Here is a 56,897-nt window from a genome sequence, read left to right on the forward strand (position 1 = left end):
GGCGATGGTCTCGGCCAGGTCGTCGAGCGTCTGGGCCAGCGCGGACGCGGGCATGGGACGGGCCTTGGGGTCCTTCGCGAGCATCGCGTAGATGAGCGAGGCCAACGACGGGTGCACGTGCGCGGGCAGCGGCGGCACCTTCTCGTTGACGTGCGCGACCGCGATGTCGACCGGGGTCGTGCCGGTGAACGGCCTGTTCCCCACGACCGACTCGTAGGCCACGATCCCCAGCGCGTACACGTCCGACGCGCCGGTCGCGGCCTGGCCGATCGCCTGCTCGGGCGACAGGTACTGGGCCGTGCCCATGACCATGCCCGTCGCCGTCATGGGGACCTGGTTCGCCGCGAGAGACACCCCGAAGTCGGTGATCTTCACGATCCCGCGCGACTCGAGCAGGATGTTGCCCGGCTTCACGTCGCGGTGCACGACCCCCGCGAGGTGCGCGGCGTGCAGGGCCCGCGCCGTCTGCGCGAGGATCGGCAGTAGCTTGGCCGGCATGAGGACGGGCTCGCGCTCGAGCAGGTCCGCCATGGGCTCGCCCATGACGAGCTCCATGACGAGGAAGCCCGAGGCGTTCTGCTCGCCGTAGTCGTACATCTGCGCGATGTTCGGGTGCGAGAGGGCCGCGCTGTTCCGTGCTTCGGTGCGCAGGCGCTCGAGGAAGTCCTCGTTGCCCGCGTACTCCTCGCGCAGGACCTTGACGGCGACCTCACGGCCGAGGGCCTTGTCGTTGGCGACCCACACCTCGCCCATGCCGCCGATCGCGATGCGGCGGACCAGGCGGTAGCGGTCGCCGAGCCACAGCCCCTCGACCGGCCTCACTTGTTCAACACCGCCTCCATCACGGCCTTGGCGATCGGTGCGGCCACGGCGCCGCCCGTGGCCTCGTTGCCGCTGTCCCCACCGTTCTCCACGATGACCGCGACCGCGACCTGGGGGTTGTCGGCCGGGGCGAAGCCCGTGAACCAGGCGTGCGGGGCGGCACCCGACTGGTGCTCGGCCGTGCCCGTCTTGCCCGCGACCTGGACGCCGTCGATCTTCGCGGCCTTGCCCGAGCCGCCCTCGACCACGCTGATCATCATCGAGGTGAGCTGGGACGCGACGGTCGGTGAGACGGACGTGCGCAGGAGCGAGGGCTCGTTCTGCTGGACCACGTCGAGGTCCGCGCCGCGCACGGTCGCGACCGTGTAGGGCGTCATCTGCTTGCCGCCGTTGGCGATGGCTGCCGAGACCATGGCCATCTGGAGAGGCGTCACGCGGACGTCGCCCTGGCCGATCGAGGCGCGCGCGAGCTGACCCGCGTCGTCGGTGACCGCTGCGTCGGGGAAGTGGCTCGGCGTGACCGTCATGGGGATGCTGAGCTTCGAGTCGAACCCGAAGTCCTCGGCCTGGTCACGCATCGCGTCGCCCCCGAGCGTCACGCCCAGGTCCGCGAAGGCGGTGTTGCACGAGATGCGCATCGCGTCGGCCAGCGTCTGCTCCCCCGTCGGGGAGCAGCGCGCTCCGCCGAAGTTCTTCATGGTCTGGGTCGAGTTCGCGTACGGGTACTCGTCCGGTGCGGGGATCACGGTCTCGGGCGTGTACTGGCCGCTCTCGAGCGCGGCGGCCGCGGTCACGAGCTTGAACGTGGACCCCGGCGGGTAGGTGTTGCCGGAGATCGCGCGGTTCACGAGCGGGTCGTCGTCGGCGTTGATGAGCGAGGTGTAGGCCTCGCGCGCGGCCTTGGTGTCGTGGGTCGCGAGCAGGTTGGGGTCGTACGACGGCTTCGAGACGAGCGCGAGGATCTTGCCCGTCGAGGGCTCGATCGCCACGACTGCGCCCCGCTGGTCGCCCAGCGCGTCGTACGCGGCCTGCTGGGCCGCGGGGTCGATCGTGAGCTCGACCGACGCGCCCTGGGGCTTCTTGCCCGTGATGAGTCCCTGGAGACGGTCGATCCACAGCGTGCTGGCCTGGCCGTTGAGGAACTCGTTCTCGGTGCGCTCGATCTCCTTGGTCCCGTTGACGATCGAGAAGAACCCCGTGACGTGGCCGTACAGGGGTCCGTTCGTGTACGAGCGCTGGTAGCCGTACGGGTCGTCGATGGGGGTCGAGAGGGCCACCGACTCCCCCGCGACCACGATCGGGCCGCGGAAGTTCCCGTACTCCTTGTAGATCTGGCGGACGTTGCGGGAGTCGCTGTTGAGCGAGTCCGCCTGGACGAACTGGATGTAGGTGGTCGAGACCATGAGTGCCAGGAACATGACCAGCACGACGGTCGCCACTCGGCGCAGGGGGACGTTCACGGGGTCTTCCACTCGGTGTCTTCGATGATCTCGGTCGCCCCGGTGTCCGGGCCACCACCGACCTCGGGCAGGGCCGTGCGGACGACCTGCGTGGGCTGGTCGTCCGGGAACGCGCCGTAGGCAGCGGGCTCACGCTGCCCGACGGCGGGGCGCCCGTCCGCGAGGTCGGCGGCACCCTGGGCGCCGGCCTGGACCACGACGGGCTGGGGGCCGGTGTCCGGGCGCTCGGCAGCGCGGGACGGGGCGACCTGGCCGCGCACCGGCAGGGAGGACGGCCGGCGCGCGTTGTCGGAGATGCGCAGCAGGAGCCCGACCACGAGCCAGTTCGCGAGCAGGGACGAACCACCTTGCGCGACGAACGGCATGGTCAGACCCGTGAGGGGGATGATCCGGGTGATCCCGCCGATGACGACGAACAGCTGCCACGCCATGACGAACGCGAGGCCGCCCGCGAGGAGCTTGCCGAACCCGTCGCGGACGCCGATCGCGGTGCGCAGACCGCGCTCGACCAGGACGAGGTACATGACCAGGATCGCGAGCAGGCCCGTGAGCCCGAGCTCCTCGCCGAGCGAGGTGTAGATGAAGTCGGAGAACGAGTACGGCACCAGGCGGGGATAGCCCTCGCCCCAGCCCGTGCCGGTGAGCCCACCGTTGGCGAGACCGAACATGCCGCCCACGAGCTGGCCCGAGCCGCCCGGGTCACGGCCGTAGATCTCCGGGTCGAGGGGGTGCAGCCAGACGTCGACGCGGGCCTGCACGTGCGGGAAGGCCGAGGCTGCGACGACGGCGCCCACGGCGAACATGCTCAGACCGATCGCGACCCAGCTGAAGCGTTCGGTCGCGATGTACAGCATGGCCACGAAGAGGCCGAAGAACAGGAGCGAGGTCCCCAGGTCGCGCTCGAAGATCAGCACCGCCAGCGAGGCGGCCCAGACGATGACGAGCGGCCCCAGGTCCCGCAGGCGCGGGAGCTGGAGCCCGAGGACCTTGGGGCCGGCGAGCGCGAGCGTGTCCCGGTTGGTCACGAGATAGCCCGCGAAGAAGATCGCGAAGGCGATCTTGGCGAACTCCGCGGGCTGGAGCGACATGCCGGCGATGTTGACCCAGATGCGGGCGCCGTTGATGTTGCGCCCGATCACGGGGAGCAGAGGCAGCACGACGAGCACCAGGCCGACGATCATGGCCGTGTAGGAGTACTTCCGCAGCGTCCGGTGGTCCTTGAGGAGCCACACGACCACGCACGCCGCGATGACGCCGAGCGCCGTCCACATGAGCTGCTTGGACGCGAGGTCCTTGTCGCTGCCGACGAGCTTGCCGCCGATGTCGATGCGGTTGATCATCCCGAGGCCGATCCCGTTGAGGGCGATCGTGACCGGCAGGATGACCGGGTCGGCGTACGGGGCCTTGAGGCGCAGGACCACGTGCCCGACGACGGCGAGCGCGACGAGGCCCGCGCTGTAGACGTAGAAGTTGGTGGGCAGCTCGCCGAGCATCGACAGGCCGACGGAGGCGTAGGCGCCGATGCCGAGGGCGAGGGCGAGCACGAGCAGGCCCGCCTCGGCCCGCCGCGAGGGACGCACCTCGTGGGGCTCGACCGTCGCCATCAGGGGGCCGCCGGCGGGTCGGTCGTGGTCTCGGGGGGCACGGTGCCGTCGGCCGGGGCGGCAGGGTCCGTGGTCGTGTCGGCCGGGGGTGTGGTCGCTGCGGTGCCCGCGGGCTCCTGCGTGGAGGTGTCGGTCTCGGCCTGGGCGTCGGCGACGAGGCGCGCCGCGCGGTCACGGGCGTCGTCGAACGACGTGGCGCTGATGGTCTCGGTGAGCCGGTCGACGACGTAGGGCGGGAGGTCGTCGACCTTGTCCCCCGTGAGCTCGATCGGGGTCGAGAGCGTGAGGGGACCCGCGCTGGTGGGGATGCCCCGGAAGACCGCGACCTGGCCGTCGGACACGCCCACGTAGTACTGGTCCTGCGTCCACCGGTAGCCGTACAGGCCGCCCGCGCCGACGACAGCGAGGATCGCGATCGTCACGACGGGGGCGATCCAGCGGCGCGGGCGCTTGCCCGGGCGCACGTCGGAGTCGTCGCCCGTCGCGTCGGTACCGTCCTGGGAGGCGTGCGCGGCATCCTCGGCAGAGGCCTCCGGGGAGTCTCCGGCGGACGTCGCGGCGGCGACGAGCGTGGCCGCACGTGCCGCGGGGCCGTCCTGCGCAGAGGTGGGACGGTCGCGGTCGATCGCGGCCGAGCCGACGACGACCGGCACGGTGGAGGGACCCGCGCCGTCGGCCAGGGTGTCGAGGTCGACGACGTCGGCCACGACGACCGTCACGTTGTCCGTGCTGCCGGCCCGGAGCGCGAGCTGGAGGAGCTGGTCGGCGCACTCGTCGGTGTCCGCGACGGTGCTCAGGGTGTGCTCGAGCGTCTCGATGCTCACGAACCCCGACAGGCCGTCCGAGCAGAGCATCCAGCGGTCGCCGGGGCGCGCCTCGCGCACCGACATGTCCGGTGTGAGGTCGACGTCGAAGTCGCCGAGGACCCGCATCACGACGTTGCGCTGCGGGTGGTACTCGGCCTCCTCCGGCGTGATGCGGCCCGTGTCGACGAGGTGCTGGACGAACGTGTGGTCGGTCGTGACCTGGTTCAGGACGCCGTCGCGGAGCAGGTAGGCGCGGGAGTCGCCGAGGTGCGCCATCGCGAGGGCGTTGCCGCTGCGCAGGATCGCGGTGACCGTGGTGCCCATGCCGGCGAGCTCGGGGGTCAGCTCGCTGCGCTCGACCAGGTCGAGGCGCGCGCTGTCGATCGACGCCTCGAGGTGGGACAGGGCGTCGTCGGGCCCGTGCGACTCCCCGTCGAGAGGCGCGAGCGCCGCGATGGCGAGCGAGGACGCGACGTCGCCGCCCGCGTGCCCGCCCATGCCGTCCGCGACGACGAGGAGGTGCGGACCCGCGTACCCGGAGTCCTGGTTGTTCGACCGGACGAGGCCGACGTCGGAGACCGCGGCGTACCTGAGTGCGATGTTCATGGCGCGCTACCGCTGCAGCTCGACGATGCTCTGCCCCACCCGCACGCTCACTCCTGGGGCGAGGGGCTGGATCCCGGTGATGCGCTGCTCGTTGATGTAGGTGCCGTTCGTCGAGCCGAGGTCCTCCACGTACCAGGTGCCACCCTGGGGGAAGATCCGGGCGTGCCGGGACGACGAGTAGTCGTCGTCGAGGACAAGGGTGCAGCTCGGGGCGCGGCCCAGCAGGATCGAGGACGCGGAGAGCGGGACCGTGGTCCCGCGCAGCGGGCCCGCGGTCACGACGAGCCGGGAGGGCCCGGTCGGCGCCGGGGCCGCGGGGGCAGCCGGGGACGGGGCCGAGGGGGCCGACGCCGCCGCACCGCGCCCGGCGGTGGGCGCGGGACGGTGCCCGTCCTCTCGCGTCTTGCCCTTGCGTGCCGTGATCTTGGTGCCGTACAGGTCGCGTCGCAGCACGCCGATCGCGGCGAACACGAACACCCACAGCAGGACCAGGTAGCCCAGCCGCAGCAGGGTGAACGTCAGCTCGGTCATGCGGGGTGGATCACCATTCCTCGTTCTCGGGCGCACCCGTCCAGAACATGATGCGGGTCCGCCCGATGGTCAGGCTGTTCCCGTCGAGCAGGGTAGCGGCCGGGACCTGGTGGCCCTCGACGAAGAGTCCGTTCGTGGATCCGAGGTCCGTCGCGATGACCCCGTCCTGCGTCACCCGGATCTCGAGGTGACGGCGCGAGACCCCGGGGTCGTCGACGACGATGTCCGCCTCCGAACCGCGGCCGATCACGGTCACAGGACCGGTCAGCAGGTAGCGCTGGCCGTCGATGTCCACCAGAGGGTGGCGTGCGCTCGGGGCCGACGCCGTCGCCGGTGCGACGTTCCCCCGCACGCTCGCGGAGCGCAGCTGGAAACGGCCCGTGTCGAGCGAGTCGTTCTGCTCGAAGGACACGCTGACCGGGCCGACGAACGCGTAGTGCTGCGACGCCGCGTGCTCGGTGACGTTGGCCGCGAGCTCGTCGGCGAGCGACTCGGCCCCCCAGCCGCCGACCTGCGCGTAGTCGTCCGGTGACAGCTCGATGGTGAACTGGTTGGGCACCACGGTCCGGTCGCGGTCCACGACCGCGGCCCGGTCGTCGACCTCACGACGCAGAGCGCTCGCGAGCTCGACAGGCTTGACCTCGCTGCGTCCCACCTTGAAGGCGTTGTTGACGACGCGTTCGACACCCTTCTCGAAACGATCCAGGACTCCCATGCCACCTCCTCCCTCATCGACGTTCCCACGACCGGGGTACACGGTCCCCGGGCAGACTACCTAGATCGTAACGACCCGGGGCCTCGACGGGCCGGGAATCTCCCGGAATCGAGGGGGAGATCGCGGGGAGATCGGGTGACTCGGGCGTGAGGCGCTCCGCGGAGCGGCTACTGTTCTCTCTGGTGCACCACCGGGCTCTGGCCCGGTCGGGGCGCAGGTGGAAGAGCGCACGAGGACGGCCGTCCGACCGATGCACGGTTGGGTCCGCTCTCGTGATAATCTTCTGCGGCACGCGCGAGTGGCGGAATGGCAGACGCGCTAGCTTCAGGTGCTAGTGTCCGAAAGGGCGTGGGGGTTCAAGTCCCCCCTCGCGCACGTGATGTACGAAGGCCCCGGATCTCAGATCCGGGGCCTTTCGTCGTTCCCGGGGTCGGCTCGAGGTGCCGCTCGACGGGTCCACCGCGTGCGCTTCCCACGCTGTCGCTGGGCGAGCCCCGCGGTGCGCAGGTGCTCCACGACCTGGGGCGGCAGGTCCGCGAGCACGGTCGGTCGCATCGAGCCGACCGTGCGTGGCAGCAGGCTCACGGTGCCCGCGTCTCCCGCGACGGCGAACGTGGCGCTCGCGGGTCCGGGACGGTAGACGACGCTCCGGAGGGTGGCGAGCGGCTGCTCGTGCACGAACGCCCCGCCGTCGGTGATCGAGAGGTGCTGCGCGGTGATGCTGATCCGGTAGGGGCGAGATCGCGACCCGACGCTCAGTGCCACGGTCACCGACACGACGACGAGCGGGGCGACCAGCCACCAGGGCGCGCCGCGCCCGTCGACCGAGGTCATGAGGTTGTCCAGGTCGATCCCCAGTCCGGCCATCACGGCGAAGCTCGCCCCGGTCACGACGACGCCGAGTGCGAGGAGAAGGGTGACGAGGGTCGCGTGGCGCATCCGGAGCGCGGTCGTCTCGAGGGTCGCGAAGCCGTGGACGACGTGCCAGGCGCCCACCTCGACGTCCTGCCGCTCGGTGCGGGCTCGGCCTGGTCTCATCCGGGGAGTCTGCCAAAGCGAAGCTCCGCTCGGCGACCATACCTAGGTCTGCTAGGTTTGAACCCCTAGCAGACCTAGGCATAGGAGTGTCATGCACATCGACAAGGACCTTGTCGCGGCCTCGGCCACCCCGCTCGTCCTCGGCATCCTCGCGGACGGCGAGTCGTACGGCTACGCGATCGTCAAGCGCGTCAACGAGCTCTCGGACGGCCACATGCAGTGGACCGACGGGATGCTCTACCCCCTGCTCCACCGGCTCGAGCGCCTCGGGCACGTCGAGGCGTCGTGGGGCGTGTCCGACGTCGGGCGCCGGAGGAAGCACTACGCGATCACCCCCGCCGGGCGCGAGGCCCTCGCCGAGCGGCAGGCGCAGTGGAGCGTCGTCGCCGACGCGCTCCAGAAGGTGTGGAGCGACGCCCGCGACACACAGATCCCGCGGACCGTCGCCGAGGGGTGGGCCTGATGAGCACGCACCCCGAGCTCGAGGCGCAGATCGACCAGTGGCGCGGCTACGTCCAGCGCCGCCAGGCGATCTCGACGGCCGACGTCGACGAGATGGAGGACCACCTGCGCGAGCAGGTCGCCGACCTGACCGCGACCGGCCTCGACGACGACGAGGCGTTCCTCGTCGCGGTCAAGCGCATGGGCAACCTCGACGAGGTCTCGCGCGAGTTCGCCCGCGAGCACTCCGACCGCCTGTGGAAGCAGCTCGTCCTGGTCCCCGACGCGGCCGCGGTGGGCGGCGGCTCACCGCGCTGGCGCGAGCTCGCGGTCGTGCTCGCGCTCGCCGTCGGCGCGGGGATCGCGGTCAAGGTCGCCGCGGAGACCATCAGCGACGAGACGGTCCTGCTGCGCAACGTCAGCCTGCTCGTCTTCCCCTTCCTCGCCGGGTACTTCGCGTGGAAGCGCCGCCTCACGTGGGGCGTGGGCGCCATGCTCGCGATCCCGTTCGCGGTGCTCGCGGTCGTCCTCAACGTCTACCCCTTCGCGCCCGAGGGCTCGACCCTGCTGCTCGCGGCCCTGCACGCCCCGGTCGTCCTGTGGGCCCTCGTCGGGGTCGCGTACGTCGGCGGGCGCTGGCGCTCGGACAGCGGACGCATGGACTTCGCCCGCTTCACGGGCGAGCTCGCGATCTACTTCACGCTCCTCGCGCTGGGCGGCGGTGTGCTGCTCGGCCTCACGTTCGGGACGCTGAACCTCGTGGGGATCGACCCCGAGCCGTTCTTCGAGGGCTGGGTCCTGCCGTTCGCCGTCCCGGGCGCGCTCGTCGTCGCCGCATGGCTCGTCGAGGCCAAGCAGGACGTCGTCGAGAACATCGCCCCCGTCCTTACGCGCGTCTTCACCCCGCTGACCGTCGTCATGCTGGTCGTGCTCTTCGTGGTCCTCGCGACCGCCGGCTCGCTGCTCGACACGGACCGCGGCCTCCTCATCCTCATGGACGCGATCCTCGTCCTCGTGCTCTGCCTGCTCCTCTACTCGGTCTCGGCACGCGACCCGCTCAGCCCGCCGCACCTGTTCGACGGGCTGCTGCTCGTCCTGGTCGTCGCGGCGCTCGCGGTCGACGCCGTGGCGCTCACCGCGATGCTGACCCGCATCGCCGAGTTCGGGTTCAGCCCCAACAAGGTCGTGGCCCTGGGCCTCAACGTGCTGCTGCTCGTGCACCTCGTGGGCTCGGCCCTCCTGCTGACCGGGTTCCTGCGGGGGCGGCGCCCGTTCGCGGCCCTCGGCCGGTGGCAGACGCAGTTCCTGCCGGTGTACGCGGTGTGGGCCGCGGTCGTGGTCGTGGTCTTCCCGCCCGTGTTCGGGTTCGTCTGACCCGTCGCCGTCGCCGTCGCCGTCGCCGTCGCGGTCGCGGTCGTCTCGCCGTCGTCTCGGCGGCCAGGCGGCGGCCCGGCGGCTACGGCCCGCTACGGCCCGCCGTCGTAGTCTCGGAGGATGACCGACGACGCTCTGGTCGACTGGCTCCTCGACGCGGACCCCGCGCTGCGGTGGCGGGTCGAGCGCGACCTCGTCCGAGCCCCCGACGAGGTCTGGCAGCAGACACGGTCCCGCGTCGCGACCGAGGGCTTCGGTGCTCGTCTGCTCTCGCTGCAGGACCCGGACGGGCAGTGGGCGGGTGGTGCGTTCTTCCCCGCCGGCTTCGACATGGACGGCCCCGAAGCCCGGTCCGGCACCGGACAGCCGTGGACTGCGACGACCTGGTCGTTGAACGCGCTGCGCGAGTGGGGCCTGGACCCGGCGGTCCTGCGCGAGCGCCGGACCGTCGAGCTCCTGGCGCAGAACAGCCGCTGGGAGTACGACGACCTGCCCTACTGGGGCGGGGAGGTCGACTGCTGCATCAACGCGTGGACCCTGGCGAACGGCGCGTGGCTCGGTGCCGACGTCGCGCCCCTCCTCGACGCGATGCTCGCGGTGCGCATGGCCGACGGCGGCTGGAACTGCGAGTGGGTCGAGGGCTCGGTCCGGTCCTCGTTCCACTCGACCCTCAACGTCGTCAAGGGACTCCTGGCGCACCAGGCTGCGACAGGCGGTACCGACGAGACGCGCGAGGCGCGGCGCTCGGCCGAGGAGTACCTCCTGCGTCGGGACCTGTTCCGCCGCGAGTCGACCGGAGAGCCCGTCGCGCCCTGGGTGCGGTACTTCACCTACCCGTACCGCGCGTTCTACAGCGTGCTCAACGCGGCCGTCCACCTCCGCGAGGCGTCGCTGCTCGACGGCACGCCCCCGGACCCTCGCATGGCCGAGGCGATCGGGATGATCCGGGCAGCTCGGCAGGCAGACGGGACCTGGCTCCAGTCGCCGCGGCACCCGGGCACGGTGTGGTTCGAGGTCGACGCGCCGGCAGGTGAGGCCTCGAGGTGGCTGACCCTCGACGCGACCCTCGTGCTCGCCTGGTGGGACGGACGCTAGCGCCGCGCTCCGTCGTCGGGCTCGCCGTGCTCGCCGGGCAGCCGAGACGCCCGGCCGCTCGTCCCACGGACGGACTTCCTTCCTCTCCCCCGGTGTGTGACAGTGGGCCGGATGCTCCGGTGCACCCCCCGATCGCACCGCAGGACCCTGGAGGAACCATGACCGACGTGCACGTGCCCGTCGCCGCCGACCATGTCGTGACCGTCGACGACGAGGGGACCCGCACCGGGACCTTCGCGCGCAGCGCCGTCCACACCACCGAGACGCCGCTGCACCTCGCGTTCTCCTGCTACGTGGTCGACGGCGCCGGCCGCCTGCTGGTGACTCGTCGCGCGTTGTCCAAGCGCACGTGGCCCGGGGTGTGGACCAACTCGTTCTGCGGCCACCCGCGCTGGACCGAGACGACCGAGGAGTCGATCGTGCGCCACGCCGCGCACGAGCTGGGGCTCGAGATCACGGGGCTCGAGGTCGCCGTGCCTGGCTTCCGCTACCGGGCCGTGGACGCGTCGGGCGTCGTCGAGAACGAGATCTGCCCCGTGTACGTCGCGCGCGCCGCGAGCGACCTCACGGCCAACCCGGACGAGGTCGCCGAGCTCGCGTGGGCCGAGCCCGGCGCGCTGGGGCGCGCGGTCGACGCCACGCCGTGGGCGTTCAGCCCGTGGATGGTCCTGCAGGTCGCGGCGCTGCGCGACGCGGCGAGCGGGCCCGACGGCGACGTCTCCCCCCTGCTGGCGGAGGTCGCCTCGGCCCTGGGCTGAGGGGGCTGAGAGGGCCGGGCGCGTCGGGCGCCCGGCCCTCCGCCGGCCGGCGGCTCGACCGCCGCGCCGTGCGAGCGGAGCTCAGCGCGCCCCGGCCCGGACCTGCAGGCTCGTGGAGCGCAGGCGCTCGGGCAGGTGGAGGTGGTCGGCGTCCGCGACGCTCACGCGCAACCGCCGAGCGGGCAGCGCGTGCGGCAGGGCGAGGTCGGCCCCCGGCTGGCCCGAGAGGCGCAGCGCGGCGGCGAGCTCGTGCACCAGGACCTCCTGGCGGTGGGAGTCGCGCACCGAGAAGACCCACAGGTCCTGACGGTCGGGCTGGGGTCGCCAGGTCCCGGTCCGCGTGAAGGCTCGGGAGACCTCGGCCGTGGGCCCGACGAACGTGACCGAGCGCAGCGACCACAGCGCGGTGCGGTTGGTCGCGGACGCTCCCTGGTCTGCCTTGAGCAGCGACACGGGGCGCTGGGTCCCGACGATCGCGGCGACGCTCGGCGCCACGACGTCCGCGTAGGGCACGGCGTAGGGGCTCAGGAACGGACCGAACGAGCCGACCACGAGCCCTCGTTCCAGCACGAGGAGCTTCTCGCTCGCGACGAACCGCAGGATCACGGCCAGGACGAGTCCCATGCCCAGTGCGAAGACCGCGACCTGCAGGAGGCTCCCGTTGAACGCCACGACGGCGACGACGAGCGCGAAGACCCCCGCCACGATCCCGATCCCACGCGCCGACAGGGTGCACGACTCGACGTGGCGCAGCTCGCCGAGGGTGGGCCGGTGCCGCTCGGCGACGTCACGGACCTTGCGGGTCGGGCGGTGGCTCGACGGCGAGAGGAGGGGCATCGGCGGGGCGCTCCGAGGGCTCGTGCGGGACGGGGTCGTGCTGCGGTCCCGCAGCCGCGCCGATGCTATCCGACAGGCAGGATTCCCTACCGGGCGTGCCGTTTCGACTGTGCCCGCGCCAACGGGTGACAATCGACGCATGTCAGCAGCCGGATCTCTCCCCGTCCCCGACCCCGCAGCGTCGTTCGAGGCGCACGTCGAGTGGGCCCGGGCGACGCCGGTCGAGGGGTTCGACCTGACACCGATCGACGACCGCTGCGTCGAGGACCCGTTGCCCTGGGACTACCTGGTGCTGGCGCGCGAGCTCGTCGGGAGCGGCCGGGGCCCGGTCCTGGACCTGGGCACGGGCGGCGGGGAGGCGTTCTCGTCGCTCGCGCCCCTCCCCGAGGGCTCGGCAGCGACCGAGGGCTGGCCCCCGAACGTCCCCGTGGCCCGACGGCGCCTCGAACCCCTGGGTGTGGACGTCCGGCAGGTGGGGAGCAGCAAGGGCGAGGGCCTCATGCTCCCGTTCCTCGACGGCCGGTTCGCGGTCGTCCTGGACCGGCACGAGGAGTTCGAGGCCTCGGAGGTGCTGCGGGTCCTGGAGCCCGGGGGCGTGTTCATCACGCAGCAGGTCGACAGCCGCGACGGGATCCGGCTCAACACCGCGCTCGGCGCGGACCTGCCGTGGGACCCGGACGACGTGACGATCGAGGGCGTGGCGGCCGAGCTGGCCGAGGCCGGGTTCGTGATCGACGTGGCCCGCGAGCACGTGGGGACGCGCCACTTCCACGACCTGAGCTCGCTGCTCTGGTACCTCAAGGTCATCGCGTGGCAGGTCCCGGAGATCGCGAGCCTCTCCCCCGAGGCGGTCGCGAGGTTCGAGGCACCGCTGCGGGCGCTGCACATGCACTTCGCGGCGGGCAACGAGTTCGTCGACGAGGCTCCCCGCTTCCTCGTGGTGGCGCGCAAGCCGTTCTGAGCCCGGGGCGGCGGAACCCTCGTAGGACGTGACCGAGCGTGCTCGGGGTGCGCTCCGTCGTCGGGCTTCTTGGGCATGAAGAAGCCCGCGGGCTGGTGGATCTCTCCACCCGTCGCGCTGGACGAGGGCGCGACTCCCGCGGGCTCCGGTGGTTGCTCGGTTCTCGCCGGTCGTGGGTGACCTGACGGTCACCGGTCGGCCGCGGGTTCCTCGCAAGGTCCGTCGCTCGATGGCACGACTAGCGTGCAACCACCTCATGTGTCCGAAGATTCTTCACTTCGTGGACCACCTCCTTTCCCATGTGCCGACGACGCTACGCCTGCTCTCCGAGGCTGCCAAGACTATTTCTCCCACGGCTCAGCGGGCCGTCGCGTCGGGCTCGGGAGCGGGAGTCGTCGGCGTGCGCGACGAGGCCCCGCCCTGGTCGACGCCCTCGCGCCGGGAGGCCGCGACGACCCGCGACGAGCACAGCAGGCCCAGGAGCAGGAACCCCGCCGCCACGTACAGCGAGACGCGCGTGCCGTCGCTGAAACCCTCGGACAGCGCGTCGACGACCTCGGGCGTCTTCTCGCCGAACTGGCTCCTGGTGCCCTCGGTGCGCAGCTGCGGGATGGTCCCACCCGCAGACTGCTGGGTGGCGTCCGCGACCTGCGTCGCGACCGCGGGCGGGACGCCGTCGACCTTCTCGAGCGCGGGCGGGACCGCGGTCGAGAGGCCGATCGCGAGCGCGGCACCGATGAACGCCGTGCCCAGCGCCGAGCCGAGCTGGCGCGCCGTGGACTGCGTCGCGGACGCCTGGCCGGACTCCTCCTCGGGGACGTCGACGAGCGTCGTGCCCGTGAGCTGCGCGGACGCGAGCCCCAGGCCCAGGCCGTAGATCACGAGCAGGGCCGCGATGAGCCACGACGACACGGTCGGCGTCACGACGAGCGCGACCGCGAGCACCCCGACGACCTCGAGCACGAGGCCCAGGACGATCGTGCGCGGGGACCCGATCGCGGCCGCGAGGTGCCGCGCCATGGCCCCCGAGACGAACGCGCCGGCGGCCATGGTCGCGAGGACCACGCCCGCGCCCAGGCTGGTCAGTCCCAGGATGTTGACGAGGTAGAGCGGCAGCACGAAGATCAGGCCGAACTCGCCGATCGCGACGAGCATCGCGGTGAGGTTGCCCCAACGGAACGTCGCGACGCGGAAGAGCGTGAGGTCGAGCAGGGCCGAGCGCGCGACCCGCGCGCGGTGCCGCTCCCAGAAGGCGAACAGGACGAGGAACAGCACGCCGATCGCCCCGATCACCGGCACGGGCGAGACGGGGGCGTCGGTCCCCCAGACAGCTCCGAAGAGCTTGAGCTCCGCCTTGGGCGTCCACCAACCGAGGGACTGCCCCTCGATGAGCGCGAACACGACCGCGCCGAACCCGAGCGCGCTCGTGAGGAGGCCGACCACGTCGAGCCCCGGCACCGTGATGTGCGCGCGGGTCTCGGGGACCACGAGGAGCGCCCCGATGACGACCGCGACCCCGATCGGGATGTTGACGAGGAAGATCCACGGCCACGTGAACGACGTCGTGAGCCAACCACCGAGGAGCGGCCCGACCGCGGCCATGCCCGAGATCACCGCACCCCAGATGCCGAACGCGACCGCCCGGTCCTTGCCGCGGAACGTCGCGTTTACGGTCGACAGGGTCGCGGGGAGGACGAACGCGCCGCCGACCCCCTGGATCAGGCGCGCGACGATCAGGGTCCCGGCGTCGTCGGCCTGGGAGGCCAGGACGCTGCCGCCGAGGAAGACCACGACGCCCACGAGGAGCAGGTTGCGTCGACCGAGCCGGTCGCCCAGGCGGCCCGCGGTCAGCAGGAGCGCCGCGAACACGACCGAGTAGGACGCGTTGACCCACTGCGCGTCGTTGAGGTCGAGGTGCAGGTCCTCGATGATCGTCGGGAGCGCGACGCCCACGATCGTCCCGTCGAGCACGATCATCGACAGCGCGGTCGCCAGGACGAACAGCCCCGCCCAGCGGTGGTCGCTCTTCCCGCCCGTGGCCGTGGCCTGGTCCGGTGCGGCGGAGGACCCGCCCGACTCGTCCGACTGCGCGCTCATGGACGCTCCTTCGAGTAGGGGGCGATGCCGTGCCCCTGGGGGGTGGGGTCAGGCCGGGAGCAGGTGGTCCCACTCCTCGGGGTAGTCGTCGAGCCACGAGGCGAGCGACTGGGCGGGCCGCCCGGCGAAGCGCTCGACGACGTCGCTCACCACGGCCAGGTCCCCCGCGGCGATCGCGGTGTAGGACGAGACCCAGCCGTCGACCGCGAACGGCGGCGCGGCATAGACGGCCCGGGACGCGTACGCCTCCTCGACGGTCTCCGGGTGGTACGTGATGCTCCGGCCCGTGACCTGGGACAGCAGCGCGGCGACCTCGGTGAGCGTCAGCGCCTCGGGGCCCGTGAGGTCGTAGGCCTTGCCGTCGTGCTGCGCGGGGCGCTCGTCGAGGAGGATCGCGGTCGCGACGTCGGCGATGTCGTCGTGCGAGACCGAGGACAGGCGCCCGTCGCCCCCGGGGCCGCGGATCACGCCGTCGTCCCCGACCATGTGGACCAGGCCCTGGTGGTACAGGTTGTCGCGCAGGAACGTGTGCCTGAGGCCCGTGCCCTCGATGTACTCCTCGGTGTGCCAGTGGTCGCGCGCGAACGTGAACGTGGCCTCCGGGCCAGCGCCGAGGAACGACACGTAGACGATGCGCTCGACCCCGGCGGCCACCGCCGCGTCGACGGCCGCGCGGTGCTCCTCGACCCGGTTCGGGGCCTCACGGGCCGAGACCAGGAAGACCGAGCTCACGCCCTGGAAGGCGCGCACCATGTTCGGCGTGTCGGTGTAGCCGGCCGCGACGGCGACCTCGGACTCGGGCAGCGGCTCGCCGTCGAGCAGGCGTGGTGCGCGCGTCGCGTCGCGCACGACGAGGCGCTGCCGCGCGCCCTCGGCGGCCAGCCGCAGCGCGAGCTTGGAGCCCAGCCGCCCGCTCGCCCCGGTCACGGCGACGAGCCCCGAGTCGGTCCTGATGGTCATGCGTCCACGGTAGGCCGGGCGGAGGGGAACCGCCTGGGGGCGCCTCCGCGGCCCCGCCCGTGGGGGCCAGAGGACCGCGGCCGCCGTGCCTCCGGCACACTGGAGGCGTGACGACACCGACCTCTCCTGCTCCCGGGGGCGACCGCGGGACCCACGACGCTCCCCGCGCCGCGACGCCGGACCCCGCGCACCGGCCCTACCGCGTCATGACGGTCTGCACGGGCAACATCTGCCGCTCCCCCATGGCCGAGATCGTGCTGCGCGACCGCTTCGAGGCCGCGGGCCTCGGCGGCCGGGTCGTGGTGGACTCGACGGGCATCAGCTCGGAGGAGCACGGCAACCCCGTGGACCATCGCGCGCGGCGCGTCCTGGCCGAGCACGGGTACGACACGGGCGAGGGGCACCACGCCCGGCAGGTCCGCCCGAGCGACGTGGTCTCGCGCGACCTCGTGCTGCCCATGACCTCGCAGCACGCCCGTGCGCTGCGGCGCCTGCACGGCGACGGCAACGTGCGCATGTACCGGTCGTTCGACCCGGCGGCGCCCGTCGTCCCGCCCGAGCGGGTCGAGCGTGACGAGCACCTGCTCGACATCGACGACCCCTGGTACGGCGGCATGCAGGACTTCGAGGACTGCCTGGCGCAGGTCGAGGCCGCAGCCGACAGGATCGTCGAGCACGTGCGTCAGGAGCTGGCCAGGCGTCAGGCCTGAGGGCCCGCGCCCGACCGGTCGAACCACCCGCGCACGGTGTCGCGCACCGCCCCGGCGGCGTGCCCGACCCACCCGACCCACCCGGGTGCCCGGTCGTCCGGCGTCGGGTCCTCCTCGGGGGCGGGGGGACGCTCGGGCACGTAGCCCCGCACCCACGTCGCGATGTCGTCGTACGCGACGGCCCGCACCGGCGGGGCCGAGAGCACGACGTCGTGCAGCGCCCCGTCGATCCGCACGAGCGTGACCTGGCTGCCCAGGTCCGTCGAGCGCCGGGCGATCCCGACGACGTCGAGCGCGGTGTCGCTGCGCATCATCTCGGGCGACCACGTGGGCAGCAAGGTGCTGCGCGCCGAGAGCAGCACGAGCACGGGGACCGTGATCCCGAGGCCGCGCTCGACCGTCCCCTGACCTCGCAGGATCGCGGTCAGCCAGGCCGGGTGCGTCGGGAAGCCGCGCACGGGGCGCCACGCGAGGTCGTAGTCCCACTCGCCGTCGAGCGTGCGGGACACCGAGCGCGTGTAGAAGCCGAGGTCGACCTGGGGCAGGGGCGCTCGCGGGTCGAGGCGCGCCTGGAGCTCGAGCGCGGGCGCGAGCACCTTGCGGCCGATCCCCCGGGCCTGGAACTCGAGCCACGGGCTGTTGAGCACGAGCGCGGCGACGCGGTCCTGGTGGCGCGCGGTCCACAGGCTCATGGTCAGGCCTCCCGTCGAGTGCGCCATGAGGACCAGGCTGCGCTCGTGCTTGGGGCGGTCCGCGGTCAGGATGCCGTGGCCCATGGTGGTGAGCGCGGCCTCGATGTCCTCGTCGTACGTCGCGAGGTCGGTCACGAACCCGGGGGTCTGCCCCGGTCGGAGGCTGCGCCCGTACTTGCGCAGGTCGAGCGCGAAGAAGCGCGCGCCGCGGGCCTCCCAGAAGTCCGCGAGCTCGGTCTGGAAGAAGTAGTCGGACCAGCCGTGCACGTACAGGACGTCGATCCCGCGGTCGGCGACCAGCGGGTCGCGGGACTCCCGGGCGTCGGCCGCGGAGCCGCCGCCCGCCCGACGGCGTCGCACGAGGGTCGCGACCACCTCGCCCTCGTCGTCGGGCGTGAGGGGCAGGGTCAGCTGCTCGAACCCGTCGAGCACGTCGGGCTCCCAACCGGTGGTCTCGGTGGGCTGGGCGTCGGGTTCGGGCATGTCCCGAGGGTAGGAGCCGGGGTGCGGGGGCGCGCGGTGGGAGGGGGAAGTCAGGTCTCGTCGTCGTCCCGCCGTGCCCGACGGCGCCACCACCGCCGGGTGGGTTCGTCGCCCGCGGTGCGCCTCGCCCCGGGCGAGGCGTCCGCGGAGGTGCGGGACGGCGTCGGGCCGGTGGTGCTGCGGGCCGTGCGACGCTCGCGCCACAGCGACACCTCCTCCTCGACGTCCCGCAGCGGCGTGACCACGGGAGGACCGCCCAGGAGCTGGCGCCGTGCGTCGACCACGCGGGCGTTGAACTCCTCGACCACCTCGCGCACCGACTCCTCGGAGAACTGACGGTCGAGCTGGTCGCGCAGGCGGGCGTCGTCGGCCCGGAGCTGGGCGGGGGGCAGGACACCTGTGATCTGCTCGCGCTCGACCAGGTTCTTGAGCCACCAGTCGGGGTCGTGGTGCGAGCCCAGCCCCGGGATGGGCTTGCCTGCGAGCGGCAGGTCGTCGAACTCGCCGCGGGCCATGGCCTGGCGCACGAGCTCGTCGACCCACTGGCCGCGGTTCTCGAGCGGCAGCCGGGGCCCCGCGGTCCGCGGGGGCTCCGTCCCCTCGTCCTCGGAGCCGTGCTCCTGGGTGTCCTCCGCCGCCTCGCGCGCCGCCTCGCGGTCGACGCGATACTGCGCGGCCCGGCGCACCGGGTCGTCCTCGCTCATGGGTACCTCCCTGCGGCCGTCTCGCGAGCGTGCTGGTCCCATCCTTCCTGGTTCTCCCGCTCGCGGAGAAGAGGCTCGACCACGGAGACTGGCACCCGACGAGACCGGCACGGGGGCGCTCCGTGCGATCGAGGTTGTACGCTGGGCCGCCGTGCTCGGACAGGCGGCGTGCTCGTACCCGGTGATGAAGCCGCCGGGACAGGCCCGGCAGCGTGCTGCCGTGAACGGCCCGCACACCCGCGGGAGGGGGAGCTGCAATGACACAGAGCACTGACGAAGAGATGCTCGGACCGGCCGAGGCGATCGACCTCGAGAACTGCGCCCGGGAACCCATCCACATCCCGGGCCGGATCCAGCCGCGCGGGGTCCTGCTGGTGGTCCGCGAGAGCGACGGCCGGGTGGTGCAGTGCTCCACGAACGTGCGCGGCGTCCTGGGGCTCGCGCCGCAGGACGTGATCGGTGCCGGGCTGGTCCAGGTCCTCGGACCCCAGGACGGCACCAGGTTGCTCGACCATGCCGCGCAGCACCAGGACCTGGCTCCGCACAACCCGGTCGAGATCCGCACGGGGCACGGGCGCACGGTCGAGACCGACGCGATCCTGCACCGCCCGCCGCTCCCGGACGGTGCCGAGCCCGTCGTCGTGATCGAGCTCGAGCAGGCCGTCGTGCGGCCCCTGAGCTTCCCCAACACGTACCAGGCCGTGCGCACGGCGCTCGCGGACCTCGACCGGGCGTCGACGCTCGACGCGCTGTTCACGACGGCGGCCGAGCACGTGCGCCGCCTGACGGGCTTCGACCGCGTGATGATCTACCGGTTCGACGCCGACCACAACGGCGAGGTCGTCGCCGAGGCCAAGCGCGAGGACCTCAACTCGTTCTACGGGTTGCACTACCCCGCGACGGACATCCCCCGCCAGGCCCGGGCGCTGTACGAGAAGAACTGGATCCGGTTGATCGACGACGTGGACTACGTCCCGAGCGACGTGCTCCCCACGGCCCTCCCGACGACGGGCGAGCCGCTCGACCTCACGTACTCGACCCTGCGCAGCGTCTCCCCCATCCACCTCGAGTACCTGCGGAACATGGGCGTGGGTGCCTCGATGTCGATCTCGCTGCTGCGCGACGGGCGGTTGTGGGGTCTCATCGCGTGCCACCACTACGCCGGCCCGCACCATCCGTCCTATGCCGTGCGGGCCGCCGCGGAGTTCCTGGGGTCGGCGCTCTCGGTGCTGCTCGTGGCCCAGAGCGAGGAGGACCGGCTCGTCGCGTCGCGGGCCTCGTCGAGGCTGCTCGCCGGGCTCGTCGCCGACAGCCGTGACGAGGACACCTCGCTCGTCGAGGCCATCACGGCCGACGGCCGTCTCCTCGACCTCGTGGACGCCGACGGCGTCGTCGTGCTCGCCGAGGGTCGTTCGGCGTCGCTCGGACGGGTGCCTGACGAGGAGGGGGTCGCGCTGCTCGTCGGGTGGCTCACGGGCCTGCTCGCCGAGACCGTCGACGAGGTGGTGGCGGTCGACTCGCTGCGGGTCGCAGCCCCCGAGATCGCCGACCTGCTGCCCGACGTCGCAGGCGTCCTGGGCGTGCTCCTGAGCGACGGGCAGGCCGTGGTCTGGCTCCGGGACGAGGTGCTGCGCAGCGTCGACTGGGGCGGCGACCCCCACAACAAGGCCATCGCGCTGAGCGAGGGCGACACGGTCCGGCTCAGCCCCCGGAGGTCGTTCGACCGGTGGCGCGAGGTCGTGAGCGGCCACAGCGAACCGTGGGCCGAGGACGCGGTCGAGAGCGCCGGCACGCTGCGCAGCCACCTGGTCGAGGCGCTCTACCTCCGTGGACGACGGGACGTGCGCGCCGCAGAAGCGCTCCAGCGCAGCCTGCTCCCCGCGACGCTGCCGGACACGCCGGGCTGGGACGTGACCGCGCGCTACGAACCGGCCGGCGGCGGGTTCGTCGGCGGGGACTGGTACGACGCGTTGCTGCTGCCCTCCGGGGCGCTCGCGCTCGTCGTCGGGGACGTCACGGGTCACGGGCTCCAGGCCGCCGCCTCGATGGGGCAGATCCGCAACACGCTGCGCGCGGCGCTCGTGCGCGCAGGGACCGCGCAAGGGGCCGTCGAGCAGCTCGCCGAGACGGTGCAGTGGACCATGCCCGGGCAGATCGCGACGCTCGTGGTCGCGGTCGTGGACCTCGACGAGGGCACGGTCGAGTACGTGACGGCCGGGCACCCGCCGCCCTTCTTCCTGGTCCCGGGCGAGGGCGTCGTCTGGGGGCGGCTGCTGGGCAGCCCGCCGCTCGGGCTGCCCAGCCGCGGCGTCGTCGCCGGGACCACCACGATCGGCCCCGGAGGTGCGCTCGTGCTCTACAGCGACGGGCTCTTCGAACGTCGCGACGAGTCCCTCAAGGCCGGGCTGCGGCGGCTCGCGGGGACGTTCGCCGAGCACGTGGGCGACGTCGACGCGGTGCTGCGCTCGACCCGGGACCCCGAGTCCGAGGACGACGCGACCCTGCTGGTGCTCCGCCGTCGGGCCGGGGACGCGCGCGGCTGACGCACGCCTCGCGCGCCTCTCGAGCAGGCTGCGCCGGCGGTGCCTCGCGCGCCGGCCGTGCCCCCGAGGGCACAGGTGCTCCGCGGGTCAGGGCGCCGCCCCTGCGGGCACGGCCGGCGACGCCGCGTCCCGTGCCGCGCCGAGGCGTGCCCAGACGTGCTTGCCCTCGGCGACGAACCATCCCACGTCGAGAGCGAGCCGCTGCGCCAGGACGAGCCCGAACCCGCCGTCGCCCGGGAGCCGCGGGGCGGCCACCACGGGGGCCCGGCTGGTGTCCTGGTCGATCACGTCGACGATGTACTCCTCACCGTCCGTGAGGAGCTGGACCGTCGTCGGTGGGCGTCCGTGCCGCAGCGCGTTCGTGGCCAGCTCGCTCGCGACCAGGACGATCTTCTCCGAGACCTCGGCCATCGCGCCGTCGGGGGCCAGCGGACGCCCTGTCAGCTCCTGGTGCAGCGACGTGCGCAGGATCGAGAGCTCGTCGAGCGAGTCGAGCTGCCAGACGCGGACCACGCGGAAGGTCTCGGGCGGACGGGACGAGGGGATCGTGGTGTCCATGGGCGTTCCTCCGTGGTTGCCGGGCTGTGTACGTGCGTGGTGTGCGGGTGCGACGCCGCGGCCGGGGGTGGTGGCCCGTGACGTCGGGACGGTCAGTCGACGAGAGTGAACTGCGAGATGACGCCGCTGATCTCCAGCAGGTCCCGGATGCGATCCGGTACCCCGACCAGGACGGGTTGTTCGCCACCTCCGAGCACCGAGAGGTACAGCAGGCGCAGACCCCCCGAGTCCATGAAGGTGACCTCGGTCAGGTCGATCGTGACGGGACCCTCCGCGCGCTGGACGGAGCGGGCGAGGTCGCCCTCGGAGCGGTCCTGGACCGCGGCGTCGACCTCTCCCCACATGGTCCACCGAGGACCGGAGTCGTCGATACGGACTCCACCTTGCATCGTCTGATCAGGCACTGATCGCCTCTCGCTCGTCTCGTGCGGCCGCGTCACCCGCCGCGCGACGGACGGGGACCCGTGCCAGGTTACGGAACTCCGGGCCGAGGTTCCTCCCGGGGCGTGTCTCGTCACGGGACCTGCACACCGCGGCGGGCGTCGTCAGGCGCGTCATCCCGGGCATGATGGCCTCATGAAGGTCTCGCGCAGGTCGCACGTCCCACCGTTCGCCGTCATGGAGGTGCTCGCCGCGGCCAACGCGCGCCGCGACGCGGGCGAGTCCGTCCTCAACCTGTGCGCCGGGGAGCCCGCGACGGGGGCCTCGGACGTGGTGCGACGCCGCGCGATCGACCTCCTCGAGTCCGGGGACCTGGGCTACACCGAGGCCATGGGCGTGCCCGCGCTGCGCCGAGCCATCGCCGACCACTACGAGCGCACGTACGGCGTGGTCGTCGAGCCGTCGCGGGTTGCGGTGACGACCGGGTCGTCGGGCGGGTTCATGCTCGCGTTCCTCGCGGCGTTCGACGCGGGGGACCGCGTCGCGCTCGCCCGACCGGGGTACCCCGCCTACCGGAACATCCTCGCCGCCCTCGGGTGCGAGGTCGTCGAGCTCGACTGCGGCCCCGAGACCCGCTACCAGCCCACGGTCTCCCAGCTCATGGAGGCCTACTACGAGGGCGGCCTCGACGGGCTCGTGATCGCGAGCCCGGCGAACCCGACGGGGACCATGATCCCGCCGGCCGAGCTGGCGGCGCTCTCGGCGTGGTGCACCGACCACGACGTCCGTCTCGTCAGCGACGAGATCTACCACGGGATCGTCTACGCCGACCCGGCCTCGCCGGCCGGGGAGACCGCGACCGCGGCGCAGTACCTCGACGACGGTGCGGTCGTCGTCAACTCCTTCTCGAAGTACTGGGCCATGACGGGCTGGCGGCTCGGGTGGCTGCTGCTGCCCGAGGACCTCGTGGGCGCGGTCGACGCGCTCGCGGGCAACATCGCGCTCAGCCCGCCCGCGCTCGCCCAGCACGCGGGCGTCGCGGCGTTCTCGCCCGAGGGGTACGCCGCCGCGGCGGAGAACGTCGCCCGGTACGCGGACTCGCGCGCGCTCGTGCTGGACCGGCTCGACGACCTGGGCTGGGACCCGGTCGCCCCCGCCGACGGCGCGTTCTACGTCTACGCGAACGTCGCGGCGTCGGGGCTCGACTCGGTCACGTGGTGCGAGCGGCTGCTCGCCGACACGGGCGTCGCGCTCACGCCCGGCACGGACTTCGACGGCGTGCGCGGGGGCGAGTGGGTGCGGCTGTCGTTCGCGGCCGCGCCCCAGGTCGTGGCCGAGGCCGTCGACCGGATCGTGGCGTGGCGCGCGGCGGGGTACCGGCGGGCGTGATCGCCGCGCTGCGGCGAGCTGTCCGAGGTGTCGCCGCCGAGCTGTCAGAACTGGCCCGGGGTAGGGCCCGGCCACGTTCTGACATCCAGGCCGTGGGAGGAGCCGAGGAACCCTCAGGCCGCCAGGTCCACCGAGCGCACCTGAGCGGCGGGCACCTCGAGGGGCACGACGACGGCCTGGGTCGCGCGACGCCGTCGGGCCTTGACGAGCACCACGATGGCCTGACCGCCGATCACGATCCACACCACGTTCGCGACCGCCGACGGCCACACGCCGTTGACCGCGGCGACCAGGCACATGAGCCCGGCGCCGACGAAGTTCGTGAGCTGGAACCGCAACGAGTCGCCCGACCAGCGGCCACGCGTGACCATCGCGTACGCGGTGACCGCGGCGATCGCACCGACCCATCCGAGCGGGGTCACGACCATGTCGACGAGGGAGGGGGAAGCGGACATGGCGGTCTCCGGGCAGGGGTCACGAAGGGATCGGGGAGGGGGGACCTGGTGGGAGCTGCGACGCTGCAGCGACCAGGGGGATCGTGGGCGCCAGCCCCTTTTGAGGAGGACCGGCCGGCGCCACGTCACAAGTGTGGCCCCGAAAATCATTCAGCACAATTGAAGAACTCTGACGTGGCCGTTTAGCATCTCTACATGGCCACGGACCCACGAAGACTTGGTTTCCTGCTTGCCGTGCACCGAGCCGGAGGTGTCCTGGCTGCGGCCGACATGCTGCACGTGACGCCCTCTGCCGTGTCTCAGCAAATAGCGCGTCTGGAGGCCGAGGAGGGCATCCAGGTCCTCGACCGCGGACCCCGGGGCGTGACCCTCACGCCCGCGGGCCGCATCCTGGCCGACGCGGCAGAACGCATCGAGGCCGAGATGGTCGAGGCCCGCAAGGCCATCGTCGCGATGAGCGAGGAGATGACGGGCACGGTGTCCGTCGGCTCGTTCCAGACGGCCATCCGCGCGGTCGTCGGCCCGACCTTCGCATCCCTCGAGACGCGCTACCCGGGCGTCGAGCTCGACGTCCAGGAGCTCGAGCCCGCCGACGCGCTCCGGCTGCTGCGCACGGGCGACCTGGACGTCGTGCTCCTCGAGCGCGACGAGGATGCCGACTCCCCCGCCCCCCGCGGCATGCGTGAGGTCCCGCTGCTCGACGAGCCGTGGCGCGTCGTCGTGCCCGCGACGTTCCCCACGCCCGCACGCCTCGACGACGTGAGCGACGCCGTCTGGCTGGGCCCCGAGCCCACCACGGCCGCGGCGCGCGCCCTGCGCCGCCTCTCGCGCACGCTCGGCACGACCCTGCGCACACGCCACTCGTACTACGACTTCGACGTCGCGCTCGCGCTCGTCGCAGCCGGGCAGGGCGTCGCGATGCTCCCGGCGCTCGCGGTCCAGGGAGAGATGCCCGACGGCGTCACGGTCGTCCCGCTGCCGGGCTTGGGTTCGCGACGGCTCGTCGCGCGCCACCGGGCCACCCGGCACGAGCCGCGTCCCGTCGTGAACGCGGTCATCGACGAGATGGTCGCGGCGGCCTCGGCGATCGAGCTGGGGTGAGGCGCGCGACGCCGTGCCCGCCGCCGAACACGTCTCAGCGCGCGGCCACGGCGAGCTCGCCGTCGTCGAGGACCGTGAGCTCGTCGAGCAGGCGCGTGAGGGTGCTGACCGACCGGTCCCACCTGCTCGACCGCGGGTCGACGGGGGTGTCCGCCCCGGCCGGGACGGCGTCGGGCTCGGCGAGGTGCCGCGGGACGTAGGTGCTGGTCGACTGCTGGGCCTGCGTACTGCTGTCCATACCGGGTGATTCCCCCTCGGGGCGCTCGCGACGATCCCCGTCGCACGCGCACGACGAGGTGAGCACCTCATCCTTCCCGGACGACCTGTGGGGCAGAGGAGGCGCGCCCCACGACCGTGCGCGGGTCAGTGGGGAGTGTCGTGGAGATCGTGTGGGAAACGGTCGCAGCGCGCGTCGGCGCCTCTCCTCCTACCGTTGCAGTGTGCGCCCCTCGCGAAGCACGACCGCTGCGCTCGTCGCGGCCCTCGCCGTGCTGCTCGGACTCCCCCTCGCCCTGCTCGTCGCTGCCCCGGCGGGAGCCGTGACCACGGCAGGCTGGGCCGCCTGGGACCCGCTCGCGGGCAGCGGGGGGAGCTTCACGACCACGGTGCGGCTCCCCGCGGGTGGCTTCCCCGCCGCGACCGTCACGTCCGACTCACGGTCGGGCCAGGTGGGCGTCCAGTCGGGTGCGAGCTCGTGGCTCGGCGCGACGACGCCCGTCGGGGCGACGTACGGGTCGAGCCAGGGGCAGCCGTACCTGAACCTCCGCCCGCGCGCCGACTCGCCGAGCGCGCCGTCGACCACGACCTACACGTTCGAGCGCCCGACCCCGGCCGGAGGATGGACGTTCGTGCTGGGAGACGTCGACGCCGACCAGGTCACGGTGAGCGCGCGCGGTCTCGCGGGCCGGCTCCTCACGGGCGCCGAGCTGGGCTATCGCGGCAGCTTCAACTACTGCGCCGTGACGCCGGGCCCTGCGTGCACGGGCACCGACGTGCCCACGTGGGACCCCGCCACGGGGGTGCTCGTCGGGAACGCGACGGCCACCGAAACGTCCGGCGCGTCCGCCTGGTTCGAACCCACGGTGCCCCTCACGAGCCTCACGTTCCTCTTCCAGCAGCGCTCGGGCTTCCCGGTCTACCAGACCTGGTTCGCCTCGCTGGCCCGCGACGTCAGCGGCACCATCACTCTGCAGGGCGGGGGCCCGCTGGCCGGTGCCACGCTCTCTCTCCTCTCGCCCGAGGGCGTCCGGCTCGCGACGACGACCTCGGCCGAGGACGGGACCTACGGCTTCGCCGGGTACACCGCGGCCGACGGCTGGACGGTCGAGGTGACCCCGCCGCCCGACCCGGACGGGCCGGGGCTGATCGTCGAGGGACCGTCCCGGCTCCCCGCGGACCTCGCCGACGAGGACGCGACGGGTGTGGACTTCCTCGTCCGAGAGATCGTCCCGGTCCCCGTGAGCGGCGCGGTCCGCACCGACGGGGGCCGGCCGGTGCCCGGTGCGACCGTCACGATCGACAGCCCGGGCGGTCCCTCGTTCACGGCGACCACCGACTCCCAGGGGCTCTACCTGGTCGACCAGGTGCCTGCAGGGCCGCACACGATCACGCTCACCCTGCCCGAGGGCTTCCCGGTCGCTCCCCCGCCGATCCAGATCGAGGTCCCCGAGGCCTCCGAGGTGCCGATCACGGACCAGGACTTCGTGGTCCCGACCCTCCCGTCGCTCTCCGGGACCGTGACCGCGGGCGCCGCGGGGGTCCCGGGGGTCGTCGTGACCTTCACGGGGCCGGGCGGGGTGACGGGCAGCGCCGTCACGGGCGCCGACGGCGGCTACCGGTTCGAGCAGCTCCCCGCGGGCCCGTACACCGTCGCCGTGGCTCCCCCGGCGGGGTTCACGGTCGAGGGGGCCGGGACCCGCGCCGTCACCGTCGGGGCCGACGACGTGACCGGGATCGACTTCGCGCTCGCGCGCCCCGGGGCGATCGGCGGCACGGTCACCGACGACCAGGGGGCGCCCGTCCCGGGCGCCGTGGTCCTGGTGAGCGGCCCCGACGGGGACACCTCGTCGACGACCGACGACGCGGGGAGCTACTTCGTCGACGGCCTGCCCGCGGGCGACTACGTGATCACGCTGACCGTGCCCGACGGCTACACGGGCACCGGGCCGGTCGAGCGCGCCGTGACGCTCACCGACGCGGGCGAGTCCCGGCTCGACCAGGACTTCGCGGTCGCCACGGCCGACCCGCCCGTCGACCCGCCCGTCGGCCCCGGCGGCGCGCCCGGCGGGGGCACCGTGCCCGACGGCGGCACCTCCACCGCGCGCCCTGCGCCCGAGCACCTCGCGGCGACGGGGCTCGACGCGGGCGCTCTCCTCGGGGTCGGGCTCGCCCTGACGACCACCGGAGTGCTGGTGGCAGCGGGCGGACGGAAGGTGTGCCGTCGGGCGTGAGGGACGCGCTCACCCCTCCGGACACCGCTCCCGCAGCCGGACCGCGGCCAGGACACCCCCGGCGTAGCCTGCTCGGATGGACGTTGCAGTGCTCGGTGCGACCGGGGACGTCGGACGGCAGGTGTGCACGCAGCTCGTCGAGCGACGCATCCTGCCCCCGACCTCCCGCCTCCAGCTCGTCGGACGCCCCGGCGGGGCGTCGGGGCGCGCGGTCCACGGCCTGCGGGCGGACCTCGTGGACGCCTACGACGAGCACGCACCGCTGATCGACGTGGCCCACTCCCCCGACGACGTCGTGGCGGACGTGATCGTCGTCGCGGCGGGAGCCACGTCGCCCGCTCGGGCGGGGGCCTCGCTCGACAGGACCCGGCTCGCGCTCGGCAACCGCGAGGTCTTCGCCGGCTACGCCGACGCGATCGCACGGCACGGCTCGGGGCACGAGGTCGTGATCGTGGTGTCGAACCCCGTCGAGGTGGGCGTCGCGGTCATGGCGCGGACGCTCGGCGCGCACCGCGTGGTCGGGATGGGCGCGTGGCTCGACACGCTGCGCTTCCGGCGCGAGATCGCCGCCGAGCTGGGCGTGCGGCGGCACCGCGTGGGCGGGTTCGTCGCAGGGCAGCACGGTGAGGACGCGGTCCCGCTGTGGTCGACGGTCCGCATCAGCGGCCACGACCCCGCCGAGCGCGAGCGCACGCTGCGGCGCCTGCGCCGAGGCCGCACGCTCGACGCCTTCCCGCGCGAGATCGCCGTGGCCCAGGCCGAGCTCGTCGAGGTCGCGGCCGTCGACGTCGGGGCGGCCTACCGGCTGATCGACACGTGGCCCGCTGACCTGCGCCTCGTCGCGCGCCCGTGGATGACGCACCAGAGCGGCGCCAAGACCGCGACGGCGACCGCCGCCGCGACCGCCGACCTGGTCGAGGTCGTGCTCGACGGCCGCGAGACCGTCGTCGCCGGCCAGGTCGCTCTCGACGGCGAGGTGTCGCTCGCGGGCGAGCGGCTGCGGGGGGTGCTGGGGGTACCGCTCGTGCTGGGCCCCGAGGGGTGGACGCGCGTCCTCCTGGACCCCCTGCCCGACGACGAGGCGCGCCGCCTGCGGGGAGCGGCGGCAGCCGTGGGGGCGTCGCTGCGGTCGGCGGGGATCGAGGAGGCGGCCGGAGCTCGGGCCGGCTCCGGCGACGACCTCCCCCTCGAGGACCTCGGGGCAGAAGAGGCCGGCATGGAGACCGGGACGGAGGGCGACCAGGTCGGCGAGACCGGCACCCGTGCGCGGATCGCGGCCGTCGACGGGCAGGGCGCTCGGGACGGTGCGTCCGCGCCCGAGTCCTCGTGGGCCGCCCAGGTCCACGGACTGCATGGCGTCGGCACCCTCACGGGCCTCGCGGGCGTGTTCTCGACGCGTGGCGTGAGCTTCGAGTCGTTGGCGACCGAACCCGTCGACGGTGACGGCGACGCGGGGACGATCCACGTCACCTTCCGGGCGACCCGTCGACGTGCCCGGGCGCTCGAGCGTGCGGTGACCCGCCTCGCGACGGTGCGCTCCGTCGTCGTGCAGGAGACCACCGACCGGCCGTCCTCGCCGCGTGCCCGGGCCGACCGCTAGGCTAGGAGCCGCACGACCACAACCACATACTGCTGCTCGAACCACTGCGGGAGAGCCCGGCCACCTCAGGGTGAGGTCGGCGCCGAAGGAGCAACTCCTCCCCGAGAAACTCTCAGGCCGACGTACCGCGGTGGCGAGGCAACTCTGGAAAGCGGTGACCCCGTCCCCCTCGGGGGCGAGTCCCCTACCGACGGTGCAAGCCGGCGCGCCCCGGGTCCGCGAGGACCATGGCGGACCGGCAAAACTCTCAGGTCGACGCTGCGCGTCCGATGACAGAGCGGGGAGGAACTGGTGGGCTCCCGAGCCCGCCGCCGTCTTCCTCGCCGACCCCCGGAGACCTCCGTGACCCAGCAGTCCAGCGACGCGTTCGACCGCGCGCACTTCCCGTTCCGCCACATCGGCCCCCGCCCGGTCGCGGCCGACGCGAACGACGTCCCCACGGGCGAGGTCGCGGCGATGCTCGCCGAGCTCGGCTACGACTCGCTCGACGCCCTGGTCGACGCCGCGGTCCCGGACTCGATCCGCACCGACCGCCCGCTCGACCTGCCGGCCGCACGCACCGAGACCGAGGTCCTCGCGGACCTGCGGGCCATCGCGGCGAAGAACGTCGTCAAGAGGCAGATGATCGGGCTCGGCTACTACGGGACCATCACTCCCCCGGTCATCCGCCGCAACGTGCTCGAGTCCCCCGCCTGGTACACGGCATACACGCCGTACCAGCCGGAGATCTCGCAGGGACGCCTCGAGGCGCTCCTCAACTTCCAGACCGTGGTCCTGGACCTCACGGGGCTCGAGGTCGCGAACGCGTCGCTGCTCGACGAGGCCACCGCTGTCGCCGAGGCCGTGGCGCTCATGTGGCGCGCGGCCAAGGGCGGGGCCGGCGTCGTGGTGCTCGACTCGGAGCTGTTCCCCCAGACCGTCGCGGTGACGCGCGCGCGGGCCGAGTCGGTCGGCCTGCCCGTGGTCGTCGTGGACCTGTCGCAGGGTCTGGCGGCAGGCCTCGCGGCGGCCGGTGCCGCGGACGAGAAGCTCATCGGCGTGGTGCTCCAGCAGAGCGGCGCCTCGGGCGTGGTCCGGGACCTGCGTCCGCTCGTCGCGGAGACCAAGGACCGGGGCGGCCTGGTGACGATCGCCGCCGACCTGCTCGCCCTGACGCTGCTCGTCTCGCCCGGAGAGCTCGGCGCGGACGTCGCGGTGGGGTCGGCCCAGCGCTTCGGTGTCCCGCTCTTCTACGGCGGTCCGCACGCGGCGTTCATGGCGGTCCGCAAGGGCCTCGAGCGGTCGCTCCCCGGCCGTCTGGTCGGCGTGTCGGTCGACGCGGACGGGGACCAGGCCTATCGGCTCGCCCTCCAGACCCGTGAGCAGCACATCCGCCGCGAGAAGGCGACGAGCAACATCTGCACCGCGCAGGCGCTGCTCGCGATCGTCGCGTCGATGTACGCGGTCTACCACGGGCCCGCGGGGCTCCGGGAGATCGCGGAGCGTGTCCACTCGCGTGCCGTGGCGCTCGCCAACGGCCTGCGCGCCGCGGACGTCGAGGTCAGGCACGACGTCTTCTTCGACACGGTCTCGGCCGTGGTCCCCGGCCGCGCGGCGGCACTCGTCGCTGCCGCCGCAGACGCCGGCATCAATGTGTACAACCCGGACGCAGATCATGTACAGATCGCGTGCGACGAGACCACGACGCCCGACGACGTCCTCGCGCTGGTCGAGGTGTTCGCCACGGGCCAGGACCTCGAGTTCGAGGGCGGCGGCAGCGTGCTGCCGGCGGACCTGCTGCGCACGACCGACTACCTGAAGCACCCGGTGTTCCACCGGCACCGCTCCGAGACCGCGATGCTGCGCTACCTGCGCTCGCTCTCGGACAAGGACCTGGCGCTCGACCGCACCATGATCCCGCTGGGCTCGTGCACCATGAAGCTCAACGCGACCGCGGAGATGGAGGCCATCTCGTGGCCCGAGTTCGCGGACGTGCACCCGTTCGTCCCGGCCGAGCAGGCCCTCGGGTACGCCGAGCTGATCGAGGGGCTCCAGTCGCAGCTCGCCGAGATCACGGGCTACGCGGGTGTCTCGGTCCAGCCCAACGCGGGGTCGCAGGGTGAGTTCGCGGGCCTGCTCGCGATCCGCGACTACCACCGCTCGCGTGGCGAGGAAGGGCGCGACGTGTGCCTCATCCCCGCGTCGGCGCACGGCACCAACGCGGCGTCGGCGGCTCTCGCGGGCATGCGCGTCGTGGTCGTGGCGACGTCCGAGAAGGGGGAGGTCCAGCTCGACGACCTGCGCGCCAAGCTCGAGCAGCACGGCCCCCAGGTCGCGGCGATCATGATCACCTACCCCTCGACCCACGGCGTCTACGAGGAGCACGTGCGCGAGGTCTGCGATCTTGTACATGCTGCCGGTGGGCAGGTGTACATAGACGGGGCGAACCTCAACGCGCTCGTCGGACTGGCGCGCCCGGGCGAGTTCGGCGGCGACGTCTCGCACCTGAACCTGCACAAGACCTTCTGCATCCCGCACGGCGGTGGCGGCCCCGGCGTCGGGCCCGTCGCCGTGGCCGAGCACCTGGTGCCCTTCCTCCCGGGCGACCCGCTCACGGATGAGGGCGCCTCGCCGGTCTCGGCCGCGCCGTTCGGCTCGGCGGGCATCCTGCCGATCTCCTACGCCTACGTCGCCCTCATGGGACCCGACGGCCTCGAGGCCGCGACCAAGACGGCCGTGCTCGCCGCGAACTACCTGGCCAGCCGCCTGACCGAGCACTTCCCCGTCCTGTACACCGGCGAGACGGGCCTGGTCGCGCACGAGTGCATCCTCGACCTGCGCGGCATCACCGCGCAGACCGGAGTGACCGCGGAGGACGTCGCCAAGCGCCTCATGGACTACGGCTTCCACGCCCCGACGCTGTCGTTCCCGGTCGCGGGCACGCTCATGGTCGAGCCGACCGAGAGCGAGGACCTCGCCGAGCTCGACCGTTTCGTCGACGCGATGGTCGCGATCAAGGCCGAGATCGACGAGGTCGCCGCAGGGACCTGGGCCATCGAGGAGTCCCCGCTGCGCGGGGCGCCCCACACGGCCGCCGCCGTGGTCTCGGACGCGTGGGACAAGCCGTACTCGCGCGAGGTCGCGGCCTACCCGCTCGCCACGCTGCGGGCCGGCAAGTACTGGCCGCCCGTGCGCCGCATCGACGGCGCCCGGGGGGACCGCAACCTCGTCTGCTCCTGCCCCCCGATCGAGTCGTACTCCTGAGGTCGACCGGTCCGGCACGGCCGCGAGGTCGTGCCGGACCGGTCGGCCCCGGGCCCACCCGCCGTGCCGGACCGAGCGTGACGCAGCGGTCACGCCGACCCGGCTCCCCCGAGAGGAACACCATGACGGAGTCCGAGCAGCACACCCCGGTCGCTGACCGCTTCAGCCCGCTCCACGACGAGCACGTCGCCCTGGGAGCCTCGCTCACGAGCTTCGGCGGCTGGCAGATGCCGCTGCGGTACACGAGCGACCTGGCCGAGCACCGTGCGGTGCGTGAGGCGGCCGGCCTGTTCGACCTCTCCCACATGGGAGAGATCGAGGTCAGCGGGCCTCAGGCAGCCGCGGCCCTGGACCGGGCGCTCGTCGGCAACCTCACGGCCGTGGCCGTCGGCCGTGCGCGCTACACCATGATCTGCGCCGAGGACGGCTCGGTCCTCGACGACCTGGTCGTCTACCGCCTGGCCGAGGAGACGTTCCTCGTCGTCGCCAACGCCGGGAACGCCCCGTTGGTGACCCAGGAGCTGGTCCGTCGGTGCGCGGGCTTCGACGCGACCGTCACCGACCAGGCTGCGGAGACCGCGCTCATCGCGGTCCAGGGACCGCGGGCCGAGGCGATCGTGACGTCGCTCGTCGCCGCCGACGACGTACAGACCGTCCAGGAGCTGAAGTACTACGCGTCGGTCTCCGTGCGGGTCGCGGGTCTCGACACGCTGCTGGCCCGCACCGGCTACACGGGAGAGGACGGGTTCGAGCTGTTCGTCCCGGCCGAGCATGCGCGAGAGCTGTGGCAGGCCGTGCTGACGGCGGGGGAGCCGCTGGGGCTGGTCCCGGCAGGCCTCTCGGCCCGCGACTCGCTGCGCCTCGAGGCGGGGATGCCCCTCTACGGGCACGAGCTCGACACCACCACCACGCCGTATGAGGCGGGGCTCGGGCGCGTCGTGAAGCTCGACAAGGTCGATGCCGAGGGCAACCCGCTCGAGTTCGTCGGGCGCGCTGCGCTCGCGTCGCGCAAGGGCGCACAGCCCGCGCGCGTGCTCGTGGGCCTCCGCGGACTCGGCAAGCGTCCCGCCCGCGCGGGCTACGCCGTCGTGATCCCGGGCAAGGACCCCGACGTGCAGATCGGGTTCGTGACCTCGGGAGCGCCCTCGCCCACGCTCGGGTACCCGATCGCGATGGCCTACGTGACCCCCGAGTTCAGCGCCGAGGGCACCGAGCTCGCGGTCGACGTCCGTGGTCGCGAGGAGCCGGTGGTGATCGTGCCCATGCCGTTCTACCGTCGTCCTCAGGCGTCCTGACCGTCGTCGGACCGGTCCTGACGCCCGGTCCTGGCGTCAGGACCTGCCCCGCGCAGCGCACCGCCCCCGTTCTGCGGGCCACACGGCCCGCCCCCGTCCAGCACCCGCACCAGCACACCAGGAGCCCCCATGGCCGACTTCCCCGGCAACCTGCAGTACACCGCCGAGCACGAGTGGCTCGACGCCTCGAACCCGGCCGTCATCGGCATCACGAGCACGGCCGCCGAGGCGCTCGGTGACATCGTCTACCTCGAGCTCCCCGAGGTCGGGGCGGCCGTCACGGCCGGCGCGGTGATCGGCGAGGTCGAGTCGACCAAGTCGGTCTCCGAGCTCTACTCCCCGGTCACGGGGACGGTGGCCGAGGTCAACCAGGCCGCGATCGACGACCCGTCGCTCGTCAACGCCGAGCCCTTCGCGGGTGGTTGGCTCATCAAGGTCGACGTGACCGAGACGGGCCCCGTGCTCACGGCCGAGGAGTACAGCGCGCTCGTGGGCGGCTGACGGACAGCAGCGATGATCTGCGTCCGGCGACGGACGCGCCTCGGAGGGCCGGTTTCGCGACGACGTCGCGGGCCGGCCCTCCGGGCGTCCCGGGGTGCGTTCGGGTTGTGAGTCACGCACGCTCGGCCCAAACTGTGAGGCGGGTCACAATTCTCGTCGCAACGCGACAAGGGTGATCTGGGACACATGGGAGATACCACCTGCTACCGCTCGTCGCGGGTAGAAATCGCTCTGACCAGCGGAAATGCACCGTACCTGCGATGCTCACGCGCCGCTCGGCAGAGCAATCCAGATTGAGGGTGAAAAACCGCGTCATGAATCGACGACTGGGCCATCTCTCCCAGTAGCAGCAAGGCGCCGGATCGATCCATGACGCGATGGAGAGACCGGTCAGCACATGGAGGAAGCATGAGCATCATCGAACTGGCCCGGACCGAGTCGCCGGCAACCCAGCTCTCAGCCCCGCTCACCCGTCGTGAGCACGTGGTGCTGTCGAACCTCTCCGAGGACATCACCCTGGAGCAGATCGCCACCAAGCTGTTCGTGACGCGCAACACCGTCAAGTCGCAGGTGCGCAGCCTCTACCGAAAGCTCGGCGTCTCGACCCGCGCAGAAGCGGTCGAGTGGGCCAAGGCTGCCGGGATCCGCTGAGCCGGTCCCGCACCGGCATCGGCACCGTCGCCCGCCGACACCTGTCGGCGGGATCGTGAGCCTCGGCCGGGTCGCCGCGTGTGACCAGCCGGACACGTCCCGGGTCCTGTCCCGTCATGTCCGGCGTGAAACACTCCGCGTATGACTCTCCGCCGACTCGTGGTCGCCGCGGCCGTCGTCGACGACCTCGCCACGCCCCGTCTCCTGCTCGCCGCGCGCCGTTCCCGGCCGATCGAGCTGGCCGGGCGCTGGGAGTTCCCCGGCGGCAAGGTGGACCCGGGGGAGACCCCCGTCGAAGGGCTGCACCGTGAGCTCCGCGAGGAGCTCGGTGTGCAGGTCGAGCTCGGAGCCGAGCTCCTCGGGCCCGACGACGGGGGCTGGATCATCACGGACCGTCACGTCATGCGCCTGTGGCTCGCGCGCGTCGTCGCCGGAGAGCCCGAGCCCCTGGTCGAGCACGACGCGCTGCGTTGGCTCCCTGCGGGCGAGTGGGCGAGCGTCGACTGGCTGGACGGTGACGTCCGGATCGTCGCGGCGCTCAGCGAATGGGTCGCCAGGGAAGCCGTCTGACCCAGGTCTCGACCTGTCGTCTGCTCCGCAGCCGCACGAGTGCGACGGGCGGGTCCTGCCGGGCTGCGACCACCGGGAGGTCGCGCAGCGACCGTCGCGTCGACCACGCCCACCGGACGATGTGGTCGCGGTCCGTGAAGATCGTCCGGAGCGGCGGCTCGACGTTCCCGTTCCACAGCACCTCCTTGTGCCGGGCCCGGCGCACGGTCCTCGTCACGACCTGACGCATGGTGGTCAGGGTGGGGAGGTCGAGCCACACGACGAGCTCGGCCTCGTCCAGCAGGAGCGGGCGCACGGCGCGGTACTGCCACTCCATGACGAACGCCTCCTGCCCGACGGCGGCCCGCACGTCCTCGACGAACGTCGCCCGGGGAGTCCAGTCGGGTCCGTGGAAGAGCGCGTCGATCTCGGTGTGCGGCAGGTCGAGCCGTGCGGCGAGCCGTCGTGCGAGGGTCGTCTTGCCCGAGCCCGAGACCCCGGCGACGAGGATGCGGCAAGGGATGTGCCCGAGGTGCGCGACGACGTCGTCCTGGGCTCCGAGGGTCGTGTGCACCCCGGGACACTACCCGACGCCGTGCGGGTGCGACCTCGGCGGCGTGCGAGGAGTCAGCCGTCGGCGGGCTCGCGGGCGGGGGAGTCCTCGGCGGGGGCATCGGCGGCCGGTACCGACTGCTCGCCCAGGTGCTTCGGGGTCCAACCGGTGCTGACGGCACCGATCATCTGCGGGGGAGTGTGCTTGCGGGCCCACGCCTTGAACACGAGGTACATGACGATCACGAGGACGTACCGGAGGTTCGCCAGGACCAGCTGGACGGTGGGCTCGCCGCACCCGAGCGTGGCCGAGGTGTCGTTGAGCGAGTGGACCACCATGACGAGCAGGATCCCGCCCAGTGCCGCGGGCGTCCCCTTGCGGCCGTACAGGTGCCAGGCGCGCCACGCGATCGCGACCGCGATGCCCGTGAAGAGCCAGTGGAAGGGCGAGACGCCGAAGATGCGCGCGACCTGGGCTGCGATGACCGACGCGGTGGTGACCGCCGGGGTCTCGCCGCCGCAGAAGGCGGGCCCGGACGCTGCGGCCGTCTGGTACGCGTAGAGCGTGGTCTCGGCGATCGCGAACCCGAACCCGGAGGCCAGGCCGATCGCCACGCCCACGCGCGGGTTGCGGTAGGTGCCGAGCAGGAACAGGGCGACGGGCACGAGCAGCTTGGCGGTCTCCTCGGTGAGCCCGACGAGGTTCGCGGAGAGCGAGATGCCGCCGATCGAGCCGGTGAGGTTGTTGAGGTTCATGCCGACGAGGAAGGTGGCGCCGGCCGTGGCGACCGCGACGGCCACGACCTGCCCGAGCCCGATCAGGTCCCGGAGCGCGAGCTGGCGCTCCACGAACCCGTAGAACGCCCAGCAGACCAGGGCCATGGCCACGAAGCTCGTGACGGCGATGACGTGCACGTTCTCGGTGGACCGGTAGAGCGTGGTCCCCGCGAGCAGCACGACGGCGGCGGCGACCAGCGCCCAGACCCATCGCCCCCAGAAGCGACCGCGGAAGTGGTGGCCGCGGTCGGCCGCCTCGGCGCCGTCGGTGACGCGGGCCGTCCAGGCCTGCCCGTCCCACAGCCGACGCCGTGGTGTCCTGGCGGCGGGGTCGGGGAACCACCGGGCCGGGGGCGCGTCGGTCGGCCGCGGAGCCAGGCGCCAGGCGGCGTAGAAGCCGGCGACCAGCAGGACCGCACCGAGCACGTTGAGCAACATCATGACTGCAGCCAATCACTCGTTCTGGTCGGACAGGGGACGGTCGTCACCACACCTGGACGTTCGACCAGGGTGGATGACCCCGCGCAGCCCACCAGCCAGGAGGCCCCGTGACCGTCCGCGTGCTCGTCGTCGACGACCAGGAGCTCATCCGGGCGGGCTTCGCCGCGCTGCTCGGGGTCAGCGACGGGATCGAGGTCGTGGGGGAGGCGGCCGACGGGGCCCGGGCGGTCGAGCTGGCACGAGACCTGCGGCCCGACGTCGTCGTGATGGACCTCCGGATGCCGGGGACGGACGGGATCTCCGCGACCGCGCAGATCGTCGGCGACCCCGATCTCGCCGAGGTTCACGTGCTCGTCCTGACGACGTTCGAGGACGACGAGCACGTGATCGGAGCGCTGCGCGCCGGTGCGGCCGGGTTCCTGGGCAAGGGTGTGCGCCCACAGGTCCTCGTGGACGCGGTGCGCACCGTCGCTGCGGGGGACTCGCTCCTGTCCCCGCAGGCCACACGGAGCCTGATCGCGCGGGCGGTCACGACCGAGCCGCGTCCCCGCGTCGACGGCGAGGCCTTCCGGTCGCTCACCGACCGCGAGCGCGAGGTCGTGCTCCTGGTCGCCCAGGGGCTGAGCAACGACGACATCTCGGCGCGGCTGCACGTCACGCCGCTCACGGCCAAGACGCACGTGAACCGAGCGATGTCGAAGCTCGGGGCCCGTGACCGGGCCCAGCTCGTGGTCCTCGCCTACCGGTCGGGGCTCGTCACGGGCGAGGCCTGAGGGCCTGCGCCGGGCTCTGTCGGCGGACGGTCCCCGAGGGTTCCGGTCCCGGGTGGCGACGTCGACCTGATGCGTGGGCCGGGCCCCGCACGTCCTGCTCATCCTCAGGCAACACCTCTCGGCGTGCGGACCGCGTGGAACTGTGCCCTACTACTGAGCGGTAGGTTTCAACTTTTGATTGACAGGCGATAGAAGTCGGCCTAGATTCCTACCAGGTGGTCGAGGAAGACCATCTCGGTAGCAGGTAGATACGCCGCATTCCAGGAACTTCCGGGCCGCTCACACTGTGTGAGCGTTCATCCGTCGGGGCGACCCGGCGTTCAGCCGGTGCCACCCGACAGCGATGACGGAGAACACCACCACTCGACGGCGAGGGGAGGACGACGACGGTGGCGAGGGCGGGAGTGCCCGGGGAGCCACCGCCACGAGACACAAAAAGACCGGACCACCCGTGATCCCGCTGTCTCAGCAGCGAGCGGTGGCCCGGTCCGGCGATGAACCCCCATGAGGAGCTGCATCACTGTGAAGTCTATTCCTGCACGAAGGACCGCGAGATCAAGGGTGGTCGCCGCGTCTCTCGCGGGCGTCCTGGCCCTGTCGGGCCTCGCGGCCGCGACGGGCCCCGCGACGGCCCACGACGGCGTCGACCACGGCAGCGAGCCCGGCGCGGAGGCCGCGCTCGACTGGTCCAACTACGAGAAGATCCTGCTGACCAAGGACGTCGGCGAACCGATCGACCTCGCGATCCTGCCCGACGGCAAGATCCTGCACACCGCACGCAACGGCGACGTCCGGCTCACGGACCCCGAGACCGGTGTCACCGCCATCACCAACAAGATCCCCGTCTACGCGAACTCGGAGGACGGTCTCCAGGGCATCGGGATCGACCCCGACTTCGCGGAGAACGGCTGGGTCTACCTCTCCTACGCGCCCCTGAGCGGGACCCCGACGGGCTCGGCCCCCAACACGCTCCCGGCCGGTGCCGACGAGAGCTACTGGGACCAGTGGAAGGGCGTCAACCGGCTCTCACGGTTCAAGTGGACGGGCACGGGCCTCGACCTGGCGTCCGAGCAGAAGATCATCGACATCGAGGTCCAGCGCGGTCAGTGCTGCCACGTCGGCGCAGACATGGACTGGGACGGCGACGGCAACCTCTACCTGTCGAGCGGTGACAACACCCCCGCGAGCGCGCCCGGCGCCAACGGCTTCGCGCCCAACAACGACGCCCCCGGCATGAACCCCGGACTGGACTCGCGCCGCGGCGCGGGCAACACCAACGACCTGCGCGGCAAGATCCTGCGCATCAACGTCCAGGAGGACGGCTCCTACACGATCCCCGAGGGCAACCTCTTCCCGGTCGGTACCGAGAAGACCCGCCCCGAGATCTTCGTGATGGGTGTCCGCAACCCGTTCCGCATCGACGTGGACCCCGAGACGAACAGCCTCTCGTGGGGCGACTACGGCCCCGACGCGGCCAACGCCGACCCGGCACGTGGCCCCATGGGCTACGTCGAGTGGAACACCGTGAGCCTCGACGACCCGCACAACGCGGGCTGGCCCTACGTGCACGGGCCCAACGCGCCCTACAACGAGTGGAACTTCGCGACGAGCACGCCCGGGGCCTTCTTCGACCCGGCCGCGCTCAAGAACAACTCGCGCTGGAACACGGGCCTCGTCGACCTGCCCCCGGCACGCGAGGCGACCCTGTACTACGGCGACCGCCCCGGCGACCAGCCGTGGGACGAGCTCGTGAACTTCGGCACCGGCAGCGGCCAGGCCCCCATGGGCGCCCCCGTCTACCACTACGACGCCGAGAACCCCTCGACGTCCAAGCTCCCGGAGTACTGGGACAACAAGGCGTTCTTCGGTGAGTTCTCGCAGGACTACCTCGCGGCCTTCACGGTCGACTGGGAGACCTACGAGGTCACGCACATCGAGGACTTCACGCCCAACGCCCAGCTGGCCAAGAACGCCCAGCCGCTCAACGACAACATGATCGACATGGAGTTCGGCCCCGACGGCTCGCTCTACGTGCTCGACTACGGCGACGGGTTCTTCCGCGCCAACCCGGACGCCGGCCTCTACAAGGTGTCCTACGCCGAGGGCAACAAGGCCCCGCAGGCCCGCTTCACCGCGACCCCCAACTCGTCGTCCGAGGCCCCGCTCACCGCGGCCTTCGACGCGAGCAGCTCGAGCGACCCCGACGGCGATGCCCTCACGTACCAGTGGGACTTCGACGGCAACGGGACGTTCGACGCCACGGGAGTCACCGCGAGCCACACGTACACGACCCTCGGTCAGTACAACGCCCGCCTGCGCGTCACCGACGCCAAGGGCAAGTTCACGCTGACCTCCAAGGTCATCTCGGTCGGCAACCAGGCCCCCGAGGTCACGGTCGACTACCCCGGTGACGGCTCGTTCTTCAGCTGGGGCCAGGCCGTCCCGTTCAAGGTCTCGACGAACGACGCCGAGGACGGCACCGCGACGGCCTGCAACCGCGTGGCGTGGACCTACGGTCTGGGCCACGACGAGCACGCCCACCCCGAGGTCTCGGGCACGGGCTGCACGGGTGCCTGGAAGACGTCGCCGGACTCGCCGCAGCACGGTGAGGGCGCGCACATCTACGGCGCCGTCGTCGTCTCCTACACCGACAACGGCCACAACGGCCTGCCCGCCGCCCCCGGCGAGGCGACCGTCCAGCTGAACCCGTTCGTCCAGCAGGCCGAGCACGCCAAGAGCAAGGGCGTCGTGGCCTACGAGGACGAGACCGCAGGTGCCGGTCAGGCGATCCGTGGCCTCGGCAACGGTGACCACCTGTCCTACAGCCCGGTGAACTTCGCCGGGATCACGGGCGTCAAGGTCGTCGCCAACGGTGGCGGGCAGCTCCAGCTCCGCTGGGGTGCGGCCGACGCCGCGCCGTTCGCCACGGCCCAGATCCCCGCCGGCGCAGGCTGGAAGGAGGTCACGGTGCCGTTCACGAACGCCCCGCAGGGTTCGGGCACGCTCTTCGTGACCTCGGCCAACGAGCTGGCCGTCGACTCGTTCGACTTCCAGGGCGTGGGCGTCGGCGACGTCAAGGCGCCGACGATCAAGCACACGCTCGACCCGGCAGCGCCCACGGGCGTCGGCGGCGTCTACAACAAGGCCGTGCGCATGAACCTCGACGTCAAGGACGACGGCGCTCTCGCGAGCGTCCAGTACTCGACCAACAACGGCCAGTCCTGGACGAACGTGGCCGCGGCCAGCGGCGCGTACAGCGTCAACTTCACGACCAACGGCGTGCGGAACCTGCAGTACCGCGCGACCGACACGGGCGGCAACGTCTCGGTGGTCGGGTCGGTCTCGTTCACGATCGACCTCGCGGCGCCGAACGAGCCCACGGTCTCGTCGGTCACCAAGGTCGCCGTGCCGGCAGCCCGCGTCTCGTTCGGGGCACCGGGCGAGGCCACGGTCACCGTCACGGGCGAGGGTGGCACGCCGACCGGCGACGTCGTCCTGACCTCGGGTGACACCGAGGTCGGTCGCGGGACCCTCGTCGACGGCGTGGCCACGGTCGCGCTCGACCCGACGCTCGCCGTCGGGACGCACACCCTCAAGGCGAGCTACCAGGCCGACCAGGTCTTCAAGAAGTCCTCGGCGACAGTGCGCCTCACGGTCGCCGCGGCCTCCTCGACCGTCTCGGGCTCCGTCTCGCCCAACCCGGTCAAGCCGTCGATCGCCGCCAAGGCGACCATCTCGGTCGAGAGCTCGACGGGTGTCGTCGCCACGGGCGACGTCACGGTCACCGTCAAGCGCAACAACGCCACGGTCGCGACCCGCACCGGGACGCTCGACGCCGAGGGCGACGTCGTCGTGACGCTCCCGAAGCTCCCCGAGGTCGGCACCTACAAGGTCGAGATCGCCTACCAGGGCTCGACCGGCGTCACCAAGAGCGCGACGTCGCTCAACCTCACCGTCCGCAACTAGGCACGTGGTGGCCCGGGGCTCGCGCCCCGGGCCACCGAACCTCACCTCGAAGGAGAGACATGAGTTCACACGAGCACCACCACGAGTCCATCCCGGCTCGCCCGATGAGCCGGCGGAACCTGCTCAAGGCCCTCGCGGCCTCGACGGTCGCCGTCGGTGTGGGCGCGGCGATCGGCCCGACCGCGGCGTCCGCCCTGGGCGGCGTGGCCGCAGCACCGAGCAGCGGCCGCAACCGCCTCGTCCCCGTCAACCGCATCGGCATCCAGCTCTACACGGTGCGCGACAAGGTCAGCTCGCTCGGCTTCCGGGCCGTGTTCGAGGAGCTCGCCGACATCGGCTACTCCGAGGTCGAGTTCGCGGGGTACACGCAGGGCAACGTCGGCGCGATCACCATCCCCGAGATCCGCCAGCTGCTCGACGACAACGGCCTGCGGGCCGTCGGGACGCACGCGACCCTCAACCCGGGCAACATCGACGCCGAGATCGAGAAGGCGCTCATCCTCGGGATGCCGCACATCGGTCAGGGTGGCCCCATCAACAACACCCCGACCGTGGCCGCCTGGACCGCCGCGGCGAACACGTGGAACCAGATGGGCGTCAAGACCAAGGCCGCGGGCCTCAAGCTCTACGCGCACAACCACGACGGCGAGTTCCGCTTCACCACGGACGACCCGACGCGCCGCGTGTACGACCTGCTGTGGGACGAGTTCGACCCCGAGCTCGTCTTCTTCGAGATGGACGTCTTCTGGGCGCACGTCGGCAAGCACAAGTACCCCGGGTTCGAGCCCATCGACTACATCAAGCGCGACCCGCGCCGCTTCCCGATGCTCCACCTCAAGGACGGCAAGACCAACACGGGCAGCGCCAACGGCTACGACATCATCGAGTTCGGCGAGGGCAACATCGACTACCAGGCCTTCCTGTCGCAGCTGCGCACGCGCGGCCAGCACTTCGGCCTGTTCGAGCAGGACAACGCCAGCTCGGTCGCCGCGCCGCCGAACCCCCTGAACTCCCTGGGCAACGCACGGCGCAGCTACACCTCCATCTACGGCCTTCGCGGCTGAACCACCGAGAAAACAGGAGATTCGCCATGAAGTGGAAGGTTTCAGCAGCCGCTGCCGCAGCGTTCGCGCTGATCGCGGTCGGTGCACCAGCAGCGCACGCCGCCGTCACGAGCTGCACGACCGAGCTCGACGACACGGTCATCGCGGGCGACCTGGTCGTCCCCGCGGGCGCGACCTGTGTCCTCGGCGGGACCACGGTCCAGGGGTCGATCACGGTCGGTGACGACGCGTGGCTCGACGCGACCGAGGCCGTCATCGAGGGCGACGTCGTCGCGACCGACGCCTACGGCGTCCTGATCGACGGAGCGAGCGTCGGGGGCGACATCAGCTCGTACACCGCCGGCTCGCGCGTCGGGTTCCTCTACCTGTACGACCTGCGCGTGGGTGGCAGCGTCGCGGCGGGCGGGGTCGACGTCGAGATCTCGGACTCGAAGATCTCGGGCAACCTCTCGACGCAGGCCGCGACGTACGTCGACCTGCTGCGCACGAGCGTGAACGGTGACGTGACGCTCGGCGACAGCGACTTCGGCGTGAGCGTCGGCGGCGCGGTCGTCGGAGGCAGCCTGTCCGTGACGGGCACGTCGCGCGACGCGCTGGTCGGCGCGACGAGCGACGGGTCGGCGGACCAGTGGGGCAACACGGTGGGTGGGGACCTCGTCCTGACCGGCAACACCGCGAACCTCCAGGTCGCGGGCACCACGGTCCACGGGGCCGTGCGCCTCGCGGACAACGCACCGGCCGCGAACTTCGGCCCGGGCAACACCGCGGGCTCGGTCGAGGGCGACCTCACCGGCACGGCCCCCGGTGCGCTCGCGGCGGGCGACCAGTCGGTCGCCGTCGTGATCCCCGAGCCCCGTCCGGGCGAGCTCACGTGGAGCCTCGAGGGCTCCTCGGGTCTCGTCGACCTGGGCGTGGCCGAGGAGCAGGGCGACCACTTCGCGGCCTCGGGCGACCTCGTCCCGGTCCGTGTCACGGACACGCGCATCAACGCCCCGGCGTGGTCGGTGTCCGCACAGGTCGGCGACTTCGTGGCGGGCGGCGAGACGGTGTCCGGCAAGTACCTCGGCTGGACGCCCGCGCTCCAGGAGAACGACGGCGGAGCGGTCGCGGGTGCGGCCGTCGCCTCGGGCTTCGTCGAGGGTGACGGCCTGTCCGTCGCCCGCACCCTGGGCAGCGCGGAGGCCGGGCACGCCCGTGGCTCCGCGGTCATCGGGGCGGAGCTCGACCTGAAGCTCCCGCTCACGGTGAACGAGGGGACCTACAACGCGACGCTGACGCTGACGGCGCTCAGCTAGTCACGTCGTGATCGTGGTGCCGGCCGGCCCGTTTCTCCGCGGGCCGGCCGGCACCACCGTTCGACAGCTCTCCTGACCGGCGCCCCTGACGGGCTGCTCCTGACGGGCACGGACGGCCGCCCCGACGCGGCGGACCGCCCGGCTACCCTCGGTCGGAACCCACGAAAGCAGGCACGACCATGGCGACCCAGCACCTCTCCCCCCAGGCCGCGCGCGACCGCGCGAGCCAGACCGCGCAGCCCGCGCAGGACCCGCGCTCGGCGCAGCGCAACGCGAGCGCCCACCAGCGGGAGAACGGCCACAGCCACGCGCTGTGGCTCCTCGCCGTGCTGGCCGTGACGCTGGTCGTGGGTCTGCTCGTCTCGCTGGTCGCCCCCGGAGCGTCAGCCGTCGCCTCGCCCGCATCGGCCGCCGCATCGCGGACCGCCGCGCTCCCGCACGGGGTGAGCGCCGCCGTCGGGCAGGTGGACCCCGCCGCGCCCGCTCCGGACGCCCCTGCCGAGCCCGACGCCCCCGCCGTGACGACGCCCGTCACCTGGGGCGTGCGGCCCGCCGACACCGTGCACGGCACCGACCGCCCCAACTACGCCTACGGCCTGGAGCCCGGGACGAGTCTCGACGACGCGATCATCGTCTCCAATTACACCGAAGGGCCGCTGACGTTCCGCGTCTACGCGGCCGACGGGTACATGACCGAGGCCGGCGAGCTCGACCTGCTGCCCGCGGGCGAGGAGTCGCAGGCGCTCGGCTCGTGGGTGACCTTCGAGGCCGACGACGTCACGATCGAGGGCGGGGGCACCGCGGTCGTGCCCTTCACCGTGACGGTCCCCGCCGACGCGACGCCGGGCGACTACGCGGCGGGCGTGGTGTCCTCGCTGCTCGTCGAGAACGCCGAGGGCGTGAGCGTCGACCGCCGCCTCGGCTCACGCATGCACCTGCGCGTCGCAGGCGACCTGGTCCCCGCCGTCGTGGTCGACGACGTGTCGGTCACCTACGACGGCACCCTCAACCCGTTCGCCGCGGGCGACGCCGTCGTCACGTTCACGGTCACGAACGACGGCAACACTCGCCTGGCCCCCGGTCAGGCCGTGCGCGTCGCGGGGCCGTGGGGCGCGGGCGCGCAGAGCGCGCCGCGCGTCGAGCTCCCTGAGATGCTCCCCGGCACGTCGCTGACGCGGACCGTGACGGTCGACGGCGTCTGGCCGCTGGGCCGGGTCAAGGGATCGGTCACGGTCTCGGCGGAGGTCGTGACCGCGATCGGTGCGGCCGACGCCGCGCCCCTGCCGGTCGCGCCCGCCACGGGCTCGGCCTCGACGTGGGCGGTGCCGTGGTCGGCCCTCGCGCTGCTCGTCCTGGTGGTCGGGGGCGTCGTCCTGCAGCGTCGCGGTGCCCGACGGCGGCGCGCGAGCGACGAGCGCAAGGTCGCCGAGGCCGTGGCCCAGGCGCTCAAGGAACGCGACGAGCAGCCCGTCGCCTGAGGCGGGCTGCGGCGGTCAGGACGGGCCGGCCGGTCGGCGCCCCCTCGGGGAGCCGACCGGCCGGCCCGTTCGCGTCGACGGACGCGGTCCCGTCCCCGTGCTCACGGGAGCCACGCGGTCGGCCCCCAGGGGCGGCTGGGTGACAGATCATGCGCCCCGGACGACAGGTTGTGCACAGGCCCCGGAGGGCCTGGTGATCCGGTGCTTGACTGCCGACGACGCCCTGTCCCCGCGGACGGGTGTCGCCGCAGTCCCCACGACGAGGGGTCGACCGCAGCAGTCGCGGCCCTCGTGTCCGGATCAGGCGCACGGACTTCACGTCCTCGAGCGTCCTGTCAGCAAGGAGCACAACGCAGTGAGCACTCCCACGGCACCATCGCCGAGCCCGAGCCCTTCGTCGGGGGGTCGGTCGTCGTTGTTCGGTCGGTTGCGTGGGTGGTGGTCGGGGTTCGTGGAGCGTCGGCCGGGGTTGGCTCAGTTCTTGGTGTTCTTCGTGCTGAGCAATGGTGTGACGGTGTTGCAGCTGGCGTTGATGCCGTTGTTCAAGGCGGGGTTCGGGTTGACGTCGTTGGTGGACACGAGCTTTCAGGTGTTGGCGGTGGGGTCGAATCCGGATGGGTCGCCGTTCTACCTGTTCGACTATGCGGGGGGTGGGTTGCCTGAGGGTGGGGGTGGGTTGGCGTACTTCTTGGCGGTGCAGGTGACGTTGTTGATCGCGCAGGTGATCAACTTCTTCGCTCAGCGCAACGTGACGTTCAAGTCGAACACGAACATCTGGCGGGCGGCGTTCTGGTACACGGTGGCGTACGTGGTGATCACGTTCGCGGCGGCGGCGTTGCAGGGGTGGTACAAGGCGCCGGTGTACGAGCTGTTGATCGATACGTGGGGGATGGGTAAGACGGGGGAGACGGTGGCCGACATGGTCACGATGATGATCAACGCCGTCCTATCCTTCTGGGTGTTCTTCCCGATCTTCAAGATCATCTTCAAGCGTGAGCCCGAGCCCGTCGAGCCTGCTGACGTGGGTGGGTCGGGTGGGGTGGATGTGTCGTCGGCCCGTGCGGGCCAGGAAGTGTGAAGAGTGTTGTCCTGATGAGCAAGCTGTTGACGATCGTGGTGCCGTGCTACAACTCGGCGGCGTACATGGAGCGGTGCATCGAGTCGTTGCTGCCCGGTGGTGACCTGGTCGAGATCTTGATCGTGAACGACGGGTCCTTCGATGCCACGGGGGAGGTCGCGGACCGGTATGCGGGCGCGTATCCGGGGGTGGTGACCGCGATCCATCAGGTCGACGGTGGGCACGGGGCGGCGATCAACACCGGGCTCAGGCATGCGCGCGGGGCGTTCATCAAGATCGTGGACTCCGACGACTGGCTCGATGCGGACGCCTACCGGCGGGTCCTGGAGACGTTGGGCGGGTTCGCCGCGGCCGGGACCGGGGTGGACGTCCTGGTGTCGAACTTCGTCTACGAGAAGGTCGACAAGCGCAAGAAGACCGCGGTGCGGTACACCAACGCCCTGCCCAGGAACCGGGTCATGGGCTGGGACCAGGTGGGGCGCTTCCGCAAGTCGCAGTACATCTTGATGCACTCGTTGATCTACCGGACCGCTTTGTTGCGTGAGGTGGGGCTGGTGCTGCCTGAGCACTCGTTCTACGTCGACAACCTCTACGCGTACGCGCCGTTGCCCGCGGTGCGGACGTTGTACTACCTGGACGTGGACCTGTACCGGTACTACATCGGGCGTGCGGACCAGTCGGTGAACGAGGACGTGATGATCTCGCGGGTCGATCAGCAGCTGCGCATCAACCGGGCCATGATGGAGCACCTGCGCGCGGTGCGCGCCGACCCGCAGGCACCACGCGCCCTGGCGCGGTACATGCTGCACTACATCAACATCGTGAGCATGGTCTCGTCCATGCTGTTGATCCGGTCGGGGACCGCGCAGTCCCTGGCGAAGAAGGACACCTTCTGGGCCGAGGTCCGCACCCAGGACCCGGCCCTGTACCGGCGCCTGCGCCGCACGCCCTTGCACCAGATCACCAACCTGCCCGGACGCCCCGGACGCGGCATCTCCGTCCTGGCGTACAAGACCGCCCAACGCGTCATCGGCTTCAACTAACACCCACCCCGGCGCACCGGCCGGCCCGGCACCCCCGCCCACCGGGGCGCCCCCGGCCAACGGCACGCACCAGCACGTGGCCCGGCTTCACCACCGAACCCGGTCCGGCTCCACCGCCGAACCCGGCCTGCGTCGATCCACCGCCCGCATGGTCCACATCGAGGCCCCGCTGGGCGAACACGCCAGGAGACCCCTCGGTGGTGTTTGTGTGTAGCCACCACAATGGTGGTGGCTACACGAACAACACCACCCACCCCCGGGGAGACGCTGGTCGGGGCTGCGGGGCTGCGGGGCTGCGGGGCTGCGGGGCTGCGGGGCTGCGGGGCTGCGGGGCTGCGGGGCTGCGGGGCTGCGGGGCTGCGGGGCTGTCCGGCTCGGACCCTCAGCGCTCGGGGACCGGGATCAGAGCCCGCACCACGAACCACCCGGCCTCGGTGTGCACCGTGAGAGAGCCGCCGTAGCTCTCGACGACCTGGCGCATGTTCCGCAGGCCGTACCCGTGGTTGAGCGCGTCGCCCTTGGTCGTGCGCGGGATCCCGTCGTCGAACTCCAGGTCGCCCAGGTGGTAGTTCTCGAAGCGCACCAGGACGAGCGAGTTCTGGGTGTAGACCGCGACGCGGACGAGCCGGTTCTCCGGGTCCGGCAGGGTCGCGGTGCTCTCGATCGCGTTGTCGAGCGCGTTGCCGAACAGCGCGCTGAGGCCCATGGGATCCATGAAGGACAGGGCTGCGCCGTCGACCACGCACGTCAGGGTGATCCCGAGCTCGGTGCACTGGGACGTCTTCGACGTCAGGATCGTGTCGAGCACGGGGTTCCCCGTCTCGACCTGCGCCCCGTAACCCTGGATGCTCTCCTCGAGCTGGTCGAGGTACGACGCCTTCGCGTCCGGGTCCTCCTCCGCCCGGATCGCCGTGACGAAGTGCTTGAGGTCGTGATACTTGCGGTGGACGATGTCGATGTTCCGCTTGGAGTGCAGGTAGTGGTCGTGCTGGGAGTGCAGCATCCGGTTCATCGCCTCGACCTCGACCGCGCGCTGGAGCTCGAGCCGCTGCCCCTGCTGCGCATAGAGAGCGACGTACCCCGCGAGGTCGACGAGCGTGCGGATGTAGAAGATCTCGGGACCGAACTGCGCGCTGAACGGGGTGTTCGAGCTCACGAAGCTCACGTTGCTCATGAGGAACGTGACGGCGGCGATCGACGATGCGCTCAGCAGGGCGCGGCGGTCGACGTCGAGCCGCTGGTCGGGCGGGAAATGTCGCCGCTCGATGAAGTAGGCCGCGGTGAACGCCGCGCCGTACACCAGGACCAGCAACCCCACCTGGATGCCGACCCCCGTGAACCCTGGTCGACGGCATAGCTGTAGAGCTGCCAGTGGAGCGACGCGACGAGCTCGGCGAGCACGAACGCGCGCGCCGTGAAGTACCCGGCCTCGCGCGTCGAGACGTCGGCACAGACCACGACCACGGCGAACATCGCCGCGACGGCCATCGCCATGCCGAGCGTCCACAGGGCGATCGGCAGCCCGCCCGCGAACGTCTGGACGGCCCACAGGAGGCCCAGCCCCAGGCCGAGCGCGAGGGCCAGGACCGGCGGGGTGAACCGCTTGCGCAGGAGCAGGATGTAGACGAGGCACGCGGACCACTCGGCGAAGGCCGTGAAACCGCGGGGGATATCGGTCGGGAGATCCCCGATCACGCGACGTGCCCTCCGACGTGGTCGGCGAGCGCGTCGAGGAACGCGCGCTTGCGCGGGCGGCTGATCTGGAGCTCGTCCCCGCCGAGCATGACGCACGTGCTCTGCTTGACGGCCGTCACGTGGCGCATGTTCACCAGGTAGCAGCTGTTGCTCCGGAAGAACCCCTTGTCGCCGAGGTCGGCCTCGAACGCCTTGAGAGTGCCCGTGAACGAGTACGTCCGGTCGACCGCGTGCACGACGACCCGGTGCTTGATGCTCTCGACGTAGACGACGTCCAGCAGGTCGACGCGGGCCAGCTCGCCGTTCACGGTCAGCATGACCGAGTCCGTCCCGCTGCGCCGGACCCGCTCGATGCTGCGACGCAGCTCCTGGGAGAACGCGAACCAGGGGACAGGCTTGACGAGGTAGCTCAGGGCGTCGACCTCGTAGCCGTGGATCGCGTACTGGGCCATGTTGGTGACGAACACGATGACGACCCGCGTGTCGAGCGTACGGAGGTGCCGGGCCGTGTCCAGGCCGTCGAGGTCGTTCATCTGGACGTCGAGGAACAGGACGTCGAACTCGGGTCGGTACCCCGTGACGAGCTCGCGCCCGTCGGCGAACGTGCGGACGTCGAACGTCACGTCGTTCTCCGCCTGGTATCGATCGAGGTGATCGAGCACGATCTGCCTGCTCGCCGACTCGTCGTCGACCACGCCGATGCGGATCATGGGACTGCTCGACCTCCTCTGGGAGGACCCCCCAAGATACCAAGCATGGACGGGCTGGAATCCGTGCGAACAGGCGGATTCGGGCATGTCATGACGTGATCCTCGGCGGTGGGGTGGCCGACCTCGCGCCGGGTGCGGCACCTCCCGTCGACGCGGCCGTCAGGCGGTGTCGTCCGGCAGTGCCCGCCGCTCGCGCCGCGAGCACTGCGCGCCCGGACCCCGGGTCACGTGCGCTCGGGGACCGGTGTCATCGCCTCGCGCGGCAGCGGCTTGACCTGGCCCGCCAGCGCGAGGCTCAGCACCATGGCCGCGCAGATGGTCAGGAGCGCGTAGCGGCCCCCGATCTCGTCGGCGAGCAGGCCCAGGACCGGGGGAGCGGTGAGCTGGGCGAACGAGCTGAACGACGTCACGACGGACACGCGCGCGGGCGAGCGGAGCGGGTCGTCGGACGCCGCGGCGATCGCGATCGGGTTGGCCAGCGCCGCGCCGCAGCCCCACAGCACGATCCCGAACCACGCGAGCCAGATCTGCGGGGCCAGACCGAACAGCAGGAGGCCCACGAGGGCCGAGACGCCCGAGGCGCGAAGCACCGTGACGCGCCCGAACCGGTCGATGAGGCCCGTCCCGGCGAAGCGGAAGACCGTCATGGCACCCACGAACGTCCCGTAGGCCATGGCGCCCATGGCCTCGCGCACCTCGAAGCCGTCGACCATCGCGATCGAGAGCCAGTTGCCCGCCGACCCCTCGGACAGCGACGAGGCCAGCAGGACCAGACCGATGAGGATGGTTCGCGGCTCGCGCCACGCCGACAGGGCCGAGCGCATGCCCGCGCCGCGCCTGGGCGACGTCCGTACCTTGTCGCCGGCCCCACCGGCGGGCCCGGCCGCGCCGTCCCTCCCGGCCACGCTGCCCGCCGCGGCCGGGGCGTCCGCCTCGTCGACGACGGCCCCCGACACCGCGGGCTCGGTCGCGCCGCCCGCGGGGGACTCGGCGAGGTCGTGCTCGAGGTCGGCCGGGCTCACGCCCGGCGTGGCCCCGGCGCCGGCGCGGCGCTCGGGCGCGAACACCGTCGCGGGTCCGATCGTCACGACGCGCGCGACCGCGACCGCGACCGTGACGATCACGAGCTGCACCGAGATGTGGACATGGGCCGCGGAGAACGCGGCACCCACGAGAGCACCGGCGCCCGCACCGATCGAGAAGGCCGCGTGGAAGTGCGGCAGGATCGCGCGCCCCACCTGCTGCTCGACGAGCGCGCCGTTGAGGTTGATGGGCACGTTCATCAGTGCGCCGCTCACGCCGTTGAGGAACGCCCCGACCGCGAAGATCCCGACGCTGCCCACCGCGGTGCCCCACGCGACGAGCAGCAGCGCGACGAGGTTGAGGGCCGTGGCGGCCACGAGCGTGCTGCGGCTGCCGAACCGGGACACGATCGCGCCCGTCGAGACCACGGCGAACAGGGCGCCGACCGCGCCCACGATGAGGATCAGCCCGAGCTGGGCCGAGGAGACCCCGAGCGCGTCGCGGATCGAGGGCAGCCGTGTCATCCAGCTCGTGCCCACGACGCCGAAGAGCGCGAAGAGCGCCATCAACGACCAGCGCGCGCGAACGACTGTTAGGTTCCCTGACATTGGATGAACTCTATGCCGCCGGGGAGTGCGCTCTCACACTGTTTCCCTGGGCCGCGACGACGACGTCCGTTCCCTGGGCCGCAACGACGACGTCCGGCCGCGGACCGCCGTGCGACCGCACCGGCCCCGGCCAGTCGGCCAGTCTGCCCGCCCAGGGCGACGCCGGCCGGTGCCGGCCGACGCCGGGCTCAGAGCAGCACGGTCCCCTCGATGCACGTCACGGCGTCGCCGCCGACCCAGACGGTCCCGGAACCGTCGCGCGTCACGTGCACGCGCCCGGCCCGCCCGAGCGCCGTCCCCTGGCTCGCGACGTACGCCTGCGGGAGCAACCCGTCGGGCACGAGCCACTGGCCGACGACCGCGTTGAGGCTGCCCGTGACCGGGTCCTCGGGGATGCCCATGTCGAGCGCGTAGCCGCGCACCTCGACCGCCGCCCCGTCCGGGCCGTCGTACCGGCCGTCGCCGAGCGCCCCGTACGGCCCGACGACGCCGATCGCCAGGTCGCCCAGGCCCGTGAAGTCGGGGTCGAGCGCCAGGACCTTCTCGGCCGAGCCAAGGAGCAGCACGCGCCACCCGGGCCCGTTGTCGAGGAACCGGTGGTCGACGACGTCGCGCGCCTCGAGGCCGAGCGCGCGCGTGATCGCGGCGAGCGTCGAGAGGTCGACGGGCTCGTCCGTGAGGAGGTCGGGGGCAGCGAAGGCGAGCCGACCACCCGGGGCGGCTCCGCCGTCGGGCGGGGTGGACGATGCGTCGCGGCGCAGCGGCACCAGACCGATCCCGCACTCCTGGACCACGACCCCCTGCTCGCGCGGCGTGCCGCCCGCCGCGAGCCACGCGTGGCACGAACCGAGCGTCGGGTGCCCCGCGAATGGCAGCTCGCCCGCGGGCGTGAAGATGCGCAGGCGGTAGTCCGCTCCGGTGGCCGCACCCTCGGGGGAAGGGGGCAGCAGGAACGTGGTCTCGGAGAGGTTGGTCCAGCGGGCGAACGCGGCCATCTGGTCGTCCTCCAGCCCGACGGCGTCACGCACCACCGCGACCGGGTTGCCCCGGTAGGGGGTCGTCGTGAAGACGTCGACCTGCGAGAACGGGCGGTTCCGGGGCGGAGGGGTCATACGCCCGACGCTACCGCCGCGTCATGGCCTGTGCAGGGCCGACAGCAGTCGACCCTGCACGGGCGGCTGCGTGGTCCGCGTGCCTCAGCGCTCGACGTCCTGGCCGCTGTAGGCGATCTCGGCGACGTCGACGACGCCCTCGCGGGCGTACGGGCCCACGACCCGTCCCGTGAACGACTCGCAGAAGTCCGAGGAGAGGAACGCGCCGTCCACGCCGCCGACCTCGACCCACCCGCCGTCCTCCCAGACCTCGCCGCGCAGGCGGTCGCACGAGGCGCCCAGCACGGCCTTCCCGACGACGGGCGGGTCCGCGACGATGCGCAGGCGAGCGGGCTCGTCGGCGTTCTTGCGCTCGCGGCACCAGGACTGGGCGAGGCCGCGGGCCGTCATGGTCAGGGTCACGACGTCGGTCGTCGCCTCGAGGTCGAGGTGCGAGCTCTCGTCGTAGCGCATGGACAGGCCGCCCGCGCCCTCGGAGACGTCGAGGGTCGTGGTGACGGTGCAGGCCTCGGTGGTCTGCCTGATCCCGAGGAACGTCGGCCTGGTCGCCTCCATGCCCTCGCCCGTGCCGCGCAGGCGGGCCCACCCCGGGCGGGCCTCCAGGTCGGCGACGTCCCGGGGGAAGGCGCGCACGGCGACGACCTCGCCGTCGAACCCGTCGAGCGACGAGGGGGCGTCGGACGGGAAGGTGACGGTGTGCTCGACCGGCTCGTGCCGCTCGTCGAGCACCACGGGCTCGGCGTGCGGCCAGCCGTCGTCGTCCCAGGTCACGGGCGTGATGAAGGTCTCGCGGCCCATGGGCGCGAACGCGCGCGTCATGGAACGCGGCCGCGTGCCCAGCAGGATCATGGCCCACGAACCGTCGGGGAGCTGGACCAGGTCGCCGTGGCCCGTGTTCTGCACGGGGCGGTCGGAACCGCGCGCGGTGACGAGCGGGTTGTGCGGGCACCCCTCGAACGGGCCCTCGGGTGACGGTCCGCGGGCGATCGTCACGGCGTGCCCGCGCTCGGTGCCGCCCTCGGCGATCATGAGGTACCAGTGGTCGCCCACCTGGTAGAGGTGGGGCGCCTCGGGGAACATGCCGCCCGTGCCCGACCACAGCGGGCGCGGCTCGCTCAGCGCGGCCCCCGTCTCGGTGTCGAGCCGGACCTGCGTGATGCCGAGGTGGACCGCGGTGCCGTCCTCCTCGAACCCGAGGCCGGACATGGTGATGTAGCAGGTGCCCTCGTCGTCCCAGGCGATGTCCGGGTCGATGCCGAACACGTCCATGACGACACCGTCGGACCACGGGCCGGCCGGGTCGTCGGCCGTGAAGAGGACGTTGCCTCGGCCCGTGCCCATCATGTCGGGCACCACGAGGTAGAACCTGCCGTCGTGGTGCCGGATCGTGGGGGCCCAGGTGCCTCCGCCCGTCGGCACGCCGGTCGTCCCGAGCTGACCGTCGCGCACCGCGACGTGGGTCAGGAGCTCGACGTGCTCGAGGTCGGTCGACCGGAAGACCGGGATCCCCGGCAGGTACTCGAACGTCGACGTGGCGATGAAGTACTCGTCGCCCACGCGGCACACGCTGGGGTCGGGGTGGAAGCCGGAGATCAGGGGATTGCGCACGGAGCGGTCCTTCGGTGGTGGGGAGCAGGCGCAGGCGTGAGCCCGACCGTCGTCGCCGACGTGCCACGGTCGACCTCGACCTGAATTCCTACCGAGTGGTTACTCGGTAGCGTACCCCGAATGCCTACCGACCGGTAATGCCCGGTGCTCGGCGCCTCAGCGGTAGTCGTCCCACACGGGCGAGGGGAACAGGACCTGCTCGAACCGGGCCCACTGGTCCTCGAGCTCGATGGGCGGGTCGCGGAAGAGCCGGACCTGGACCCCGTCCATGGCCTCGATGCACATCTCGACCAGCGTCCGCTGGTCCTCCCACGGCCCGACCTCGGGGGGCAGGCGCCAGGTGGTCTGGGAGTAGAGCCACCACACGCCGTCGGGGCGCTGCGAGAAGTACTCGTGGGCCGGGTGCTCGGGCGACGCCGCCTCGGCGCCGAGCACCATGTAGAGGCGGATGAGCTCCGGGGTGCGGGCGTTGTTGCGGACCAGGTAGCGCAGGTACGCGGGGAGCGAGACGCCGTCGGGGTGGGTCGCGGCGGGGTCTCCCGTCGCGATGAAGTCGTCGGGGTCGAAGCGGCGGTCGTAGCGCTGCTCGACGAGCAGCTGGAGCAGGCCCTCCTTGTTGCGCACGTAGTGCAGCAGGCCCGGCTGGGAGAGCCCGACGGCGTCGCACACGTCCTGGAGCGAGAGGCCGTAGAAGCCCTTCTCGGCGACGATCCGCGCGGCGGCCTCGAGGATCTGCGCGCGTCGCTCGTCGGGGGTCAGGCGGACGCGGCGGCGAGGGGTCTCCTGCGTGGTGCTGGGCATTCCCTGACGCTAGCGCACCTGCGGGTCAGGGCCGACGGGGAGGCGGGAGGCGTCGGTAGTGGGTTCTCCATCCGCCAGTGGGGACGCGCTCCGACGGGCGTCTCACGCTGTGGATCCAGGGGTTCCAGGGGGCGTCTAGGGATCTCTGGGAAGTTGACAGCGTCGTCGAGCGAGTTCTACGTTCCCTTCTATCTAGTAGGTACTCGGTAGTGGTTCTCGGCCGGGTATCGACGACTCGGCGTGGAGTTGTCCGACCCCGCGCCAACGGCAGAAGGAACTGCCTCGACCAAAGAAGGTTGACATGGATGCACACCCCGTCGTCACGGTGGACGACCCCTCGGCGCAGAGCTCGACCGAGGATCTTGCTCCCGACACCGGGCATCCCCTGACGCGCGGCCGTGTCCTCCGGTTCGGCGCCGGGTTCCTGGCGTTCGGCCTCCTGTGGATCGTGGGCCTCCAGATCGTCGCGGCCGTCCTCCTGCCCCAGCGCCTGCGGGACATCGGCGTCGAGTCGCCCGAGACGCTCCTCGGGTCGATCAGCGCGATCACGGCGATCGTCTCGCTCGTGTCGAACCTCGTGTTCGGCAACCTCTCGGACCGTACGCGCAGCAGGTTCGGCCGCCGCGCCCCCTGGATCCTGGGCGGCGCCGTCCTGGGCGGCGTCTCGCTGACCCTCGTCGGCTTCCTGCCCAGCGCAGGGCTGATCACGCTGGCCTACTGCGTGAGCATGGTGGGCCTCAACATGATGCTCGCCCCCGCGGTCGCGGTGCTCGCCGACCGCGTGCCCAAGAGCCTGCGCGGCACCATGTCCGCGTTCTACGGCGGTGGCCTCGCGGCCGGCGCCCCGCTCGGCTCGCTCGTCGGCGCGCTGTTCATCACCAACGCCGTGCCCGGGTTCGTGCTCGGTGGCGCCTTCATGATCGGCGGCGCGGTCGTCGCGCTCGTCGTCTGGCCGCGCGAGCGCTCGGCCCAGGACCTGCCCCCTGCGGCCGGCGGCCTCAAGGAGCTGCTGCTCTCGTTCCGTCCGCCGCGCAACGCCCCGGACTTCTACCTGGCCTTCGCGGGCCGCCTCTTCATGCTGGTCAGCTACCAGATGATCATGGCCTACCAGCTCTACATCGTGCAGGACCACGTGGGGCAGACCGTCGCGGAGTCGGCCGTCACGATCGCCACGATGTCCGGCATCCTGCTCGTCGTCTCGCTGCTCGGTGCCGTGGTCGCCGGGCCGATCTCCGACCGCATCGGTCGTCGCAAGCTGCCCGTCGTGGTCTCGAGCGTGCTCTTCGCGGTCGGTATCGCGATGCCGTGGATCTGGCCCTCGCCCATGGGCATGTTCCTGTTCGCCGGCATCGCCGGGTTCGGCTACGGCGTCTACACCTCGGTGGACCAGGCGCTCAACGTCGACGTCCTCCCGAACGACGAGGAGGCCGGCAAGGACCTCGGCATCCTCAACCTGTCGACGA

Annotated in this window: 49 protein-coding genes, 1 tRNA gene and 1 riboswitch (2 of these 51 cut by a window edge); of the genes, 25 read left to right on the top strand and 25 right to left on the bottom strand. The window is 72.1% G+C overall.

Annotated features, from left to right (window positions below; genetic code table 11):
- The 6 genes in view from ACFWGN_RS02795 to ACFWGN_RS02820 are tightly spaced (at most 10 nt apart) and all read right to left on the bottom strand, a layout consistent with a single transcriptional unit that may run on beyond the window.
- Positions 1-822, bottom strand: the start of a protein-coding gene (locus tag ACFWGN_RS02795; protein ID WP_377615577.1) for a protein kinase. The gene continues 894 nt to the left of window position 1, outside the view; only the first 822 of its 1,716 coding nucleotides appear in the window; the start codon lies at positions 820-822; its stop codon lies off the left edge, out of view.
- Positions 819-2,282, bottom strand: coding sequence for a penicillin-binding protein 2 (locus ACFWGN_RS02800; protein WP_191801779.1), 1,464 nt, complete (start codon positions 2,280-2,282; stop codon positions 819-821). The genes ACFWGN_RS02795 and ACFWGN_RS02800 overlap by 4 nt, the downstream gene beginning before the upstream one ends.
- Positions 2,279-3,886: an FtsW/RodA/SpoVE family cell cycle protein gene (locus ACFWGN_RS02805; protein ID WP_377615578.1), complete on the bottom strand. Its 1,608-nt coding sequence runs from the start codon at positions 3,884-3,886 to the stop codon at positions 2,279-2,281. The genes ACFWGN_RS02800 and ACFWGN_RS02805 overlap by 4 nt, the downstream gene beginning before the upstream one ends.
- The gene (locus tag ACFWGN_RS02810) at positions 3,886-5,298 is read right to left on the bottom strand and encodes a PP2C family protein-serine/threonine phosphatase (RefSeq protein WP_377615579.1); all 1,413 of its coding nucleotides are present in this window, start codon (positions 5,296-5,298) and stop codon (positions 3,886-3,888) included. The genes ACFWGN_RS02805 and ACFWGN_RS02810 overlap by 1 nt, the downstream gene beginning before the upstream one ends.
- A gap of 6 nt (positions 5,299-5,304) precedes the next feature.
- Positions 5,305-5,829 (bottom strand): FHA domain-containing protein, encoded by a 525-nt coding sequence (locus ACFWGN_RS02815; protein ID WP_377615580.1) that lies wholly within the window; start codon positions 5,827-5,829, stop codon positions 5,305-5,307.
- Positions 5,830-5,839: 10 nt separating this feature from the next.
- On the bottom strand, positions 5,840-6,544 hold the full coding sequence (locus ACFWGN_RS02820) for an FhaA domain-containing protein (protein ID WP_377615581.1): 705 nt from the start codon (positions 6,542-6,544) through the stop codon (positions 5,840-5,842).
- A gap of 292 nt (positions 6,545-6,836) precedes the next feature.
- Between ACFWGN_RS02820 and ACFWGN_RS02825 the strand changes: the two genes are divergently transcribed.
- Positions 6,837-6,919, top strand: a tRNA-Leu gene (locus tag ACFWGN_RS02825).
- 24 nt (positions 6,920-6,943) lie between these two features.
- On the opposite strand, the gene ACFWGN_RS02830 is transcribed toward ACFWGN_RS02825, so the two are convergent.
- Positions 6,944-7,582 carry a hypothetical protein gene (locus tag ACFWGN_RS02830; RefSeq protein ID WP_377615582.1) on the bottom strand — a complete coding sequence of 213 codons (639 nt, stop codon included), beginning with the start codon at positions 7,580-7,582 and terminating at the stop codon, positions 6,944-6,946.
- Between the two features lie 91 nt (positions 7,583-7,673).
- Between ACFWGN_RS02830 and ACFWGN_RS02835 the strand changes: the two genes are divergently transcribed.
- From ACFWGN_RS02835 to idi, 4 genes are all read left to right on the top strand, one after another.
- Complete coding sequence (locus ACFWGN_RS02835) at positions 7,674-8,045, top strand: PadR family transcriptional regulator (RefSeq protein WP_377615583.1); 372 nt, start codon at positions 7,674-7,676, stop codon at positions 8,043-8,045.
- Positions 8,045-9,397 (top strand): permease prefix domain 1-containing protein, encoded by a 1,353-nt coding sequence (locus tag ACFWGN_RS02840; RefSeq protein WP_377615584.1) that lies wholly within the window; start codon positions 8,045-8,047, stop codon positions 9,395-9,397. Before ACFWGN_RS02835 ends, ACFWGN_RS02840 begins: the two co-directional genes overlap by 1 nt.
- Positions 9,398-9,517: 120 nt before the next feature.
- Complete coding sequence (locus ACFWGN_RS02845; RefSeq protein ID WP_377615585.1) at positions 9,518-10,492, top strand: squalene cyclase; 975 nt, start codon at positions 9,518-9,520, stop codon at positions 10,490-10,492.
- A gap of 158 nt (positions 10,493-10,650) precedes the next feature.
- Positions 10,651-11,250, top strand: coding sequence for an isopentenyl-diphosphate Delta-isomerase (gene idi, locus ACFWGN_RS02850; protein ID WP_377615586.1), 600 nt, complete (start codon positions 10,651-10,653; stop codon positions 11,248-11,250).
- 81 nt (positions 11,251-11,331) lie between these two features.
- Here idi and ACFWGN_RS02855 read toward each other — a convergent pair whose 3' ends face one another.
- Positions 11,332-12,087 (bottom strand): hypothetical protein, encoded by a 756-nt coding sequence (locus ACFWGN_RS02855; protein ID WP_377615587.1) that lies wholly within the window; start codon positions 12,085-12,087, stop codon positions 11,332-11,334.
- Positions 12,088-12,226: 139 nt separating this feature from the next.
- Here ACFWGN_RS02855 and ACFWGN_RS02860 point away from each other — a divergent pair, with 139 nt between their 5' ends.
- Positions 12,227-13,048, top strand: a complete 822-nt coding sequence (locus ACFWGN_RS02860) for a methyltransferase domain-containing protein (RefSeq protein ID WP_377615588.1) — start codon at positions 12,227-12,229, stop codon at positions 13,046-13,048.
- Positions 13,049-13,405: 357 nt separating this feature from the next.
- On the opposite strand, the gene ACFWGN_RS02865 is transcribed toward ACFWGN_RS02860, so the two are convergent.
- Both ACFWGN_RS02865 and ACFWGN_RS02870 read right to left on the bottom strand, forming a co-directional pair.
- Positions 13,406-15,145 carry a DHA2 family efflux MFS transporter permease subunit gene (locus ACFWGN_RS02865; protein WP_377615589.1) on the bottom strand — a complete coding sequence of 580 codons (1,740 nt, stop codon included), beginning with the start codon at positions 15,143-15,145 and terminating at the stop codon, positions 13,406-13,408.
- 48 nt (positions 15,146-15,193) lie between these two features.
- Positions 15,194-16,105, bottom strand: a complete 912-nt coding sequence (locus tag ACFWGN_RS02870) for an SDR family oxidoreductase (RefSeq protein WP_377615590.1) — start codon at positions 16,103-16,105, stop codon at positions 15,194-15,196.
- 206 nt (positions 16,106-16,311) lie between these two features.
- Here ACFWGN_RS02870 and ACFWGN_RS02875 point away from each other — a divergent pair, with 206 nt between their 5' ends.
- Complete coding sequence (locus ACFWGN_RS02875; RefSeq protein ID WP_377615785.1) at positions 16,312-16,815, top strand: low molecular weight protein-tyrosine-phosphatase; 504 nt, start codon at positions 16,312-16,314, stop codon at positions 16,813-16,815.
- Here ACFWGN_RS02875 and ACFWGN_RS02880 read toward each other — a convergent pair.
- Positions 16,806-17,990 (bottom strand): alpha/beta hydrolase, encoded by a 1,185-nt coding sequence (locus ACFWGN_RS02880; RefSeq protein WP_377615591.1) that lies wholly within the window; start codon positions 17,988-17,990, stop codon positions 16,806-16,808. The genes ACFWGN_RS02875 and ACFWGN_RS02880 overlap by 10 nt on opposite strands.
- Before the next feature lie 50 nt (positions 17,991-18,040).
- Entirely contained in the window at positions 18,041-18,694 is a 654-nt protein-coding gene (locus tag ACFWGN_RS02885; protein ID WP_377615592.1) for a DUF1992 domain-containing protein, read from the bottom strand.
- Positions 18,695-18,951: 257 nt separating this feature from the next.
- Between ACFWGN_RS02885 and ACFWGN_RS02890 the strand changes: the two genes are divergently transcribed.
- A complete protein-coding gene (locus ACFWGN_RS02890) occupies positions 18,952-21,237 on the top strand; it encodes a SpoIIE family protein phosphatase (RefSeq protein WP_377615593.1) in 2,286 nt (761 codons plus the stop codon).
- Between the two features lie 87 nt (positions 21,238-21,324).
- Here the strand turns inward: ACFWGN_RS02890 and ACFWGN_RS02895 are convergent, their stop codons facing one another.
- Positions 21,325-21,795: an ATP-binding protein gene (locus ACFWGN_RS02895; RefSeq protein WP_191801834.1), complete on the bottom strand. Its 471-nt coding sequence runs from the start codon at positions 21,793-21,795 to the stop codon at positions 21,325-21,327.
- 92 nt (positions 21,796-21,887) lie between these two features.
- Complete coding sequence (locus ACFWGN_RS02900; RefSeq protein ID WP_318244398.1) at positions 21,888-22,199, bottom strand: STAS domain-containing protein; 312 nt, start codon at positions 22,197-22,199, stop codon at positions 21,888-21,890.
- A gap of 172 nt (positions 22,200-22,371) precedes the next feature.
- On the opposite strand from ACFWGN_RS02900, the gene ACFWGN_RS02905 reads away from it, so the two are divergent.
- On the top strand, positions 22,372-23,565 hold the full coding sequence (locus tag ACFWGN_RS02905) for an aminotransferase class I/II-fold pyridoxal phosphate-dependent enzyme (RefSeq protein ID WP_377615594.1): 1,194 nt from the start codon (positions 22,372-22,374) through the stop codon (positions 23,563-23,565).
- A gap of 113 nt (positions 23,566-23,678) precedes the next feature.
- Here ACFWGN_RS02905 and ACFWGN_RS02910 read toward each other — a convergent pair whose 3' ends face one another.
- Positions 23,679-24,020: a hypothetical protein gene (locus ACFWGN_RS02910; protein ID WP_191801838.1), complete on the bottom strand. Its 342-nt coding sequence runs from the start codon at positions 24,018-24,020 to the stop codon at positions 23,679-23,681.
- A gap of 195 nt (positions 24,021-24,215) precedes the next feature.
- Between ACFWGN_RS02910 and ACFWGN_RS02915 the strand changes: the two genes are divergently transcribed.
- Positions 24,216-25,121, top strand: a complete 906-nt coding sequence (locus ACFWGN_RS02915; RefSeq protein WP_191801840.1) for a LysR family transcriptional regulator — start codon at positions 24,216-24,218, stop codon at positions 25,119-25,121.
- 34 nt (positions 25,122-25,155) lie between these two features.
- On the opposite strand, the gene ACFWGN_RS02920 is transcribed toward ACFWGN_RS02915, so the two are convergent.
- The gene (locus ACFWGN_RS02920) at positions 25,156-25,359 is read right to left on the bottom strand and encodes a hypothetical protein (RefSeq protein WP_191801842.1); all 204 of its coding nucleotides are present in this window, start codon (positions 25,357-25,359) and stop codon (positions 25,156-25,158) included.
- A 202-nt stretch (positions 25,360-25,561) separates the two neighbouring features.
- Here ACFWGN_RS02920 and ACFWGN_RS02925 point away from each other — a divergent pair, with 202 nt between their 5' ends.
- From ACFWGN_RS02925 to ACFWGN_RS02955, 7 genes are all read left to right on the top strand, one after another.
- Complete coding sequence (locus ACFWGN_RS02925) at positions 25,562-27,571, top strand: collagen binding domain-containing protein (protein ID WP_377615595.1); 2,010 nt, start codon at positions 25,562-25,564, stop codon at positions 27,569-27,571.
- Between the two features lie 76 nt (positions 27,572-27,647).
- Positions 27,648-29,171 carry a lactate dehydrogenase gene (locus ACFWGN_RS02930; protein WP_377615596.1) on the top strand — a complete coding sequence of 508 codons (1,524 nt, stop codon included), beginning with the start codon at positions 27,648-27,650 and terminating at the stop codon, positions 29,169-29,171.
- Between the two features lie 37 nt (positions 29,172-29,208).
- Positions 29,209-29,309: riboswitch (glycine riboswitch) on the top strand.
- A 204-nt stretch (positions 29,310-29,513) separates the two neighbouring features.
- Positions 29,514-32,414 (top strand): aminomethyl-transferring glycine dehydrogenase, encoded by a 2,901-nt coding sequence (gene gcvP / locus ACFWGN_RS02935; protein WP_377615597.1) that lies wholly within the window; start codon positions 29,514-29,516, stop codon positions 32,412-32,414.
- A 122-nt stretch (positions 32,415-32,536) separates the two neighbouring features.
- Positions 32,537-33,709, top strand: coding sequence for a glycine cleavage system aminomethyltransferase GcvT (gene gcvT, locus ACFWGN_RS02940; protein WP_377615598.1), 1,173 nt, complete (start codon positions 32,537-32,539; stop codon positions 33,707-33,709).
- Between the two features lie 129 nt (positions 33,710-33,838).
- Complete coding sequence (gcvH, locus tag ACFWGN_RS02945; RefSeq protein WP_191801850.1) at positions 33,839-34,210, top strand: glycine cleavage system protein GcvH; 372 nt, start codon at positions 33,839-33,841, stop codon at positions 34,208-34,210.
- A gap of 408 nt (positions 34,211-34,618) precedes the next feature.
- Positions 34,619-34,861, top strand: a complete 243-nt coding sequence (locus tag ACFWGN_RS02950) for a LuxR C-terminal-related transcriptional regulator (RefSeq protein ID WP_191801852.1) — start codon at positions 34,619-34,621, stop codon at positions 34,859-34,861.
- 141 nt (positions 34,862-35,002) lie between these two features.
- Entirely contained in the window at positions 35,003-35,431 is a 429-nt protein-coding gene (locus ACFWGN_RS02955) for a (deoxy)nucleoside triphosphate pyrophosphohydrolase (protein WP_377615599.1), read from the top strand.
- Here ACFWGN_RS02955 and ACFWGN_RS02960 read toward each other — a convergent pair.
- Positions 35,400-35,984, bottom strand: coding sequence for an AAA family ATPase (locus tag ACFWGN_RS02960; protein ID WP_377615600.1), 585 nt, complete (start codon positions 35,982-35,984; stop codon positions 35,400-35,402). The two genes, ACFWGN_RS02955 and ACFWGN_RS02960, sit on opposite strands and share 32 nt — an antisense overlap.
- A 53-nt stretch (positions 35,985-36,037) precedes the next feature.
- Positions 36,038-37,180 (bottom strand): PrsW family glutamic-type intramembrane protease, encoded by a 1,143-nt coding sequence (locus ACFWGN_RS02965; protein ID WP_377615601.1) that lies wholly within the window; start codon positions 37,178-37,180, stop codon positions 36,038-36,040.
- A gap of 107 nt (positions 37,181-37,287) precedes the next feature.
- On the opposite strand from ACFWGN_RS02965, the gene ACFWGN_RS02970 reads away from it, so the two are divergent.
- The 7 genes from ACFWGN_RS02970 (at position 37,288) to ACFWGN_RS03000 (ending at position 47,877) form a co-directional block, all read left to right on the top strand.
- Positions 37,288-37,953, top strand: a complete 666-nt coding sequence (locus tag ACFWGN_RS02970) for a response regulator (RefSeq protein ID WP_191801858.1) — start codon at positions 37,288-37,290, stop codon at positions 37,951-37,953.
- A 561-nt stretch (positions 37,954-38,514) separates the two neighbouring features.
- On the top strand, positions 38,515-41,919 hold the full coding sequence (locus ACFWGN_RS02975; protein ID WP_377615602.1) for a PQQ-dependent sugar dehydrogenase: 3,405 nt from the start codon (positions 38,515-38,517) through the stop codon (positions 41,917-41,919).
- Positions 41,920-41,978: 59 nt separating this feature from the next.
- Positions 41,979-42,983, top strand: a complete 1,005-nt coding sequence (locus tag ACFWGN_RS02980; protein ID WP_225220036.1) for a TIM barrel protein — start codon at positions 41,979-41,981, stop codon at positions 42,981-42,983.
- A gap of 26 nt (positions 42,984-43,009) precedes the next feature.
- A complete protein-coding gene (locus tag ACFWGN_RS02985) occupies positions 43,010-44,278 on the top strand; it encodes a hypothetical protein (RefSeq protein ID WP_377615603.1) in 1,269 nt (422 codons plus the stop codon).
- Positions 44,279-44,457: 179 nt separating this feature from the next.
- Positions 44,458-45,756: a DUF916 domain-containing protein gene (locus ACFWGN_RS02990; protein ID WP_377615604.1), complete on the top strand. Its 1,299-nt coding sequence runs from the start codon at positions 44,458-44,460 to the stop codon at positions 45,754-45,756.
- Positions 45,757-46,240: 484 nt separating this feature from the next.
- Entirely contained in the window at positions 46,241-46,834 is a 594-nt protein-coding gene (locus ACFWGN_RS02995; RefSeq protein WP_377615786.1) for a hypothetical protein, read from the top strand.
- Between the two features lie 14 nt (positions 46,835-46,848).
- Positions 46,849-47,877, top strand: a complete 1,029-nt coding sequence (locus ACFWGN_RS03000) for a glycosyltransferase family 2 protein (protein ID WP_377615605.1) — start codon at positions 46,849-46,851, stop codon at positions 47,875-47,877.
- A 382-nt stretch (positions 47,878-48,259) separates the two neighbouring features.
- Here ACFWGN_RS03000 and ACFWGN_RS03005 read toward each other — a convergent pair whose 3' ends face one another.
- The 7 genes from ACFWGN_RS03005 to ACFWGN_RS03035 form a co-directional block, all read right to left on the bottom strand.
- Positions 48,260-49,189, bottom strand: a complete 930-nt coding sequence (locus ACFWGN_RS03005; protein ID WP_377615606.1) for an ATP-binding protein — start codon at positions 49,187-49,189, stop codon at positions 48,260-48,262.
- Positions 49,084-49,572: a hypothetical protein gene (locus ACFWGN_RS03010; RefSeq protein WP_377615607.1), complete on the bottom strand. Its 489-nt coding sequence runs from the start codon at positions 49,570-49,572 to the stop codon at positions 49,084-49,086. The genes ACFWGN_RS03005 and ACFWGN_RS03010 overlap by 106 nt, the downstream gene beginning before the upstream one ends.
- Positions 49,569-50,282 (bottom strand): LytR/AlgR family response regulator transcription factor, encoded by a 714-nt coding sequence (locus ACFWGN_RS03015; RefSeq protein WP_377615608.1) that lies wholly within the window; start codon positions 50,280-50,282, stop codon positions 49,569-49,571. Before ACFWGN_RS03015 ends, ACFWGN_RS03010 begins: the two co-directional genes overlap by 4 nt.
- Before the next feature lie 224 nt (positions 50,283-50,506).
- A complete protein-coding gene (locus tag ACFWGN_RS03020) occupies positions 50,507-51,913 on the bottom strand; it encodes an MFS transporter (protein ID WP_377615609.1) in 1,407 nt (468 codons plus the stop codon).
- Between the two features lie 188 nt (positions 51,914-52,101).
- On the bottom strand, positions 52,102-53,025 hold the full coding sequence (locus ACFWGN_RS03025; protein ID WP_377615610.1) for a PhzF family phenazine biosynthesis protein: 924 nt from the start codon (positions 53,023-53,025) through the stop codon (positions 52,102-52,104).
- Positions 53,026-53,109: 84 nt separating this feature from the next.
- Positions 53,110-54,633: a family 43 glycosylhydrolase gene (locus ACFWGN_RS03030; RefSeq protein ID WP_377615611.1), complete on the bottom strand. Its 1,524-nt coding sequence runs from the start codon at positions 54,631-54,633 to the stop codon at positions 53,110-53,112.
- 156 nt (positions 54,634-54,789) lie between these two features.
- Entirely contained in the window at positions 54,790-55,434 is a 645-nt protein-coding gene (locus ACFWGN_RS03035; RefSeq protein WP_191801894.1) for a TetR/AcrR family transcriptional regulator, read from the bottom strand.
- Positions 55,435-55,735: 301 nt separating this feature from the next.
- Between ACFWGN_RS03035 and ACFWGN_RS03040 the strand changes: the two genes are divergently transcribed.
- A protein-coding gene (locus ACFWGN_RS03040) for an MFS transporter (RefSeq protein ID WP_377615612.1) crosses the window boundary here: on the top strand, positions 55,736-56,897 show its 5' portion. Its footprint extends 140 nt past the window's final position; 1,162 of the gene's 1,302 nt are visible here — the first part of the coding sequence; the start codon lies at positions 55,736-55,738; its stop codon lies off the right edge, out of view.

Source organism: Oerskovia sp. NPDC060338 (genome assembly GCF_042726295.1).
Lineage (GTDB): Bacteria > Actinomycetota > Actinomycetes > Actinomycetales > Cellulomonadaceae > Oerskovia > Oerskovia merdavium.

Excerpts from the sequence above, each read along its gene's own strand:
- ACFWGN_RS02805 (WP_377615578.1), bottom strand. The coding sequence starts at position 3,886 with ATGGCGACGGTCGAGCCCCACGAGGTGCGTCCCTCGCGGCGGGCCGAG.
- ACFWGN_RS02905 (WP_377615594.1), top strand. The coding sequence starts at position 22,372 with ATGAAGGTCTCGCGCAGGTCGCACGTCCCACCGTTCGCCGTCATGGAG.
- ACFWGN_RS02835 (WP_377615583.1), top strand. The coding sequence starts at position 7,674 with ATGCACATCGACAAGGACCTTGTCGCGGCCTCGGCCACCCCGCTCGTC.
- gcvT (WP_377615598.1), top strand. The coding sequence starts at position 32,537 with ATGACGGAGTCCGAGCAGCACACCCCGGTCGCTGACCGCTTCAGCCCG.
- ACFWGN_RS02915 (WP_191801840.1), top strand. The coding sequence starts at position 24,216 with ATGGCCACGGACCCACGAAGACTTGGTTTCCTGCTTGCCGTGCACCGA.
- ACFWGN_RS02895 (WP_191801834.1), bottom strand. The coding sequence starts at position 21,795 with ATGGACACCACGATCCCCTCGTCCCGTCCGCCCGAGACCTTCCGCGTG.
- ACFWGN_RS03020 (WP_377615609.1), bottom strand. The coding sequence starts at position 51,913 with ATGTCAGGGAACCTAACAGTCGTTCGCGCGCGCTGGTCGTTGATGGCG.
- gcvH (WP_191801850.1), top strand. The coding sequence starts at position 33,839 with ATGGCCGACTTCCCCGGCAACCTGCAGTACACCGCCGAGCACGAGTGG.
- ACFWGN_RS02870 (WP_377615590.1), bottom strand. The coding sequence starts at position 16,105 with ATGACCATCAGGACCGACTCGGGGCTCGTCGCCGTGACCGGGGCGAGC.
- ACFWGN_RS02885 (WP_377615592.1), bottom strand. The coding sequence starts at position 18,694 with ATGAGCGAGGACGACCCGGTGCGCCGGGCCGCGCAGTATCGCGTCGAC.
- ACFWGN_RS03025 (WP_377615610.1), bottom strand. The coding sequence starts at position 53,025 with ATGACCCCTCCGCCCCGGAACCGCCCGTTCTCGCAGGTCGACGTCTTC.
- ACFWGN_RS02890 (WP_377615593.1), top strand. The coding sequence starts at position 18,952 with ATGACACAGAGCACTGACGAAGAGATGCTCGGACCGGCCGAGGCGATC.
- ACFWGN_RS02880 (WP_377615591.1), bottom strand. The coding sequence starts at position 17,990 with ATGCCCGAACCCGACGCCCAGCCCACCGAGACCACCGGTTGGGAGCCC.
- ACFWGN_RS02875 (WP_377615785.1), top strand. The coding sequence starts at position 16,312 with ATGACGGTCTGCACGGGCAACATCTGCCGCTCCCCCATGGCCGAGATC.
- ACFWGN_RS02810 (WP_377615579.1), bottom strand. The coding sequence starts at position 5,298 with ATGAACATCGCACTCAGGTACGCCGCGGTCTCCGACGTCGGCCTCGTC.
- ACFWGN_RS02830 (WP_377615582.1), bottom strand. The coding sequence starts at position 7,582 with ATGAGACCAGGCCGAGCCCGCACCGAGCGGCAGGACGTCGAGGTGGGC.
- ACFWGN_RS02845 (WP_377615585.1), top strand. The coding sequence starts at position 9,518 with ATGACCGACGACGCTCTGGTCGACTGGCTCCTCGACGCGGACCCCGCG.
- ACFWGN_RS02965 (WP_377615601.1), bottom strand. The coding sequence starts at position 37,180 with ATGATGTTGCTCAACGTGCTCGGTGCGGTCCTGCTGGTCGCCGGCTTC.
- ACFWGN_RS02985 (WP_377615603.1), top strand. The coding sequence starts at position 43,010 with ATGAAGTGGAAGGTTTCAGCAGCCGCTGCCGCAGCGTTCGCGCTGATC.
- ACFWGN_RS03035 (WP_191801894.1), bottom strand. The coding sequence starts at position 55,434 with ATGCCCAGCACCACGCAGGAGACCCCTCGCCGCCGCGTCCGCCTGACC.
- ACFWGN_RS02815 (WP_377615580.1), bottom strand. The coding sequence starts at position 5,829 with ATGACCGAGCTGACGTTCACCCTGCTGCGGCTGGGCTACCTGGTCCTG.
- ACFWGN_RS02955 (WP_377615599.1), top strand. The coding sequence starts at position 35,003 with ATGACTCTCCGCCGACTCGTGGTCGCCGCGGCCGTCGTCGACGACCTC.
- ACFWGN_RS02865 (WP_377615589.1), bottom strand. The coding sequence starts at position 15,145 with ATGAGCGCGCAGTCGGACGAGTCGGGCGGGTCCTCCGCCGCACCGGAC.
- ACFWGN_RS02840 (WP_377615584.1), top strand. The coding sequence starts at position 8,045 with ATGAGCACGCACCCCGAGCTCGAGGCGCAGATCGACCAGTGGCGCGGC.
- ACFWGN_RS02990 (WP_377615604.1), top strand. The coding sequence starts at position 44,458 with ATGGCGACCCAGCACCTCTCCCCCCAGGCCGCGCGCGACCGCGCGAGC.
- ACFWGN_RS02980 (WP_225220036.1), top strand. The coding sequence starts at position 41,979 with ATGAGTTCACACGAGCACCACCACGAGTCCATCCCGGCTCGCCCGATG.
- ACFWGN_RS02920 (WP_191801842.1), bottom strand. The coding sequence starts at position 25,359 with ATGGACAGCAGTACGCAGGCCCAGCAGTCGACCAGCACCTACGTCCCG.
- ACFWGN_RS03015 (WP_377615608.1), bottom strand. The coding sequence starts at position 50,282 with ATGATCCGCATCGGCGTGGTCGACGACGAGTCGGCGAGCAGGCAGATC.
- ACFWGN_RS02860 (WP_377615588.1), top strand. The coding sequence starts at position 12,227 with ATGTCAGCAGCCGGATCTCTCCCCGTCCCCGACCCCGCAGCGTCGTTC.
- ACFWGN_RS02950 (WP_191801852.1), top strand. The coding sequence starts at position 34,619 with ATGAGCATCATCGAACTGGCCCGGACCGAGTCGCCGGCAACCCAGCTC.
- ACFWGN_RS03000 (WP_377615605.1), top strand. The coding sequence starts at position 46,849 with ATGAGCAAGCTGTTGACGATCGTGGTGCCGTGCTACAACTCGGCGGCG.
- ACFWGN_RS02930 (WP_377615596.1), top strand. The coding sequence starts at position 27,648 with ATGGACGTTGCAGTGCTCGGTGCGACCGGGGACGTCGGACGGCAGGTG.
- ACFWGN_RS02910 (WP_191801838.1), bottom strand. The coding sequence starts at position 24,020 with ATGTCCGCTTCCCCCTCCCTCGTCGACATGGTCGTGACCCCGCTCGGA.
- idi (WP_377615586.1), top strand. The coding sequence starts at position 10,651 with ATGACCGACGTGCACGTGCCCGTCGCCGCCGACCATGTCGTGACCGTC.
- ACFWGN_RS02855 (WP_377615587.1), bottom strand. The coding sequence starts at position 12,087 with ATGCCCCTCCTCTCGCCGTCGAGCCACCGCCCGACCCGCAAGGTCCGT.
- ACFWGN_RS02820 (WP_377615581.1), bottom strand. The coding sequence starts at position 6,544 with ATGGGAGTCCTGGATCGTTTCGAGAAGGGTGTCGAACGCGTCGTCAAC.